The sequence below is a fragment of the Lentilactobacillus senioris DSM 24302 = JCM 17472 genome, from assembly GCF_001436555.1.
GTDB classification, from domain to species: Bacteria; Bacillota; Bacilli; order Lactobacillales; family Lactobacillaceae; genus Lentilactobacillus; species Lentilactobacillus senioris.
The window spans coordinates 1-57,671 of record NZ_AYZR01000008.1 but is presented as its reverse complement, the minus strand read 5'-3'; the positions used below and the strand labels follow the sequence as shown (position 1 = coordinate 57,671).

The window sequence follows — 57,671 nt, the reverse complement described above, 5'->3', positions numbered from 1 at the left end:
CATTACTTGTCCTCCGTTAAAGTAGCTTTTTGCCAGGTGATTTCAGCTAATGCAGCGATGGTATCGTCAAATTTAATTTCATGGCGAGAAATGCTTTGAGAATCATCTCCCAATAGTTCAACGGTTCCTTGAACCGTTTGTCCATAGACCACTTCGTTTTCAAACCGAATATCAATGGTTCTAGGGTTATGTTGCTCTAGGAAAGTCATTGGTAGAGTATCTACTATCCATTCCAAATAACGAGAATTATTAACGTGCCCATTGAAATCAATATCATTATATCTAATTTGGTAATTCTTCTCAGCAATAACGGCTTCGGGGGCAGTTGGTCTTGGAAGTCTAGGAACTTTCTTAACTGCTTCTGATTCATACTGGCTAACCACTTCTGGACTGATCGTAGTAATTTTACGTTTAACTTCATCCATTAACACCCAAATACTATCGATCTTAACTAACTCTTGACCATCAGCGTCAACTACCCAGAATTCACGAAAAGCAAAGAAACGATTGTAGGAAGTTCCTCTAGTAGTAACGGTAATTAATTCATCAACTCGTGGCATTCTATTAACCTTCATCGAATATGAAGTCACTACCCAGCCTAAGCCTTGCTCTCCTAACACATTATGATCAATGCCTAGATTACGGTTTTGAGCTTCCGAAGTTAGCACCACTACGTTTAATAACATCGCAATGGTCATTTGGTTGGTGACGTCACCTTCATAATATAAAACTTGATGATCTAAACTATATTTTTTTGCCACTGTTTTTACTTCCTTACTTAATATCGTGAAATTGATTATATAAATCTTGCCGCCGCAAATCGCGTTCTTTAGCAGTTAACTTAATCGCTGCATTGGTTGCCATTCCTTCAGCAATATAATGCTGCACCTGTTCAATCGGCGTTAACGTTAATTCCGGTTGGTCTTCTACTGTTGGATTATCATTACCAGCAATGATAATCACGAATTCTCCTCGTACATTTTCCTTAGTTGCCCAAGCTAATAGCTCGGATAAGCTACCCCGGATGAATTCTTCGTGCTTCTTGGTTAGTTCTCGTCCTAAAACTGCCTGTCGTTCTTCGCCAAACTCCGCCACAATATTCTTAAGAGTTTTGGTGAGTCGATGAGGGGCTTCATAATAAATAGTAGTTTCTGTTCTTTGAGCTAATTGCACTAATTCTTGCCGTTGATCCTTGTCTTTTCGAGGTAGAAAACCATAAAAATAAAAAGGCTGTGGATTAATTCCAGAGGCAATTAACGCCGTAACTCCAGCATTAGCACCTGGAAGAGGTACTACGGGAATACTTTGTTCAACTGCTGCTTTTACTAATTCCTTACCAGGATCACTAATCGATGGCATTCCAGCATCACTTACTTGGGCAATATTCATTCCATCCTGGAGTTTAGTAATCAATTCTGGAATCCGTTCTGATGTATTATGCTCATGAAAACTAATTTGACGAGTTTCAATTTCGAAATGATTCAAAAGTTTTTGTGTGTTTCTGGTATCTTCGGCCGCAATTAGATCCACCGTTTTTAACGTTTCTACAGCACGAAAAGTCATATCACTTAAGTTACCAATAGGCGTAGGCACCAAAAATAAAGCGCCACCCCCGTCATGTTTTTCAAAACTAGATTGTGTCTGCACTATTTTCTCCTACCTTACCGCCGGCCATAAATGACATCCATACAAAAGATACAGTTTTCGCCTTCTTCACGGTGCTTACCGTAAAATTGACCACAGACATGGAAACCTTCATTGTATAGTTTCTCTAAATTTTTCCGGGAAGATGATAGGTGTTCTTCATCATCCTCTTCTTCTTTGGCCTGAATTTGGTTTACCCGTTCTCTTAAATGCTGGTTTTCAATTTCTAACTCGGCATTTTTTTCCAGCAAAGTAATCAATGTTTCATGTAAATCAGAAAATTGACTAGCTGCCCGGCTTAATTGTTGGTCTACATCTTGCAATGCTTGATATGCATCTTGTTTATCCAAATTTTACCACCCTACCATTTACTCAAAAATTGCTAGTATGCTTAACGTCGTGCTCTCTAACATATTTTGGAAACTAACATTTACATCCACCATAGATTTCATATTCAATATCTTTTTCAACCCTAGTAATAATTGCTCGGTACTCATGGAAGTTGCCTGCGTTAGTTGCTGTTTAGCTCCTTGAAACTTAATTTCCTTAACGTCAACTTGACCGTACTTAACTAATAATGTTTCTTGCCATAAAGCCACAATTAGTTGCAATACCAATCGTTGCTGCTCTCGGTTAGTAACCAATGGCATAATCTTCATTTGAATTTGAGAAAAAGCTTGCGGATTGCCAGCGATCAAATATTCATCCCACTTAATTATCTGACTAACAATTTTAGTGAACCAATCATCTTTGTTCCACTCTTTAATTTGCTGTAAATCATTTGTCAGACTTAGCAAAAGTGGCTGCTGACTGGGAGCGACTCCTAATTCAGTAAGTTTTTCAGTTAATAAATTATTAGCTACCGCGTTAAATTCTACCACCTGAGTTCTCGAAACAATGGTGGGCAAAACTAACTGTCTTTCCGGACTAATTAAAAAGGTCACCACACTACCAGCAGGTTCTTCAATAAATTTTAAGAGACTGTTGGCAGCTCCGATCGTCATTTTATCAGCGGCTTCGATAATAAAAACTTTTTGCTGACCTTCCACCGCACTCTTAGAAAATTCACTTTTAATAAACCGGATTTGATCAACCTTAATACTTAGTCCCTCTGGTTTAGCCATCACTACGTCAGGATGCTCCTGATTTAAAATTCGCAAACATTCAGGGCATTTTCCACAGGGCAAATTATTCTGCACGTTTTTACAAAATAGACGCATTGCCACTAGTTCTGCTACCTCTAGCTGGCCTGCCCCAGCTTCTCCCGTAAATAAGTAAGCATGGGATAACCGATTATTTGCCACTAAATTCATAAATTGGTGGACAATTTCCGTTTGCCTAGTTTGAATTTCTTCAATCATTGTCTACCCCTAAAATTGGTGAAAAGCATCAATTGGCAATACCATCACCGTTGCTCCGCCAACTTCGACTTCAATAGGAAATGTTTGCTCAGCGCCGTCTCCATTTATGCTGACGGGTGGTGTCATGTATTGCTTACGAGCAGAACAGGTTTCCTTAATCAATTGTAAGACTAAATCCACCTTTTCGTCATCTATCGCTACAAAGTACGTAGTATTTCCAGCACGTAAAAAGCCACCAGCAGTTGCAAACTTTGTCGCTACAATATCATTCGCAACAAAGGTAGATCGTAGACGACTAGCATCCTTATCTTGAACAATCGCAATTACTAATTTCATATTGATTTCTCACCTTTCTTACTCAAAATATTCTGGTGCTACTGCTTGAATAGCAGTTAAGGCTTCTGCAACTACTACATCTAATTCTTGACTAGCATCAATTACTACATACCGGTCGGGATTTTGGTTAATCAATCTATCATAGCCAGCATGTACCCGTTCGTGAAAATCAACCGTTTCTACATCCAAACGATCAATTTTTTTAGTATCTCGGTGTTGAGCAATTCTTTTTAGTCCCACACTAACCGGAATATCAAAATAAATGGTCTTCGCTGGTAGCAGCCCTTGAGTAGCGAAATGATTGATCTCTGCAATCGATTGTTCCCCAATTTTACGACCTGCGCCTTGATAGGCAATCGAACTATCTACAAAACGATCACATAAAACTAACTGTCCGTTTTCCAATGCTGGTAAGATCGTAGAAACTACGTGTTGTCTACGTGAAGCAGCGTATAGTAATGCTTCAGTTCGCACATCCATTGCTTGATTTTTGCGATCCAAAATTACTGATCGAATTTGTTCGGCGATAGGATCGCCTCCCGGTTCCCTAGTTACTATCAGTCGCTCACCTAGTGCGGGAGCTAATAGTTCTTGAATTGTTGTTAAAACAGAAGTTTTTCCGGCTCCGTCCGGACCTTCAAAACTAATAAACTTGCCTCTATGTCCCATATTACCCCTCTTTATAATTAAAAAGAGTGACCTTTCTTCCATTGAAACTATCGGATTTTTACCTGATCGCTTACTTGACGGAAAAGTCACTCACCTCTATTAGAATTATTCGTACGGATCATAATTAATCACTGAAGATTGAATAGTTGTGTTTTTAACTCGGCGCAATCGGGCTTCTTTATAAATGAAGAAAAATTTTTGTTTAGCCAATATTGTTTCTGCCTCTAAATCCAAATCAATTTGACCGTCAGCTACCGCTTCTTGAGTACGACGATCATAATCCCATTCTTCTTTGAGCGTATTAACTAAATCCAATAATCTTTGATCATATTCTTCTTTAACACCCTGCCGACGAAACCATGGTATTTTCATAATTTTACAACTCCGTTCGACCTTCGACAGCCTTAAACAAGGTCATTTCATCGGCGTATTCAATATCCGCTCCAACTGATAATCCGTGAGCTAATCTAGTAACCTTAATCCCAGCCGGTTTAATAAGTCTACTTAGATACATAGCAGTTGCTTCGCCTTCCGGAGTTGCATTAGTTGCTACAATGACTTCTTTGACTGCTGGATTATCTTGGAGTCGCTTAATCAACGATTTAATGTTTAGTTCTTCTGGTCCCTTACCTTCAATTGGTGATAAAACTCCTTGTAAAACATGGTAAAGGCCGTGATATTCGTGCATTCGTTCCATTACCATCACATCTTTAGGTTGTTCAACCACTAAAATTTGACTTTGATCCCTGGTTTTATCAGTACAGATTTCACAGGGGTCTGCTTCGGTAATGTTGCCACAAATTGAACAAAAATGTAAGTCGTCCTTCGTGGCCTGTAAAGCTTTAGAAAAATCCTTTACATCAGTTTCATCCATGTCAAGGGTATAAAATGCTAATCTAGTCGCTGTTTTATTCCCAATTCCTGGTAATTTCATATAACTGTCAATTAATTTGGCAATTGGTTCTGGATATTGCATTTAAATTCCTTCTTACATTCCGGGAATGCCTTTAGTGTATTTACCAAGGGTTTGTTCAGTAGCTGCTGCCACTTGTTGCAAACCATCATTTACCGCTGCTAATACCAAATCAGAGAGCATTTCAGGATCTTCTGGGTCGATAGCATCGGGCTTAATTTGAAGATCAGTCAACTTCCGATCACCACTAAACGTAGCAATCACCATATCACTGGGAGCCTTACCCACAAATGATTGTTGGTTTAAGTTTTCCTGTTCTGCAGAAAGTTGCTTTTGCATCTTTTGCATTTGCTTCATCATCTTATTCATATTCATACCGTTCATAATTGTAAATCCTCCGTCTATATCTTAATCATTTTTAATATCTAAAATTTCACTGCCAAATAATTCTTCGGCTTTTTCAACAATTGGTGGAACCGATTCAGTTTGTTCTGGTTCTGCTGTCTCGGTGTCATCCATTTCCTTAGTGGTGCCACTCTTTTGCTTTCCCACTAAATAATCCTTACGAATCTGGGGCCATTCGTTTTCTGGAACAAAAACTACTTTTACATTGCGTCCAGTTACCCGATCTAAGCCATTTTCTAAAGCATCTACTAACTCTTGATCAGATTGTGCTTTTTGAAACAAAAATGAGTAATCAAACGCTACAATCACCCCATCATCGCTGGCAGCCACCGGTTTAGAGACATGCATAACGGCCCGTTGAGTCACTGACAAAGTGGTTAATAAATCAGACCAATTAGCCTTTTGATAATCCAATGCCGCTCTAGTAGCGTGATCTAGCACCGGATACACTTTATTTAAAGCAACTTTAATTCCATTTGCTGACTTCTTAGGTGTCTTTTTAACTGGAGCCGAGACCGACGCGGGTGATGGTTGAGTATTCTTTAAACTAGCTAATTGTTCTTGAAGTTGCTGTACTTGCTGTTGAAGCTGCTCAATTTCATTTTGATTGCTAGCTTCCGTCACAACTGTGGTTGCTGTTTTCTCAGAAGTTAAATGAGTTAATTTAACCGTCAAAACCTCCAGGTAAACATCCGGATGCATCGAGTAACGCATTGAATTAGCTACTTCGTTTAACTCATCAATTATCTGATAAATAGTTTCTGGGTTAACTTGCGCACTAATTTGCTTGAACTGCTCGTCGATAATCCCCAACTCCATTTGATTAACCATCTCAGGATCTTGTTGATAAAGCAGTAGGTTTTGACTATACGCCGTCACATCTTCTAAAAAGCGTTGAGCATCTTTACCATCACTTAAAACTTTTTGAACCGATACTAAGGCGGCCTTAGTATCCTTAGCTACAATCTGGGTATAGTAATCAGTTAGTAGTTGATTAGTAACGCTGCCTGTTACTTGCAAAGCATTATCATAGGATACTCCGGACTGATCACCATAAGCCATCGCTTGGTCCAAGATACTCAGCGCATCTCTCATTCCACCTTCAGCAGCTTTAGCAATCACCTTTAAGGCATCAGCATCATAAGTCACTTGATCCTGTCCTAAAATGTATTCCATTCTTTCCAAAATCACTTTAGGTTGAATTCGTTTAAAATCATATCGTTGAGTTCTGGAAATAATGGTAGCCGGAATTTTATGAGGTTCGGTAGTTGCCAAAATAAAAATGACGTTAGCAGGTGGTTCTTCTAACGTTTTTAATAATGCATTGAAAGCCCCAGTAGATAACATATGCACTTCGTCAATGATATAAACTTTATAATCTGCTTGAGTAGGCGCATATTTGACTTTATCTCGAATATCACGAATTTCTTCTACGCCGTTGTTAGACGCCGCATCAATTTCAATGACATCGTTTAAACGCCCCGCCGTAATGGCCTGACAAGTTTCGCATTCGTTGCAGGGTTCTCCATCTTTTAAATAATGGCAATTGACTGCTTTAGCGAAAACTTTAGCTGCCGAAGTCTTCCCAGTTCCTCTGGGTCCTGTAAACAAATAGGCATGACTAATTCGTTGAGTAATCAGTGCATTTTTTAACGTTTGAGTAATAATAGATTGACCCACAATTTCATCAAACCGCTGTGGTCGCCAAACCCGGTATAAAGCTTGATAACTCATCGAAAGTCTCCTTTTTTTCTTTTCACCAATCAAAACATCTAAATAATTATATTATGAAATTGTCAATTTGACCACCAATCGGTGCGATCAATTTTAAACAAAATCATTCCAGTAGAATCATCCTTCTAAAGAAAAAAATTCAATACCCAAAGTGGGTATTGAATTTTAATTTTAATGGTTACCTCAAAGGTAATCTATTAATTTTATAAAAAACAAGAGGCACAAAATCAAGGATACTTAGTGCTGCTTCCTTCCGGACCTGACACGATTCGTAAGCTGACTTTTGCCTCAAGGCCTTACGGCAATAATTAGTATACACTTTTTACGATTAAAAAACTAGCTCTTTTTCAGTTTTTTCTTAGCCGCTTTTTTGCGTTTCCGAGCAGCCCTAAAAAAGTCGCGCATCACTTGACCAGCTTCATCGGCTAATAAGCCTTCGTGAACCTCTACTTGATGGTTAAGCCGAGAATCCTCTAACGCTTCGTAGAGACTTTTGGTTGCTCCCGCTTTAGGATCTCTTGCCCCAAAATAAACTCGCCGAATGCGCGAATTTACAATAGTTCCTGCACACATCAGACACGGCTCAATTGTGACGTAAAGATCGCAATCAATCAGCCGCCAACTGTTTAGGTAACGACAGGCTTCTTGAATTGCCAACAATTCTGCATGAGCAGTAGCATCTTCTAAATGCTCCCTTAAATTGTGGCCCCAGCCGATTACTTTACCTTGCCAGACGACCACCGCGCCAATAGGAACTTCGCCAATTAAGGCGGCATTTTGAGCTTCCTTTAAGGCTAATCTCATGTAATCAGTTTCGTTCACTTACGCCACTCCTTTTTGGTACTTTCTAAAATATAATAGCCCTTACTACGTTTTAAAATCAAACAGTTGCCAAAAACCTGTTCCATTAATTTTTTAGCGGACGGGGCGCCTTGTTTTTTCTGTAGAACTACAGTGAGTTTGCCACCCACCACTAGATGATCAATCGCTTCTGACAACATTTGATCCACTACTTTTTTACCAGCTCGCACTGGTGGATTAGTAATAATCGCTGCGTATTGCTGATCTTTAACGCCAGCATAAACATCGCTACTAAAAATTCGAACGTTAGTCACGTGATTAGCGGCAGCATTTTGTTTAGCCAAGCCCAATGCTCGTTCGTTAACGTCGACCATATCGATTTGGCGGTCAGGCAATTCAGAGGCTACGGTGATTCCTACCGGACCGTAACCCGCCCCCAAGTCTAAGATCGGACCAGCTGGTAAATTAGTTAAATCAACCGTATCAATCATGACTCGACTACCATAATCCACTAAGTGTTTAGAAAACACTCCGTTGTCCGTAGTGAACGTAAAGTTATGTCCTCGTAGCTCATATGGCCATGAAATCAAGTTATGTTCGGCGGTTGGATTAGTCGAATAATAATATTGCTGTTCTGTCATAATTATTTCTCCAAATTCTAATAGTTTTTTTCAAACACACATAAAGTCAATATTTAGTGGCATTAAACCGTTTTTAACACCAGATCTTGTGGTTGTTTCAAATTGCAATTTCTATTTTTTAGTGTAGACTAAAAGCATATCAAAAGTTAACGAATGAAAAGAAGGTGAATTACATGGCAAAAGTAACGATTTATTCCAAAAATAACTGTATGCAATGCAAGATGACTAAGCGTTACCTTACAGAACATGACGTTGCCTTTGAGGAACATAACATTAACGAACAACCAGAATACATTAACTACTTGAAATCTAACGGTTTCCAATCTCTTCCAGTAATTGAAATCGAAGGACAACCAGCTTTTAGCGGTTTTCGTCCCCAACAACTTCAAGCAGTTGCAGGTTAGTGATTAATAACGATAGTCACTATTCTACCATAAAAAGACGGTACTAAAACGGCGAAACCATTTCAGGTCTCGCTTATTTTTTTAAAACTTAGAAAGTGGGTAATTTCCAATGGCATTAACTAAACTAGAAGATGTGACGTATTTTGATCTCAATAATCAAATTAATATTCCCATTGATGGTCAAATTCCGCTCAACAAAGATCAAGAAGCTCTCGAAGCTTTTTTAGCTGAAAACGTTGAACCCAATACAATCAAATTCGATTCTATTAAGCAACGTCTAGATTACCTAACTAAAAATCAATATTATGAAACAGATTTTTTAACTAAATACTCACTCACTTTTATCGAAAAACTATATGACTACTTAAACAGTCAAGATTTTCACTTCAAGTCATTTATGGCTGCCTATAAATTTTACGCTCAATACGCATTGCAGACCGATGACAAGGAACATTACCTAGAAAGTTTCGTTGATCGAGCAGCCGTAAACGCCCTTTATTTTGCAGATGGTGATCAGCAGCTCGCTATGGATCTAGCTGACGAAATTATCCACCAACGTTATCAACCTGCCACCCCTAGCTTTTTAAACGCGGGCAGACAACGACGTGGCGAGCTAGTGTCTTGTTTTCTAATTCAAACTACTGATGATATGAACACTATTGGCCGAACTATCAATTCAGCTCTTCAACTATCCAGAATCGGTGGTGGGGTCGGCATTAATTTGACTAACTTACGGGGAGCCGGAGACCCAATTAAGCACATTACGGGAGCCGCTTCTGGAGTGGTTCCGGTCATGAAATTATTGGAAGACAGCTTTTCATATTCCAACCAATTAGGTCAACGCCAAGGGGCTGGCGTAGTTTATTTAAGTGTTTTTCATCCAGATATCATTGCCTTTTTAGGTGCTAAAAAAGAAAATGCTGATGAAAAAATTCGACTAAAGACCCTATCATTAGGAATTGTGGTGCCAGATAAATTCTACGATCTAATTAAAGAAGATGCAGACATGTATCTCTTTAGCCCCTACGACGTGGAACGTGAATACAATACCCCATTTGCCTATGTGGATATCACCAAGGAATACGATAACCTGGTGGCCAATGAAAATATTCACAAGAAAAAGATCAAAGCCCGAGATCTAGAAACTGAAATCAGTAAGTTACAACAAGAATCCGGCTATCCATATGTAATTAACATTGATACCGCTAATCATTCCAATCCAATTCATGGTAGAATTGTAATGAGCAATTTATGCTCAGAAATTTTACAAGTTCAAACCCCTTCAACTGTAAATGATCGTCAGGAATACACCCAACTAGGTACAGATGTTTCTTGTAACTTAGGTTCCACTAACATCAATAACCTCATGAGTTCTCCTAATTTTGGTCATTCAGTTGAAGCCATGGTGCGAGCTTTAACCTTTGTAACTGATCATTCTAATATCGATGTTGTTCCTTCCGTTCAAAAAGGAAACCAAGAAGCCCACTCTATCGGGCTAGGAGCCATGGGGTTACATAGCTTCTTAGCTAAAAATCATATTTACTATGGATCACCTGAATCCATTGAATTTACTGGCGTTTACTTTATGCTTTTGAATTATTGGACCCTAATGGCCTCCAATCAAATTGCTAAAGAACGCAACCAAACATTTGTGAATTTTGAAAAAAGCAAGTATGCAGATGGAAGTTACTTTGATAAGTATTTAACCCATTCTTATGGTCCTACTTCTGATAAGGTAAAATCTCTTTTCGATGGCGTCTTCATTCCTCAACCAGCTGATTGGGAGAAATTAAAAGAAGCGGTTATGAATTACGGTTTATATCACCAAAATAGATTAGCGGTGGCTCCTAATGGCTCTATTTCATACATTAACGATACTACTGCTAGTCTCCACCCTATCATTAACCGAATTGAGGAACGTCAAGAATCTAAGATCGGTAAAATTTACTATCCGGCCCCTTACCTCTCTAACGATACCATGCCATATTATCAATCAGCTTATGATATTGACATGCGTCAAGTAATTGATGTGTATGCGGCCGCTCAAGAGCACGTCGATCAAGGCATGAGTCTCACTTTATTTATGCGTTCAACCATTCCTGAAGGACTATACGAATGGAAAGACGGACGTACAGATAAAATGACCACCAGAGACTTAAATATTTTAAGAAATTATGCTCATTACAAAGGAATTAAATCAATCTATTACATTCGCACATTTACTGACGACCAAAGTGAGGTAGGTGCCAACCAATGTGAGAGTTGTGTAATTTAACGGAGGATCAATGATATGACCGAAAACTATAATGCCATTAACTGGAATGCAGTTGATGATGCAATTGATAAAGCCACCTGGGAAAAACTTACTGAGCAGTTTTGGCTTGATACCAGAATTCCCCTTTCCAACGATCTAGCTGACTGGCGGACGTTAGACGATGATCACCGCTGGGTAGTAGGTCACGTTTTTGGCGGTCTTACTTTACTAGATACCCTTCAATCTCAAGAAGGAATGGCTTCTTTAAGAAAAAATACCGTAACAATGCACGAAACTGCAGTATTGAACAACATCCAATTTATGGAATCAGTTCATGCTAAAAGTTACTCATCTATTTTTTCAACTTTAAATACTCCAGATGAAATTGAAGAAATTTTTGATTGGAGTGATACCGAGGAATTGCTCCAAAATAAAACCTTAAAGATTAGAGATATCTATAAAGATGAACCTAACCCACTAAAAAAGAAAATCGCCAGTGTCTTCTTGGAAACTTTTCTTTTTTATTCCGGTTTCTACACCCCACTATGGTATCTGGGGCACAACAAGCTCTCTAACGTCGCCGAAATCATCAAGCTAATTCTACGTGATGAATCGGTCCACGGAACCTATATTGGTTATAAATTCCAAATTGGTTATAATCAATTGTCTAGCGAAGATCAATCTGAACTAAAAGATTGGTTGTATGATTTTCTTTATAAGCTATATGAAAATGAAGAAAATTACACTCACTTATTATATGACCAAGTTGGCTGGACAGAAGATGTGCTGACCTTCATTCGTTACAATGCTAATAAGGCTTTGATGAACTTAGGCCAAGATCCTCTCTTCCCCGATACTAACGAAGATGTTAATCCGGTAATTATGAACGGTATCTCAACTACTACCGCTAACCATGATTTCTTTTCTCAGGTAGGTAATGGTTACTTACTCGGAAACGTTGAATCCATGCAAGATTCAGATTACAACTTTGGTAAAAAGATCTAAAAAAACAGTCAGGAATTTTTCCTGACTGTTTTTTTAGTCTTCATATCCATTTGGATGTTGTTGGTACCAATTCCAAGCGGTTTGAATAATTTTTTCGACGTCATCGTACTCTGGTTGCCAGTTCAAGATTTCGCAAGCTTCTTTACTAGCTGCCACTAAGGTACCTGGATCACCTGCCCGTCTAGGTCCCATTACCATCGGAATTGCTTGCCCCGTAACTTTTCGAGCGGCTTGTAACATTTGTAAGTTAGAAAAACCGGTAGAAGATCCTAAGTTAAAGGAACGGCTAGGATTGCCATTTTCCAAATAACTCACCGCTAAAATATGAGCCATGGCTAAATCTTCAACATGGACATAATCACGCACACAAGTACCGTCATCTGTATCGTAGTCATCTCCGAAAATAGTCAACTGATCACGTTTACCAGCGGCAACTTCTAAAATAATGGGAACTAAATGAGTTTCTGGGTGGTGATCTTCACCCAAACTACCATCCGGCTTAGCCCCAGCAACGTTAAAGTAACGAAGAGCGACAAACTTAATACCATAAGCTTGATCACACCACCGCATGATTTTTTCCATCATTAATTTACTTTCCCCATATGGGTTCGTTGGCATTTGTCGGTCGGGTTCTTCAATCGGAACCCTAGTAGGTTCTCCGTATGTAGCTGCTGATGAGGAAAAAATAAGTTTATCGACGTTATGTTTTTTCATTACTTCTAATAATGTAATCAACCCACCAACGTTGTTATCAAAGTATTTCAGGGGAGTTTTCATTGATTCTGGAACAATGGAAAAGGCCGCAAAATGAATCACCGCATCAATCGCCTCATCGTTAAAAACAGTTTCCATAAATTCCTGGTCACGAACATCTCCCTCATAAAATCGAGCACCCTCAGATACAGCAGATTGATGGCCAGTTGATAAGTTATCAACCACCACAACGTCACTACCAGTATTTACTAGTCTATCTACAGTATGTGAACCAATATAGCCTGCTCCACCTAATACTAAAATTGCCATGAGTGCGATCCCCTTTACCTAAATCATAATTTGATACTTTCATTTTCCCTTAAAACCTCCATCATGGCAAACCTTTCTACCAAAATTTAAGAAAACAAAAAAAGCTCATTTCCATTAGGAAATGAGCTTTTTAAAGCGAAATTACTTAAGAGTAACTACGCCACCAACTTCTTCAAGTTTAGCCTTGATGTCGTTAGCTTCGTCTTCAGAAACGCCTTCTTTGATAACAGAAGGAACGCCATCAACAAGACCCTTAGCGTCTTTCAAGCCAAGTCCAGTGATTTCACGGACAACCTTGATAGCCTTAACTTTTTGGTCACCAGATTCAGTTAATTCAACATCGTATGAATCCTTAGCACCAGCATCGGCACCAGCAGCACCAGCAGCAGCTACAGGAGCAGCAGCTGAAACACCGAATTCTTCTTCGATTGAGCTAACTAAGTCGTTTAAGTCAGTAATTGAAGCTTCTTTTAATTGGTCGATAATATTGTCTTTATCAAAAGCCATTGTATTTTCCTCCACTTATAATTGGAATTTTAGTATTGACTAGGCAGCGTCGCCATCGTCAGATTCTTTCTTTTCTGCAATTGCCTTAACGGCGTATGCAACGTTACGTACAGGTGCTTGAAGAATATTTGCCAAGGTAGACAATAGTTCTTCGCGACTTGGTAAAGTAGCGTATGTTGAGATTTCTTCAACAGAAGCAACTTCGCCGTCGATGATACCACCCTTAAGTTCAAGTGCTTCAGCAGTTTTTGCAAAGTTATGCAAAATCTTAGCAGCGGCAATTGGATCTTCAGAACCAAAAGCAACGGCAGTAGGACCAACAAAGGTATCCTTCAAACCATCAAAACCAGCCTTTTCAGCGGCCCGCATCAAGATCTTGTTCTTGATAACTTGCATGCTAACACCAGCATCACGCAATTGCTTCCGTAAATCAGTTACTTCAGCAACGGTTAAGCCACGGTAATCAACAACTACAACAGAAGATGCATTCTTTAATTGATCTGCAATTTCTTCAACTTGTTTTGCTTTAACAGCAATAGCTTGTTCACTCACGAAATTCACCTCCCAAAATTTTCGTTGGGATTTAATAAAAAATCCCTATGCCACCGTAGACATAGGAAAAGAAACTTTCCTCGGCAGGATATTAAGGCTTACGCCACCTGAGTCTTAGGCAGAAATATAACAAAGATGATTTTACCATATTGGCAAAAGATCGTCAACATAGGGATTTTTCGGAATTTAATTCCAACTAGTACAAACTAGATTGATTCAATATCCACTTCAACACCAGGGCCAAAGGTAGATGAAATTGAAACGTTCTTTACGTAAGTACCACGAACAGCAGCTGGACGGGCACGAACAATTACGTCAGCAATTGTCTTAATGTTGCCAGCTAATTTATCGGCATCAAATGAAACCTTACCAACAGGAACTGCTACGTTACCATCACGGTCAGTCCGGTAAGTAACCTTACCAGCTTTTGAGTCAGACACTGCCTTAGCAACGTCCATGGTAACAGTACCAGTCTTAGGGTTTGGCATTAAGCCTTTAGGTCCCAATACTCGACCTAAACGACCTACTTGAGCCATCATATCAGGAGTAGCAATAGCGACATCAAAGTCTAACCAGCCATCTTGAATTTTTTCAACTAAGTCAGTTTCACCAACGAAATCTGCACCGGCTTCTTCGGCTTCTTTAGCCTTGTCACCCTTTGCAAATACAACAACGGTTTGGTCTTTACCAGTACCGTTAGGTAGGACAACTGCCCCCCGAAGTTGTTGGTCTGCTTGTTTAGTATCAACGTTTAAATTAAATACGATGCTTACAGTATCATCAAACTTAGCAAAGTCGATGTTTTTAACCAATTCAACAGCGTCGTTTACGGCGTATGCTTTATCTTGGTCTACTTGCTTTAAGGCATCTTGATATTGTTTTCCTCTTTTACGAGCCATGTGTGTTTTCCTCCTTGCAATGTGGTTATAACGGGTTCAACCTCCCACGCGACGCGTCAGCTACGCATCAAAGCTACCAAAAGACTAACTTAAATTAGTCTTCAACTACGAAGCCCATGCTCCGTGCAGTACCTTCGACCATGCGCATAGCTGCTTCAACGTCAGCAGCGTTAAGGTCTGGCATTTTAGTTTCAGCGATTTGCTTAACTTGATCCTTGGTTACAGTTGCAACCTTGTTAGTGTTAGGTTCGCCGGAACCATGTTCAACACCAGCAGCCTTTTTGAGCAAAACAGCAGCAGGTGGGGTCTTAGTAATGAAATCAAATGAACGATCTTCATACACAGTAATAACAACTGGAATGATCATACCTGCTTGATCAGCAGTCCGTGCATTGAAATCCTTAGTGAAGCCCATGATGTTGATACCTGCTTGACCTAAAGCAGGACCAACTGGAGGGGCAGGTGTTGCTTTGCCCGCAGGGATTTGCAATTTAACAATATTAGCTACTTTTTTAGCCACGAGACATACCTCCTTAAGTCCGTGTGTGGTAAGTGGAGATTAGATTTCTCCTCCCACGTTTATCAGTATGTAGAAACATACCACATGATTATACCACAACTTTTTCTTAGCGACAATTACTTCCCAAAATTTTCTAAACAATTGGATCGATTTGGTCAAATTTAAGTTCAGTACTAGTTTCCCGACCAAACATATCAATATTAACCTTCAAACGCATCTTTTCGTTGTCAATTTCGGTAATCTTACCAGTTAAACCTGCGAAGGCACCGTCCACAATTTCAACAGAATCGCCCACTTCGACGTCTAATTGTTCGTGACGAGCATTCATACCGATCATCTTCAATACATGATCAATTTCTTCTGGCAACAATGGTGTGGGTTTACTACCTTGACCATGGGAACCCACGAATCCGGTAACCCCTGGAGTGTTTCGCACAATATACCATGCTTGATCCGTCATGACCATTTCAACTAACACATAGCCAGGGAAAGTTTTATCCATTTTAACTTTGTCTTCACCACTTTTAGTAGTTTCGTGTTCTTCTTGTTCTGGAACAACGACTCTAAAAATGTTATCTTCCATTCCCATGGATTGCTTTCTGCTATCCAAATTCATTTTAACTTTGTTTTCGTATCCAGAATACGTATGTAATACGTACCATTTCTTTTCAGCTGATTCGACCATCATATTCTCCTTTTTAATCCAACAAAAAAACCTGTTGTTTAACAGGTTTTGCTTGTGCTTCAGTATTAGTATACCAAACTATTCGGGTAGTGACTATGCAAATAATTGCAAAGCCCATTGAAAGAACCAATCAATGCAGCCTAAGAAAATTGCCATCAAAATTGAAGTGCCAACAACGGTTGACGTATCTCTTCTAGTTTCTTGGGCATTAGGCCAGGTAACTTCTTTCATTTCTTGAACGACGCTCTTTAAAAAGTTAATGAATTTCATCGTTTTTTCCTCCCCGGCAAGATTACTTGGTTTCGCGGTGCAACGTATGTTGACCACAATACTTACAGAATTTTTTAATTTCTAAACGGTTAGTTCGATTCGGATTTGCAGGAATTGTATAATTTCTAGACCCGCAAACCGAACAAGCTAACGCTACTTTTTTGTAGGCCATTTAACTTCCTCCTGACAATCACAGTTCATACTAACATTGATCTTAATTTCAGTCAATCAACAGTATCGTAAAATTTTTTCCGACACCTGTCGAAGGCGTTCCTTGCAGCAGCTGAAAATTGTTGTGATGATCCTTGACGATCTAACATCTGAAGAAAAGTTTGTTTTTCTAATCGAGAAAATTTACTAAATGATTCAGTAATGGATTCCCCTAGTAGGACTCTTAAGTCGGGCATAAGCTCTTGATGGTCTTGGATCGTTTCTACATAATATTGTTCTCTAGCCTCAATCGAGCGTAATTCAGATTTAGGGATTCGTTTTTTAGCTTGAGATTCCCGAATTAAATCAATCACCCGATTGTGCAAGTTTCGCTTATAAAAACTACCAAATGTAACGTTTTTAGCCGGATTAAATTTTCGTGTGGAATGAAATAAAGTAATCTGGGCTTATTGATACCAATCATCAATCTCAAAATTAGCGATGTAAAACTCAGACTGTAGCTTCTTTACGATTGGAAGATAAGTATTAAATAATTGCATGATCGCTAAATCGTCACCTGCCGCAGCCCGATTAATTAAATCAAGGTTGTTTTGTTCCATGAAATAAACCCTCCTCTATTAGAATAGGTTCAGACTATTTCAAGAAATCGTTTTCAACAAGCGAACATTAGTTTCATACCCTCAAAATATAACTACTAACATCTTCAAATATAAATTTATTTATGACCCCTATGGCTCAATTCATCCCTTAATTTTTCTAAAGATAATAATTGGTTAGCAGTAAACGGTGAGCGGCGAAAAATCTGACCTTGATCAGCAATCACCTTAGCTTCTTGATTAACTTCTCGTTCAGCTCGCTTTACGTCTGCTAACAACTCGCGTGCCGGAATTCGTAATGCTCCTGCAGAAAACACGGTCCACTGCTCAGCTTGATCGCTGGTAGCCACCGTTACTTGAACGAATCTGCTTTGCTTCTGGCGCGCTAAAGCCTCGATATAGCTATCAGCAGTCTGGTCTTTACTAGTCCAAATAATTTCCATATCATATTGCCGAAAACTTTTAGCATTTCCTGGAACGTACATCGCATCAAATACTACGATCATATTAAGATCTCGGTACTTTTTGTACTGAGACAATACGAATAGCAGTCGATCACGAGCTTCTTCCAGCCGACCACTAAGCTTTAATTTATTTAATTCTGGCCAGTTACCAATCATATTATAGGCATCGACAATTAATAGGTCCTCTTTCATGAGCTCACCTAGTTCAATGGATGTCTAGCATTGTATCCCTGATAGATAAGGACACTTGCGGCCACACTGGCATTTAAACTTTGAATATCTCCAACCATCGGAATGGTTAACATTTCATCTACTTGTTTTTTAACTAATGGTGAAATGCCCTTACCTTCGTTTCCAATAATCAGGGCTACTGCGCCTTTGGCATCCCAACGACGGTAATCCGTCCCATGCATGTCAGTTCCAAATACCCAGACTCCCCGCTCCTTAAGTTCATTAATTGCGTTAGTTAAATTAGTAACTCGAGCCACTGGTACCCGTTCTATGGCCCCAGCTGAAGTCTTAGCCACTGTAGAAGTTAATCCGACTGCCCGCCGTTTAGGAATGATCACTCCGTGAACTCCGGCAGCATCAGCAGTTCTAATAATAGACCCTAAATTATGGGGATCTTCAATATTATCTAAAATTATAAAAAACGGAGCTTCATTTTTTTGTTCAGCATTAGCAAATAAATCGTCAATTGTAGCATAGTCAAAGGCTGCAACGGCTAACACGATTCCCTGATGGTTTTGTCGGTCAGTCATTAGATCTAGCTTTTGCTTAGGTACTCGTGAAATTACTAAGTGTTGCTTGTTAGCAATCTTTAGAGCGTTAGCAATTACCGGATCTTTCTCGTTGATGCCAGTTTGTAAAAATAGTTTGTTAGCTTCTTGTTTAGCTTGCAAAGCAGCAACCACTGGATGGCGACCGATCACAAAGTCATTATTTTCTTCTTCATTATTTGGTTTCATGACGTAAATTTCCCCCTTCCACTTGTTGTATACACCAAGCCGCAATTTCAGCTAATCGTTCTTGTTGATCACTAAGGTATAAGTACCCCATCACGGCTTCAAAACCAGTAGAAACCCGGTAAGTTAATACATCGGTATTTTTGGCATGAGTATAACTTTTAGCATTACGACCACGTTTAAAGTAATCCCACTCAGTTTCAGTTAAATATTGATCGGCTTCCATTTGCCGAATCAAGGCTGCTTGAGCCTTAGCTGAAACATAATTAGTAGCCACATGATGTAATTTTGTAGGCTTGGTTAATCCCTGTTCAATTAAATGCTGGCGAATATAGACTTCATAAGCTGCATCTCCCATATACGCTAATGCCACTCCGTTAAGTTGTTGATAAGTCTCCATGTAATTTTATGATTCCTTTCTGAATCGAGTCCCCTGAGGAGTGTCTTCTAATACTATTCCTTGGGCTTTTAGTTCTTCACGAATTTCGTCACTTCTGATGAAATCCTTATTTTTTCTAGCTAATTCTCGTTCGGCAATTAAAACTTCGATATCTTCATCCGAAATAGTTTCCGCGCTCAATACCACCCCAAAAATAGCAGTTAGATCTTTTAAGGTTTGAGCTAAGAATTGCAAAGTGTTTGCAAAGACAATTTCATTTTGAGCGTATACATTAGCGAATTTAGCCAATTCATAAACAGCAGCGATTCCGTTTTGAGCATTAAAATCATCATCCATTGCATCTGTAAAATCAGCTACGATTTGGCGGACTTCTTGTTCCACCTTAGGGTCGTTGCCCACTTCCGCATTTTTTTGCCGATAGGTAACGTTGTTAAAAGCAGTTTGTAACTTTTTAAAGTTACTTTGGGCTTCTTGTAAACTAGCGTTATTGTATTGAATTGGCCGACGATAATGAGTAGTTGACATTAGCAAGCGAATTACTTGACCGTCCACTTCCTTTAATAGGTCATGAACCGTAACAAAGTTGCCTAGTGACTTACTCATCTTTTCGTTATCATCCCCAACGGTTACAAAGCCGTTATGCATCCAATATTTTACGAATTGTTTGTGGGTCTTAGCCTCACTTTGGGCTCGTTCGTTTTCGTGATGAGGGAAAATAAGATCTTCACCACCACCATGAATATCAATAGTATCTCCTAAGTAACGGGTAGACATAACCGAGCATTCGATGTGCCATCCAGGGCGTCCAGGGCCCCAAGGAGAATCCCAGGCTACTTTACCGTCGTCAGCCTTTTTCCAAAGGGCAAAGTCAACGGGATCTTCTTTTTGGGCAAATTCGCCATTAGCTAAGTCGACATGTTGACTTGCTCCCACTTCTAACTCATCAATGTTCTTATGTGCTAGTTCCCCATAGGTCGGAAACTTTCGAACTCGATAATAAACATTTCCGTCAACATCATAAGCATATCCAGCTTCGATTAATTCCGAAACAAAGCTAATGATTTCAGCAATATTATCAGTAGCTCGAGGATTTTTAGTGGCTGGTTGAATGTTAAGAGCCTTAGTATCCTCATAAAAAGCAGCGATATACTTATCAGCAATGGCTTCGACGGTTGTATGGTTTTCTTCAGCAGCCTTAATCATTTTGTCATCAACATCGGTAAAGTTAGAAACGTAATTAACTTGATAACCCCGGTATTCTAAGTAACGCCGAATGGTATCAAAAGCGATGACACTTCTAGCGTTACCCATGTGAATATAGTTGTAGACTGTGGGTCCACAAACATACATATTAACAATTCCGGGATTGAGTGGGTTAAACGGTTCTTTTTGCCGGGTTAGGGTGTTAAAAATTTGTAGCATGGCTTTTTCCTCGCTTCATCGGTATTTATTGAAATCATAGCACAAATCAGTGTTAATTTTAGGATTTAAATTTGCAAATTGAAATGAGGTCCGTTGACATTCAACGGACCTCATAAATTAATAAATATTTTTTGATTAATTAATTGTTGGCTTCTAGTTGATCCAATGTTTGTTGAACGTGCTTAACTGCAGTTTCTTTTCCAACTAACTCGATGGATTCTGGCAATTCTGGACCGTGCATTTCATGAGTAACGGCAATTCGAATTGGCATCCAAAGTTTTCTACCCTTAATTCCAGTATCCTTTTGAATTTGCTTGATGGTAGCCAAGATTTGAACCTTGTCAAAAATTGGTAAGTCAGCAATGCGATCCCGGAATTCTTTTAAAACTACTGGAGCAGTTTCATTTTGGATTTCAGCTAAAGCATCACCACTGACCATTTCCGGTTCGTGGAAAAAGACTTCTGCCATTTCGTTAATTTGAGCCATGTAGCTCATTTGTTGTTTGTAGACGTTGATTAACTTCCGAGCCCATTCAATTGTCTTAGTATCCGGGTCGGCTGGCAGGTTACCAGCTTTGATTAACTGTTGTAATGCTAGATCCATAACCACGTCTTCATCACTAGCCTTAACGTATTGATTATTAATCCACTCTAACTTCTTAGAATCAAACTTAGCTGGAGACTTACTCAAGCGCTTTTCGTCGTACATCTTGATGAAGTCCTTCACTGAGAAGATTTCATCTTCGCCCACTGGTGACCAGCCCAATAAGACAATGAAGTTAAACATTGCTTCTGGCAGGTAACCTAGGTCTCGATATTGCTCGATAAATTGAAGCACGGTTTCGTCTCGCTTACTTAACTTCTTCCCCGTATCGGCACTGATAATCAAACTCATGTGACCAAATTGAGGAGCTTGCCAACCGAAGGCTTCGTAAATCATTAATTGTTTTGGTGTGTTAGCAACGTGATCATCACCACGGAACACATGGCTGATTTTCATCAAGTGATCATCAACCACTACGGCAAAGTTGTAAGTAGGCATTCCATCACGTTTGGCGATAACAAAATCGCCACCGATGCTATCAGAGTTAAAGGAAACGTTTCCCTTAACAATATCATCCCAAGCAAAATCGTGGTTCTTAGGGACACGGAATCGAATAACTGGCTTCAAACCCTTAGCTTTAGCAGCTTCAATGGCAGCCTGACGTTCTTCGTCGGTCATTCCAGCATATTCGTATTCATAATGTGGCATTTCTCCACGTGCTTTTTGAGCTTCCCGATCAGCTTCTAGCTCTTCTTCGGTTCGGTAAGATTCGTAAGCCTTACCTTCATCCATAAGTTGTTGGATTAATGGGGTGTAAATATCTTGACGTTCTGATTGGCGGTAAGGACCAAAATCACCAGGTTTATCAGGACCTTCATCCCAATCTAATCCTAACCATTTAAGGTTTTCTAATTGACTGCGTTCACCATCTTCAACATTTCGCTTCGTATCGGTATCTTCGATTCGAATGATGAACTTTCCTTTATTGTGTCGCGCAAACAAGTAATTAAAAATTGCCGTCCGCGCGTTACCGATATGCAAATGTCCAGTTGGACTTGGTGCGTATCGAACCCGAATTGCATCGTTTGCCATGTTTTAAACGCCTCTTTCTAAATTTCTTAAAATAAGTTAGTAGTTTTAGTGTACAATGCTCCGCCCCAAAAATAAAGGGGCTGAACGGTTTACTTCCCGTTTCTCTTGGAATTATGGGTGTTTTCTTTACCTTTAGGATCCTTAGTGTCACCAATACCCTTAGTAGAATGTTCTGGTTTCGCAAAAATCATCTTCCCAGCGTCAGTCTGAATAGCGCTGGTTACGACTACATCAATATGTTGATTCAAGAAATAACGGCCATCTTCAACCACTACCATGGTGCCGTCGTCTAGATAAGCTACCCCTTGTTGTCGTTCCGTTCCGTTTTTCACGACCATTACGTTTAGTTTTTGGCCCGGGACAATCTTTTGTCGTAGAGCATTAGCCAACGCATTAATGTTGAAAACCTGGACATTTTGGAACTGAATTACCTTGTTTAAGTTGTAGTCGTTAGTAACAATTACTCCATTAACATCTTTAGCTAATTGAATTAATTTACTATCAACTTCATCAATGTCATCATAGTCACCTTCGTAGGTTTCAACCGGCATTAATTTTTCACTTTGTAATTTATTCAAAATATCCAATCCTCGCCGGCCCCTAACTCGCTTAACACTATCGCTGGAATCGGCAATGTATTGTAGTTCATAAAGAACGAAGTTAGGAATTAACAAAGTTCCTTCTAAGAAACCGGTTTTAACAATATCGTAGATTCGCCCATCAATTAAAATATTGGTATCTAAGATTTTGTAGTGGTGGTAATTTTCATCAATTGGTTTATCGATAATCTTTTCGTCTAACTCAGAATCCATTTCGGTTTTTTTACGGGATTGAAATACTCGCTTAAACCGGCCACTTTGCGTGGAACCTAACCGCAATCCCACGTAGCCCAATACTAGCATCAAAATCGCTGGTACTAAAGTATTCAAGAAGAACGTGTGAGCCCGGAAAAAGACAGTAGAAATTAAAATGGCCACCACTAGTCCTACGATCATTCCCAAAGTTCCAAATAACAACGAGATTGGATTTTGTTTAGCTAACGACGTCTCTAATTGATCTACTACCTTTAGCACTTGTTTGTCCAGCAACAACGAAATAATATAAAAGATAATGGCTCCTAAAATGGCATTGGTAAACATGTTGTTGAACAAGGTACCATAGCTAAGTTGCAATACCATCCAAAAAATGGGAAAGTAACTCGCCCCGATTGCTGCTCCAGCAATTGTAAAAATTAATCTAACAACTCCCTTGCGTCTCATCATTTCACCTCCTTTATCATTTAACCTAACGCTAATTTAAGTGCTTGAGACAAAGTGGAAACTCCAATGACTTCAATGTTTTTTGGAGGTGTCCACCCTTGCAAATTATTAGCTGGCACCATAATTCTATTAAATCCTAATTTGGCAGCTTCTGCCACCCGTTCTTCAATTCTAGTCACCCGGCGAATTTCACCGGTTAATCCCAATTCTCCCACATAACATTCACTAGGGTTAGTTCCCCGGTCTTTGTACGACGAAGCAATACTAATTGCCATAGCTAAATCAATAGCCGGTTCGTTAAGCTTAACTCCCCCAGCTGCCTTTAAATAAGCATCCTGGTTTTGCAGCATTAACCCGGCTCGTTTTTCTAACACCGCCATAATCAAAGAAACACGGTTCCGGTCCAATCCTGAAGCGGTTCGTTGGGCATTTCCAAATACTGACGCGGTAATTAACGCTTGAATTTCAACTAAAATGGGGCGAGTCCCTTCCATAGATACCACAATAGCAGAACCAGTAGCATCCTTTAACCGTTCTTCTAGGAAAATTTCAGATGGATTAGTCACCTCAGCTAAACCACCTTCTCGCATTTCAAATACACCTAATTCATTGGTAGAACCAAACCGGTTTTTAACTGCCCGTAAAATACGGTAAGAATGATTAAGATCTCCTTCAAAGTATAAAACGGTATCCACCATGTGTTCTAAAATTTTCGGTCCGGCAATTGCCCCGCCTTTAGTTACATGTCCCACCACAAAAACAGTGATTCCTTGGCCTTTAGCGATTTTCATTAAATCAGCCGTCACTTCTCTGACCTGGGCCACTGAACCAGTAGCTGATTGCACTTCGGGTTCTTGCATAGTTTGAACGGAATCAATTACCACTGCATCGGGCTTTAATTCATTAATCGTAGCCCGAATTTCATCCATATTGGTTTGGGGGTAGATATAAAGCTGATCGCTATTCACGTTTAAGCGATCCGCTCGCATTTTTATCTGATTAGCGCTCTCTTCTCCAGAAACATATAAGATCTTGCCTTGCCGGCTTAATTGACTAGATACTTGTAATAATAAAGTGGATTTACCAATCCCAGGATCTCCACCAATTAGAACTAAGGATCCTGGGACTACTCCGCCACCTAACACACGGTTAAGTTCTTCTAAATCGGTCTGGATGCGAGGTTCATTTTCAAATTTAACTTCCCCTAGCAATTCAGGCTGCACACTACTAGTACCCGTTCGACGAAGACCAGTAGCCGTATTAGCCTTGGTTTGGGTGACCACTTCTTCTACTAAAGTATTCCACTCGCCACAGTTTGGGCAGCGTCCCAAGTATCGCGGCGAAATGTAACCGCAGTTTTGACAGACAAATTGTGTTTTTGATTTTGCCACTAAAATCCTCCTCTAGTGTCGTTAATTATTTTCCGGAAGAACCGAAGCCTCCAGAACGGGTTTGTTTTAAATCATCATTATCGTTATCGGTGGTTAAATAAGGCATAAAAATCCCCTGACCAATTCGATCACCTTTTTTGATTTTCATATCGGTAATCCCTAAATTCACCATTTGAATAAAGATTTCGCCTTCATTAGCATCGTTATTGTAGTAATCAGCATCAATCACACCAATTCCATTTGGTACCACTAAGCCACGTTTAAGTGGGTTACTGGAACGATTGGCAATGATTAACACTTCATTAGGTTGCATAAATGCTTTAATCCCCGTTGGAATTAAATACGGTTTTAAAGTTGCATTAGCATCATTAATTTCTTGAGCACTTAATTCCTTGGTACTTTTGATTGTTGATAAAGCTTTTAAAAATGGAAACCGCCAAATAGATGGCAACACCATATCCACTGAACTTTCAAAGTCATAACCAGCCGCCTGCTTAGTGGCTCGTTTAGGTAAATTAATTGCTTGATCTTGGTATTTAGAAACTACTTCAAAGCCTCGAATCATCAAATCATCCTTTCGTTTACCGTTCTAATTATAAACTAAAGACCAACTTTTTAACATCAATTGACAAAACTTAACAAAACCTGCAAAATGGACGTTAGTAAAACCTTAAACGATAAACAGCAGGAGGTACCCCATGAATCAAAACGAATTAAAGCAATTGGTCGGTCAAGAAGCCGCTAAATACGTTGAAAACAATACCGTAGTTGGATTAGGAACTGGTTCAACCGTTAAATACCTAGTTGATGCTTTAGGTAAGCGTGTTCAAGAAGAAGGATTATCAATCGTTGGTGTTCCTACTTCAGAACGGACTGCTGAACAAGCACGGGGATTAGGCATCACCATTAAGGACGTTGATGAAGTTGATCATATTGATTTGACCATCGATGGTGCTGACCAAATTGATAAAAACTTCCAAGGAATTAAGGGTGGCGGAGCTGCCCATCTCTGGGAAAAGATCGTAGCTATTAACTCCCGTAAAAACATGTGGATTGTTGATGAAAGTAAAATGGCAGATGAATTAGGTTCTTTTCCACTACCATTAGAAGTTATTCCTTATGGTAGCACCCAACTTTTGAAGCGCCTAGCTGATCGAGGATACAATCCAGAGTTCCGGATGAATGGTTCAGAACACGTTTTGACCGACTCCAAGAACTACGTAATTGATTTACATTTAGGTCATATTGATGATCCTCATGCCTTAGCTAAAGATTTAGATAGTATGACCGGGGTTGTTGAGCACGGCTTATTCTTAGATCTAGTTAACATTGTGATCGTTGGTCACGACGACGGACCAGAAGTTTTAAATGCTCGTCCATAATTAATAATTGATTAATGGGACTGTTTCAAAGACAGTATTTGTCTTTGGTCAGCTCCCTTTTTTATTTGTCTTAATCAGAGTACAATATACTCATTAAATTTTAAGGAGGGATTTTTTTGTCAGCTGGTATCAGTTTTGATCAAATTAATCAGTTTCAAAATAATCTAGACACTAAAAAAGAGGCTAAAGTAATTGAACGATCAGTTACCCATCAAGGAATTTTAGCCACCAGTTCCGATTTCGCTTCAGAAGTAGCCATGAATCCTGTTTTTTCAATCGACTTAGCCACCGGAGACGTAGCAGACCAAAAGCAAAGTGGTCGTTGCTGGATGTTTGCAGCGCTAAACACGATGCGGCATAAATTAATGACTAATTTTAAGATGAACGATGATTTCGAACTTTCTCAAAACTACATCAACTTTTGGGATAAATTTGAAAAGTCTAATTTCTTTTTAGATAACGTTATTAAAACCGCCAACGAGCCTCTAGATTCTCGAAAGGTAGCTTGGTTGATGGCCACTCCCCAACAAGATGGTGGGCAGTGGGATATGCTATGTGCTTTAATTGAAAAGTATGGTATCGTCCCTAAATCTGCTATGCCGGAAACTTTTAGTAGTGAAAAATCAGCTCAATTGAACAAATTTCTCAACCTTAAACTCCGTCATAACGCCGCAGTTTTACGAGAATTAGTAGCTAACAATGCTAGTAACGCAAAATTACTTTCTACTAAAGAAAAAATGTTAAATGATATTTATCGCATGCTTGCCTATACTTTGGGTGAACCTACTCAAAAATTTGATTTCGAATATCGAGACAAAGATAAACAATATCATATTGACCGCGATCTTAATCCACGAGCATTCTTCAAAAAATATATTGATATAGATTTAAATAATTACGTTTCTCTAATCAACTCCCCTACTGCTGATAAGCCTTTCATGAAAACTTATACTGTAGAAATGTTAGGTAACGTGGTCGGTGGCCGCCAAGTTAAACATTTGAACTTAGAAATGAACGATTTGAAGCAACTTGCTATCGAACAATTAAAACGTGGTGAATCTGTATGGTTTGGAAGTGACGTTGGTCAAAGTTCTAACTCCCAAAAAGGAATTATGGATACCTCACTCTACGCTCCAGATGAATTATTTGATACTGATCTTTCCCTTTCTAAGGGAGCTCGCTTAGATTACGGCGAAAGTCTAATGACTCACGCAATGGTCATTACCGGGGTAGATCTAGTAGACGACAAACCAACTAAATGGAAAGTTGAAAATAGTTGGGGTAAAAAAGTTGGTAATAAAGGTTACTTTGTAATGAGTGATGACTGGATGGATCAATTTGTTTATCAAATCGTGGTAAACAAAAACTTTATGCCTGCTGAAATACAAGCAGCCCAAGAACAAGAACCGATTGAATTAGCTCCTTGGGACCCAATGGGAGCCTTAGCTTAAAATAATCATTTCCACAAAAAAAGCCTTAAATTCGAAATTAATCGAATTTAAGGCTTTTTGCTTATTATTAAATGCTATTAGGCAAGTAATACTAAGAAGATAGGTCCCATTAACGTTAAGAAAATGTTACCAATAACATAAGCTGGAGCAACAGTAGCAGCGAAGTAAGGGCCACCTTCTGGACCAGATGCTTCAGTAATGGCATTCAAACCAGCAGAAAGTGTATCCGCACCGGTTAATGAACCAATTAAAGCAACAGGTTCCATCTTCAATACCCACTTATCAATATACAAAGTAATGATATGTGGAAGGATTGAAATAATTGCACCAATTAAGAAAACGGAAATTCCAAGTGACTTGAAGGCTGAAACGAAAGTCCGTGCAGCTGACAAACCAACCGTAACGATAAAGATGTTCAAACCAAAGCTTTGGAAGAATTCCATGATATTGTCAGGAATAGAGTCAATGTATTGATTCTTATCTTGCCAAATACTCAAGATCAAACCAACAATCACACTACCTGTACCACCACCAAGAGCCAATGGAACACCACCGACCTTGGTACCAACAACACCTAAAGCAGCACTGGCTGCAATACCTAAACAGAACATAGCGTAGTTAATAGCGCTAGCAGAAGCTTTCCACTTACCTAATGAACTAAGTTCTGATTTAACTGCAGCAAAATCACCAGTTAACCCAATTGGGCTACCAGCATGAAGGTCATCTAAAGTACGCATGTTACCTTCTGCAGGATCCATTAAGTTAACGAAGATTCCCTTCTTTTCAAGGGCAACGATACCATCTTTAGTAAAGTTTTTACCCAAGATAAAGAATTTTTCACTAAATTTCTTAGTGTCATCATTAATTACTTCATGCAAACCAGTACCAGTAACAGTATCTGAAAGATCGTTAGCGTAACCTGCAAAGGTAACAACGTCGTTAGCTTGCAAAGCATCACTATCTTTCAAATCACTACCGTTACGAACGGCACCTAATAATTGAACCTTAGTTGCATCCAAGCTGTTCATAATATCAGCAAGGGTCTTACCAACAAAAGTTGAATTATCCACAACATCATAAGTCCGGATCCGAGTCATACTAGGAACAGCTGCAGTAAAGTTCATTTCACGAGCAACTTTAGTAGCTTGATCCTTAACGTTGATGTGTAACATCTTTGGTGCAAGGTCCCGCAAGAAGATAAGAACCCCGATAGTACCAAATACGTAAGTCAACGCGTAAACAATTGGAATTTGAGAACTGTACAATGCTTTTAAGGAACCAGAAATAGGTAATTTTTGGATAGTTTCCAAAGAACTACCAATAACGGCTGATTGAGTCAAAGCACCGGCAATTGTACCAGCGGCAACACCAGGGCCAACGTTAAAGATCTTGAAGCAAGCCCAGGCAGTTAAGAAGGCGAAGATTAAGAACAAGAAACTTGAAATAATAATCTTCATCCCAAAACGTTTCATACTTGAAACGAAAGTAGGTCCAACTCGATACCCAATTGCAAACATGAAGAAGTCAAAGAAGATATCACCTAAGACAGTGTCTCGAGTAAATACCCCAATTTGACCAAAGATCAATGATACAACTAGGACACCAACAGTAGCACCTAAAGTGAACGAGCCAAACTTAACCCGTCCTAAAATGTAACCCAGTCCCAAACAAATGAAGATTGAAATAACTGGATTAGCAACAAAAAATTGACCAATTCCACTCATAATTAAAGACCACTCTTACTATTATTATTTATTATTTTTTTGGTATTCAGCGTAGTACTGAGCCAAAAGTTCTTTCATATATTCAGCAATCTTAGCGTAACTTTCAGTTGGCATGTTAGCTAATGAAATCCGAACATAACCTTCGTTAGCACCAAATGATGAAGCGTCCATAATTACTGCACCGAATTCACGTACCAAACGGTAAGAGAAGTCAAGGTAGTTATAATTCTTAACGTACCAATCACTAAAGTCCTTGTTATATGATTTTTCCATCAAAGTAGGAATGTTAATAAGTGTGTAGTACTTAGTGTTACCTTCAGATTCATCAGCGTCTACGCCTAAACCATTCCAGAAGGCATTGTAACGTTCGCCAACTACTTCACGAGAAGCATCAAGATAAGTGTCATCACCAACAGTCAAGTTGTTAGCGGCTAACAATTCCATCATGATTTGTTGTGGAGTTGACAAACCAGCAACGTGATACAAACCAATTGCACGACTGTCAGCAACCATCCGGTCGATGAACTTCATGTGCAATGGATCAGTAACAACTTTAGAGTAACGGTCTTCGAATTCGGCCTTGATTTCAGGATTTGCAGCTGTCTTTTCAGCAATAATTTGATCAAAGACATTATCCTTGTGGGCAGCAGTAAGACCAAGACGGTGTCCAGTTACACCGAATAGTTTAGAGAATGAGTAAACTAATAAAGTGTTGTGAGGAACAACTGAGTAAATAGTCTTAAAGCCTTCAGCAAAAGTACCATAAACATCATCAGTAACGATAGTTAACTTAGGATTTGCTTCAACAACTTCTTTGATCTTGTCAAGAGCGTGATTACTAAATGCACGAGCAGCAGGGTTAGTAGGGTTAACATCGAAGAATGCCTTGATGCTAGGATCTTTCAATTGATCCAATTGTTCATCAGTCATTTGCCAATCGTTGTCTTCGCTAGAAAGCAAAGGAACAATTTCCAAGTTGTATTCCTTTAAAATAGGAATTTCCAAGTATGGAGTAAAGATTGGTGTGTTGATGGCAACCTTATCACCTGGTTCCAAGATATGTGAAAGTTTCATTTCGTTGAAGATGTAAACCATTGATGCGGCCCCACCTTCAGTTGGGAACAATTCAGTTTCATTAGCTAGTTCAGCGCCACGGTATAATGCCTTTTCAAGATACTTGTTAAGAATCTTTTCAACATTAACCAATGAACGTGAAGGAACTGGGTAATGGTTACCAATAGCTCCGTCGGCCATTTCGTGAACCATTTCATCACCATTAATACCAAGTTCGTCAGTAGCGTATTTAACAGTATTCAAAAGAAGTTGGTCAGCAGGATTTTCTGGGTTCATGAATTCTTTAAAACGATCTTCAATCCCGTCCATTTCAATGTAACCAGCCATTGCGCCGTTGTCTTTGGTGAAAGTCCGTTCTGAATCCTTGATACCAAATTCAACCATCCGACCTTGAGCCAAACGAGCAGTAGTGTTAATCCAGTTAGGGTTACCACGACCAACATCGATTGGTTCGTTGCCGTTCAAGTTATCTGGGGCGATCTTGCGAAAATCTGCCGTAACTTCAAAGTTAGATAGGTGAGAAAGTTCACCTAATTTGGAGCCATCAATTGATTCAAATTTATCAAGTGCTGTATCTGCCATGAGAAAATACTCCTTTTAATATATATAATTTCTGAAACATGCGAAATAAAATTGGCCAAAATTATCTCTCGGAAACTGAAAGAACAATAAAAACAAGATTGCGGGACTTGTTGTAATCGTATCCACTTTCCGACCATTATTTTACCTGTTTGTGTCAGTTATTACAAGGGTAAAAGCGAGTTAAGCATTTTCATAACATGTACGTTATCTATAGAAAGGTTTTAATAATTAAATACACAAAAAAAGGCCCTATTCACCATAGGACCTTTCATATTTATATCGATTAAATTGTAATGAATATAACTATTCATTAATTTCAGGATCTAAATCTAGCTTAATTCCCAATTCTTTTAATTGTTCTTCACTAACTTCAGCAGGAGCCTGAGTCATTGGTTCAATTGCTTTAGAATTCTTAGGGAAAGCAATCACTTCACGAATGTTATCTGCACCGGCTAAGAGACGTGCAAAACGGTCTAAGCCAAGAGCGATACCACCATGAGGTGGGAAACCAAACTTCAAAGCGTTGATGAAGTAGCCAAATTGTTCGTAAGCACTTTCCTTAGTAAAGCCAAGAGCTCGGAACATCTTTTCTTGTAACTCAGCGTTATGAATACGGATAGAACCACCACCAAGTTCAAGACCATTTAAGATAATGTCATAACTTTGAGCGTGGGCTTTATGAGGATCTTCTCCTTCGTCCAAGTAATGTTCGTCACCTTCGTTTGGTGCGGTAAATGGATGGTGAGCTGCAACCCAGCGTTGATCACCTTCATCGTATTCAAACAATGGCCAATCGATTACCCAGAGGAACTTGTAAACGTCTTCTGGAATCATGTTAAGTTCATTAGCCAAGTTAACCCGAAGTGACCCTAATGAGTCGGAAACTACTTTGAAACGATCAAATACCATGAAGATAATGTCGCCTTCTTTAGCTTCTAACCGGTCAGTCAATTCTTTGTAAACCGGGGTAAGCAATTTAGCAGATGAACCGCTGAAGCCATCAGCTTCGACTTTAGCCCATACTAAGCGTTTAACACCATAGCGTTCAAGGTATTGTTCCTTAGCTTCAATATCCTTACGAGAATATTTATCAGCAGCCCCTTCAGCCACGATGGCCCGAGCCAAGATTTCGTGTTCTGAATCTTCAAAGGCTGGAGCAGCAATGTTAGCGCCCTTAATGATTTCAGTAACATCTTGAATTTCCATTGCGAACCGAGCATCTGGTTGATCAGTACCAAAACGGTCCATTGATTCTTGCCAGCTGATTCGTGGGAATGGAGTTTCAATATCCTTATTTAAGGCTTTTTTCATTACGTTCTTCAACATACCTTCAGTTAAGTCCATAATATCATGTTGGCTTAAGAAAGTAGTTTCAACGTCGATTTGGGTAAATTCTGGTTGCCGGTCACCACGCAAATCTTCATCACGGAAACAACGAGCGATTTGGTAGTAACGGTCAAATCCCCCACCCATCAACAATTGCTTGTATTGTTGTGGTGATTGAGGCAATGCATAGAAATGACCCTTAGATACCCGACTAGGTACCAAGTAATCCCGAGCACCTTCTGGAGTTGATTTAGCTAAATCAGGAGTTTCAATATCTAAGAAACCATTGTTATCGTAAAATTCACGAACGGCTCGCGTAATGGTGCTTCTAAGACGAAGGCCCCGTTGCATGCTTGGTCGACGTAATTCAAGGTAACGATATTTTAATAATAAATCTTCGTTAACGTCAGCGTCATCACGAATTTCAAATGGTAGTGGTTCACTAGTATTTAAAATCGTTGCTTCTTCAACGTTAACTTCGACGTTTCCGCTTTTAATGTCGTGGTTTTCTTGTCCTTCAGCTCGTTTGACAACTTCACCGACAACCTTAATAACATATTCATTTCTTACTTCTTTAGCAATACTAAATGCTTCTTTAGAGCGGTCTTCGTTAAAGGCCAGTTGAACGATGCCCTCTCTATCACGCAAATCAATAAAGATTAATTTTCCTAAATCACGACGGCGATCAACCCAACCGAAGAGTGTTACCTTTTGATTTAGGTAACTTTCATTTACAAGTCCCGCATAAGTAGTTCTTTCAACCATAAAATTTACATCCCTTCCTAAACGTTAATATAGTTGGTACTCCGTCTGAGCTCTTTTATGTATTGATATACAAAAAGAGCCCTTGCACACTTAATAGTGTACAAGGGCTCGCGAGCGGTACCACCTTGATAGATACTCAAAAGATATCGCCCTTTTTCATCTAAGAGCGGATGAAGTACGTGAATACCCCATCTCCTGATAAGATGTCTTCGTAAAGACGATTAACAAGTTCACACCAACCACTTGCTCTCTGAATAATCGTTCATTTACTACTGGTCCTCGTCAACGGATTTTATTTAAGGACTATGTTATCACAGCCATTTAAAAATACAACCCTTTTGTTTTTCTTTTTCATGAAAAGCCTTACGGGATAGTTATTTACTGCAAAAAAGTTTTTTTAATAATGTTTAAATGCTCATCAAAATCGTATCTAATCGGTTCTCCATTAGGGACTTCTACTAAACTAATTTCTTCATCCGATATATTTTCTAGGTACTTAATCAAGGCCCGCATAGTACTACCATGAGCCACAATTAATTGATTTTGACCATCTAACAGGCGCGGAGCAATCTGATCTTGCCAGTAAGGTAATAACCGTTTTTGAGCCATCTGCAGACTTTCGCCACGTGGAATTGTTACTCCTAGTTTTGCATACCGCTTATCATAATCCGGAGTGGCTAACAACGGTGGCACAGTTTCAAAGCTTCGTCGCCAAATTTTAACTTGAGCTGCTCCCACTTCTTGAGCTACCAATTGTTTATTTTGCCCCCGAAGTGCCCCGTAATGTCGTTCATTTAACCGCCAAGATTTATATTCCGGTATCCAAAGCTGATCAATTTCTGCCAAAATAATATTAGCGGTAATAATTGCCCGTTTTAACATTGAGGTATGAACAGCGGTAAAATTTAATCCAGTATTCTTAATTAACCGTCCTGCTTGTTGTGCCTGTAGATACCCTTTAGAAGTCAGATCTACATCACTCCAACCGGTAAAAATATTGTCTCGATTGGCTTGACTTTCGCCATGTCTAGTAACAATTAACGATGTCATGATAGTTTCCTCTTTACTCTCATTTCTACTTAGTGAATATTGTAGCAAAAAAGAACTTCATTGGCACTAATTTAAGATACAACTTGCTGCCGTTGATTATCGATAAAGGAAACCACGGATCCTAGAATAATAACGATAATTCCAATCACCATATTAGTAGTCAATCGTTCATGAATTAAAATCATCGCCAAAATTGGTGCAAGAGCTGGTTTAATGAAAAATACTAACGAAGCCATGGCTACGCCGCCTCGCTGCATTGCTAAAAAGTAAAACGCAAAACCACCACCAGTTACACAGACACTTATAAAGAACAATACCAAAAAATGATTAGGTGTAATGTTAGTTAAAACTGGAATATTACTAAAACTCTTTAACCAACTAGATTGATTTAGCCAAGCACTTACTCCGTGAATATGACTAATGGATACCAAAATAAAGAGTTCAATAGCTCCAGCAATAAACGTATACGCAGTCATTGGAATTCCTCCTAGGTCATCCTTTAAAGCTGCCCACCGAGAAATGATACTGTAAAAACCAAAAGTCAAAGCAGATAAAATTCCTAGTGAAGTCCCAATTGGATTAGTTAAATTAGCCGGATTAACAATCACTACCAAGCCAACAATGGTAATTAACAACGATAACACTTCAGCCCGGTCTAATCGCTCATGTAAGAGCAAAAAGGCAAACATCAACGCAAATACTGGGTTACAGCTAAACAGTACTGCTACGGTAGCGGGTGAATCATAAATAATGGCTAATTGATATAGCGTCATACTAACCACCACACACAAAAAACCGGTTAATGCAAACATTGAGTAATCAAACAAGGATAGTTTTTGCCCATTAACTTTTAAGTCGTGTCGGGCTAACGGTAGTAAAACTAACCCTCCAATCAAAAACCGAATTAAATTTAATTGGATGGGATTGTAAAGACCAGTGACGGTTTTCAAAACAATTTCCATGGAACTAAACATTAACGTAGAGATAGCTATGTAAATAAAAGTTTTTTTCACGACAACTTTACTCCTCATAAATTAATTATTTTTCCATAAGTAATACGTTGATTATTGTATCACAAAGTAAAAATTGTTTGGCTGCCACTTAGACTATGTTAGAATGTTAAAGAATGCTTAAAAAAGGACTACAAGTAATAAATGATTGGGAATTATGCAATATAATTCTCTTATAATTTTGTAAACGAGGATAGATTATGCCATCTGATAATAACAAAAAAGATTTCGATCCGGTTTACTCCCGGAGAGCTGAAAATAAGCCACACTATAAGCAAAAGAACCAAAAGAAACGTCGGATGATTGGCTGGAGTATTTTTGCCATCTTATTAATTGTAATTGGGTCCGGTTTAATTTGGGGCTACGGCGCCTACAAAAACGCCAAAAAGACCTTTAAGCAAACCTACGATTCAACTAATATCCAAAAATCACGAAACGTTTCGTCAGTTATTAAATCTGGTAAGCCCCTTAACATTTTGTTGTTAGGGACCGATACCGGTGCTTTAGGCCGACACGATACTGGTAGAACTGATACCATGATCTTGGCAAGTATCAATCCAAAAAAAGAAACCGTTTATTTAACTAGTATTGCTCGAGATACTAAGGTTGTTGTTCCAGGTGATTCTATGCCATACGAAAAAATTAATGCGGCATATACAATCGGGGGAGCCGGAACAGCTGTTAAAACCGTTCAAAATCTATTGAACGTCCCAATTGATTTTTACGCCATCATCAACATGGGTGGATTAAAAACAATGGTCGATGCAGTTGGAGGAGTATCAGTTACTCCACCACTCACCTTCCAATATGGTCACGCTAACGTCACTAAGGGTCAAAAAGTAACCTTAAACGGTAAGCAAGCCTTAGACTATTCCAGAATGCGTGACGATGATCCTAAGGGTGACTACGGTAGACAAAAACGCCAAAAGCAAGTTATTCAAGCGTTAGTGATGAAGATGATTAATATCTCTTCTCTAACTCGTTACAAGAATATTTTGTCATCATTGAACGGCAACTTTAAGAGTGACCTTACCTTTGATGATATGATCGCTATTAGAGCTAAATACGGTGACGCAACTCATCACATTAAGTCTCAAACCCTACAAGGGCAAGATGCTATGATCGACAACTTGGCTTACCAAGTAGTTTCGGATGACGAGTTACTCAAAGTCACAAATAAACTCCGATCTGTACTAGAATTATCTAAAGCTTCAGAATTAACCACTGATCAAAAAACAGCTGTTGATTCCGGATCTAGTGCTACTTACACCACTGGCTACTCAGACCAAACAGGAACAGCTGGTTACACTACTGCCCAACAACCAGCAACTGGCGTTGGCTATTAAAATCAAATAAAAAAGGACCGCAGGAATTTACCTGCGGTCCTTTTTTATTACTTTTGATTACGACGATAACGAACTATTTGGCCGTTTTCTAATTTTCGGTTAAAAACGTGAATTACTTGCTTAGTTTTCCGAGTTAAAATATTGATTTTCTTACCGTCCTTAGTAATCAAATAGAATCCTCGATAAAACTTACCAAAAGCAATTTGAACCTGGACCTGTTCAATTTGATTATATGGTATTTGAATAAACCCATTCTTAAATTGGCGTTCAAATTCAATTCCATTGTTTCCTAACGTAACAGTCCCTTGCAGTCCATTCATCTGGTCCTGCATATAGCGTGCATCCACAGTTAGAATGTTAATTTCATTCAATGGCTTATGAGAGCGTGGTAACATGGATTTTCTCCTTACCTCAGTAAATTAAAAAGTTTGGCATTCCCGGTGGAATTACCAAACTTTTCTTAATATTAAAGTCCTAAGATTCCTGACCAGTAGCCAAGAATACCGACAACGAATAATCCTAAAATAATCCAAATAGCATTAACCTTTTTCCGAAGAAGCCAAATACATCCAAAAGTTAGAAGTAATGGCATTAAGCCAGGAAGAATTTGGTCAAAGACATCTTGTAAGGTAGTAACTTTAGTTTTACCGTCAGTGGTAATTTTAGAAATAACCATTGGGAAGTTCATGTTAGTCCATCTAGGAACCAGAACCCCCATGATGAACATCCCTAAAATTGATGCGCCTTCAGTTACTTTTTGAAGTAACCCACCACCTAAACTAGAAGTGATGTTAGTTCCTTGACGGTAACCCAATTGTTGGGTTTGCCAGAAGAAAATTAACCGTAGCAAGTTCCAAACTACAAAGAAGATGATTGGTCCTAACAAACCAGAGCCACTAAGAGCTAAACTAGCAGCAAAAGAACCTAATACTGGACGAACAGTCCCCCACCATACCGGATCACCAACACCGGCTAAAGGTCCCATCATTCCGACCTTCACACTGGTGATAGCAGCATCATCAATGTCAGCACCATTAGCTCGTTGTTCTTCCATCGCTAATACAACCCCAGTAATGGCTGGTTGCATATAAGGATGGGTGTTAAAGAATTCCATGTGTCGTTTCATGGCAGCAATTCGATCATCTTTATTAGGGTAAAGACGCTTAATCGCTGGAGCCATAATATATTCAAACCCTAAGTTCTGCATTCGTTCGTAGTTCCATGATGCTTGTTCAAAACCAGCACGCCAGAAAGTACTTACTAGGTCACCATGGGTTAATTTTAATTTTTGATTGTCTGTTGTTGGATTATCAGCCATTTTTTCGCCCTCCTATAAGTCTTCTAGCTCGCGGTCAAGTTCATCCTCAAGGGAATCACCGGCATCTTCTGAGCTACCTGAGTTGTTTGAGTTGTATTTTGGTGTTAATTGCATGTAGATAAGGGCGAAACAAACACCCATGATCCCCATTGCAATCAAGTTCAATTTATCAACTGCGGCAAGGGCAAAACCGATAAAGAACCATGGCCATAATTCGTTAGTAGCCATCATGTTAATAACCATGGCATAACCAACGGCAACGATCATCCCACCACCAATGTTTAAACCATTGGTAATAACTTCAGGAATAGCCTTCATAACAGATTGAACAGTAGAAGCACTAGCCAACATAACTACGGCAGTTGGTAAAGCAATTCTCAATCCTTGCAAGCTAAGAGCAGTTAAATGAATGGCTTCCATTTGACGAACATTACCATCTTCAGCAGCCTTATCAGCCCCATGTACCAAACCAACAACGATGGTCCGAACTAAGATAGTTAATAATTGTCCAGCAACGGCTAATGGAATAGCGATGGCAATCCCATCATGAACTGAAAGTCCTGAAGGGCCACAAACTAACCAAGCAGAAACTACTGATGCAAGAGCAGCATCCGGAGCAATTGCGGCACCGATGTTCATCCAGCCCAAAGTAATCAATTGAAGAGAGCCACCAAGGGCTACACCAGCTGCAATGTTACCGGTTGCAATTCCGACTAGAGTACAAGCAACGATTGGTTGGTGAAATTGCCATTGATCCAAGACACCTTCCATACCGGCTAAAAAAGCAATGATAATAACTAGTATGATACTTAACATAAAATTTTCCCCTTTCTGGGATAATTTATAATAATTTCAAACACAACTTACCGGTGGTTACCGGTAAGCAATAAATATGATCGGGTCCTAGAACCCTTTCTTACTAAGTAATTCCATCATGTCTTGCTTCTTATCAGCAGGCACTTTTTGAGCGTAGACATCCAAATTGAAATCATCATGAAGTTTCCGCAATTGAGCTGCCATATCGTTATCAACAGCAATTGAGTCATTCAACATAGTCATTCCATCTGAAAAGGCAATACTTCCAACGTCAATTCCGACTTGTGAGAAATCCACACCGCCTTCAGCCAATTTAAGCATGTCAGCTGGAGTTTCGGTTAAGATAATAGCCTTAAAGACATCAAAGCGCGGATCTTTGTTGATTTGAATCATTTTATCTAAAGTAATCACGTTAGCTTTTACTCCGGGAGGAGCTGCTTGGGTGATTAATGTTTTTCTAAGGTTGTCTTTAGCAACTGTATCTGAAACTACCAAAATACGATTGGGAGTTACAGATTTAGTCCAAACCGTAGCAACTTGGCCGTGAAGCAAGCGGCTATCGATTCTAGCTAGGCGAATATCCATCGTCATAGTAAATCATCTCCTTGATCTTCAACTAATTCTAAGTGCTTAACGCCGTCTTTTGCCGTTTCTTCCAAATGAGGGACGATTTCATCCAAACTCATTGAACGAGAAGCATAGGCTTCAATTAGCATTGGCAAATTAAGCCCAGTGAGTAATGCCATATGATCGGTGTGTTCTGCAACAATTCGACTTGCCGCATTAAATGGTGACCCACCCCAAAGATCAACTAAAAATAATACTGATGCGTCTGAGCCGAAGCTTTCAAGTGCATCGTTGTATTTTTTGATCAAATCATCTGGCCCTTCATCAGGCATAAAAGTGACACTACTTACATTTTCTTGTTGCCCGAAAATCATTTCAGCAGATTGCTTGATACCATCTGCAAACTTTCCGTGGCTAGCAATAATAATTGATAACATTCAATCCACCTCCTCTCTCATTGGTGATTGGCTAATTGCTTTTTGAAAATGAAATTCAAATTGTGAAAACAGATTCTACCAGCATTTGAGCCGTTCAAAGGGTACGTTTTTATTCTAGCATAAAAAAGCGCTTCCAACCACTATTTATTTTAGTTTTCCAAAAGTTTCAAGGGTTTTTATTATAACGTTTTACTAAATGATCAAAATAAAAAAGGATGAAAAATATTTTCACCCTCCTTGAAATTTATAACCCTAGTAAGTCTTTAGGTTGCTCTAAAACATAATCAGCTTTCTTAAAGTTTTCATCGGCAGCTGTCCGCCAGCCAGCCAACGCAAATGCAACGTTGGCACTATGGGCAGCTTTCATATCATATAATGTGTCTCCAACGTAGACAGTAGTTTCAGGAACACCGTTTAATTTTTCCATTCCTTTTAAAATCATATCCGGGGCTGGCTTTCCAGCAGCTACTTCATCGGAAGTTACTACTTCATTAAAATAGTGGTTAATTCCAATTGGAGTAAAATCACGTTCAAATTCACTTCGAACTTTAGATGTTGCAATTGCTAACTTTTTGGTTTGTTTTAATTTAGCTAGTGATTCAGGAATACCAGCATATACTTTAAGGTACTTGGCATAGTTTGGAATTAACTGATTCCATTCGGCCATAACCGCATCTTGGTCGGTGACGTTTAGACGTTTTAAAGCATCTAAAGCTGTAATTCCAAACGTAGCAGCAGCTTGGTCGTAGGTAATATCATATCCCCGTTTAACTAAAACATCGTAAAGCGGCTTGATATACATTTTTTCAGTGTCAATTAAAGTTCCATCAATATCAAAAATAAAGTTTTGCATCAAGTTATCCTCCTCATCTCATTGGCTCTACAATAGCATGTTATTAAGCAACTCACCAGAATTAATTTAGCAATAATCGTTTTATATTAAGGACACAAAAAAAAGACCGAAGTAATCTGCTTCGATCTTTAGTTATGCGGCCAAGAGGGTTCGAACCTCCACCCGGGTAAATCCGGACAAGATCCTTAATCTTGCGCGTCTGCCAATTCCGCCATGGCCGCATCAACAAGAAAAATTATAGCAAATAATTATCTTGTCTGCAAGCCTTTTTTTATTCTCCTCGGACATCAGTACCATTATGATCAACATTCATAATCCGTAGACTGCCTTTTAAGTTCAACTTTTGTAATTCCATTCGCAATTCGGTTAATTTGGTGTAATCACCAAAAGTAGCAATAGTAGGACCTGCGCCACTAAGATAAGTGCCGTAAATTCCCAGTTCATGAGCTTTATCTCGAATGGTTTTTAATTCTGGGACCAAGTCTAGTCGATATGGCTCGTGAAATTGATCGTTTTCTACCATAGGAACGGCTTCTTCCCATTTTCCCTGACAAACTAAACCGACAAACACATTAGTAACGCTACTAGAATGAATTGCCGTCGTATAGTCAATTTCTTGCGGTAACTTGGCTCGGCTTGCTGCTTCACTAATCCCATCTGGACGAATATAAAACAACGCAGAAGCATCTGGTAACTCGGCGTTAACTACCTGAGCATGCTTCCCATCAAAGCTAGTAATAGCCATATTTCCCATCATTGCAGCCGCAATATTTTCAGCATGACCTTCAAATTTTGCGCCTAAATCAATCTGTTCTTCTAAGGACAGATTTAATTCACCTAACACGTTAGCAATTTTAATTCCGGCTACTACCGCAGTAGTACTTGAACCCAATCCATGAGCGATCGGAATATCGGAAATGACTGTTAATTGGTGTGGATGAATTTTAGGATCAATTTGTAAGATGGTCTGCACCATCAAGTTTTTTTCATCCGTAGGAATATTACTTCCCAAGGCATGGTTAATTTGCCAATGATCGGTTTCTTCTTCCACAATTACCGTGTAGTACAAATGAAATGCTACCCCAATAGAATCCATCCCGGATCCCACATTTGCTGAAGAAGCTGGAACTCGTACAATTGTCTTTGACATATTCTAACCTCCAACACTGTTTTCTTTAATTATAATCTATTACGGCAAACTATGCCGAAATCAACTGTAATTTTCCATGACACTTGCCACAACGATATTTGGTAGTGTTCACTAATCTTTGTCGGTCATACCGTTGGCCACAATCAAGACATCGATAGTGATGTAACTTTGCTGAAGGCTTGGCTTTCGAAGTTTTAGGAGCATAACGACTACCTCCTACTGCTAATAATAATGACTTAAATTCTTTACTTCGGTGATTACTAGGAGCACCCGCCAAGTGTAAATGATAATGACATAGTTCATGCTTAATAACCCCGATTAAGTTCTCCCGTGAAAATTCAGTTAGCATTAACGGATTAATGTCTATATTATGACTAGCCAAATGGTAACGTCCACCAGTCGTTTTCAGACGAGAGTTAAAAGTTGCTTGATGTTTAAAGGGTTTAGCGAAAAACTCTAAGGAAATTTGCTCTACTAGTTGTTGTAATTGTTTATCTGTCATCTACCCTCCTATTCAGGAGCCACCATCGTTAGCTGAATTCTATTGCGTTTTTCGTCTACCGAATCTATCCAGACCGTTACAATGTCGCCCACGGAAGCTAACTTAGCCGGAGAGCTAACATAGTGATTACTCATTTTGGAAATGTGTACCAAACCATCATGCTTCACTCCAATGTCAACAAATACTCCGAAATCAACTACGTTTCTTACCGTTCCTTGCAGTTGCATCCCTGGTTTTAAATCAGCCATCGTTAAAACATCCTGTCGCAATAATGGGGCTGGCATCTCATCACGTAAATCGCGTCCCGGGTGTTGCAAACTAGCAATAATATCGGTTAACGTTTGTTCTCCAATCGCTAGTTTTTGGCTAACTGTAGCAATCTCAATTTGGCTCAATTTGGCTTTTAATTCTTCAGTACCCAAATCAGCTTCAGTGAATCCTAATTCTTGTAGTAGGGCCATAGTTTGGGGATAACTTTCTGGATGGATATCAGTATTGTCTAACGGTGATTTTCCTCCAATAATTCTTAAGAAGCCGACCGATTGTTCATATGCCTTAGGTCCTAGCCGGGGAACTTTAGCTAAATTTTTGCGGGAAGCAAACGGGCCATTTTCGTTTCTAAATTTAACGATATTTTGGGCCGTGGTCTTGGTTAATCCCGAAATATGAATTAGTAATTCCGGACTAGCCGTGTTGACGTTTACCCCTACCTGGTTAACCGCTGTTTCCACCACTTGGTCTAATTGAGCCGTTAACTGCTTTTGAGCCACATCATGTTGATACTGGCCCACCCCAATAGCTTGCGGATCAATTTTAACTAATTCTGCCAACGGGTCTTGAATTCTTCGGCCAATACTAACGGCAGACCGTTCTTCCACGTTGAAATCCGGGAATTCATCCCGCGCAACTTGACTGGCTGAGTACACGGAAGCACCGGCTTCATTAGTAATTACGTAATAAATTGGCCGCTTAATTTTTTTCAAGGCTTCCGCCACAAACTGTTCTGATTCTCGACTAGCGGTTCCGTTGCCAATCGCAATCATTTCTACTTGGTATTTTTCCAGTAGGTCAATAAAAGTTGGCATCGCAGCTTCTCGCTTACTAGTGGCAGCTGGTTTGTGAGGATAAATAACTTGTTTGGCTAAAAATTTACCATTAGCATCCATAATTGCCAGCTTACAACCAGTCCGGTAAGCAGGATCGAAGCCCATAACAATCTTTCCCTTTAAAGGGGCTTGCATTAATAAATGATATAAATTCTCTCCAAAAACGGTAATCGCGTGAGTTTCTGCCGCTTCCGTCAATTCATTGCGAATTTCTCGTTCGATTGCTGGACCAATAAACCGTTTGTAGGCGGCATCGATGGCATCATTAAGTAGTTCCGCTGCCAAGCCAGAGCGTTTTTGAATTAACTTAAATTGTAAATAATTAATAATTTCATCAGTATTAGCTTCAACCTTAACGGTTAAAATTCCTTCTTTTTCGCCCCGATTAATGGCTAAAGTTCTAAATCCCGGAATGGCTTTGAGTCGTTGATTAAAGTCATAATACTGCTCGTACTTGCCCTCTTCATCTTTTTCTTTCCCACCTTTTTTGACTTTAACTACCAAATTACCGTTTTTTTGAGTAGCAGTTAAAATCCAATCACGAAATTGAGCGTGTTCACTAATTGTTTCCGCCAAAATTTCGTGGACACCAGCCAAAACAGCTTCGCGATCCGGTAATTCGGGACTGTGATTGATCATTTGATTAATTTGAGAATCTAATTGCGGAGCAAATTTAAAAACGGCTTCTGCAATTGGGGCCAATCCTAATTCTTTAGCAATAGTGGCCTTTGTTCGCCGTTTTTGTTTATACGGTAAATACAGATTCTCTAATTGTTGCATTTTATCAGCAGCGTTAATCGCCTGCTGCAATTTAGGGGTAAGAGCACCTTGCTCTTCAATTCGCTTTAAAATATCTGAGCGACGTTTATTTAGTGCTTGAATTTGATTGGCTGTATCCATAATTGACCGAATCTGAACTTCATCTAAATTCTGAGTCCGTTCTTTTCGGTATCTAGCAATAAACGGAACGGTATCGCCTTCTCCCAACATTTCGAGGGTAGCATTAATTTGAGCTGCTTTTAATTCTGGCAGTTGCTTTAAAATTTGTTGCGTTAGTTCTTGATCAGCCATAGTACCTTCCTTTTTTTGCGAAACAAAAACGACTACCGTTCGGTAATCGTTAATGTAGTAATTACATTGCGCTCATAATACGACTAGTAGTATTTGAAATGGCCGCAATAGCAGCTTCTTGGTCCTTTTCTGATTGGTTAAACATCTCAACTACCACGCTGTTAGCTTCCGGATTAATACTGTCAGTCATTGCTTGGCAAGCATTAGTGTAGTCTTCGTAATGCTTAATTAATTGTTTGTGACGCCCCAAAATTTTAACGGGTACCGCCACTTTTTCTAATTTTAAGAGGTTTTCTTTGTAAATATCAGTTCCCTCTTGGAAATGCTTTTGAATCTTAGTTAATTTATCAGAATCAATATCTGCTACCTTATCATCGTCAATAGCCTTACGAAGTAATTCAAAGTCGTCATTTAGATCAGAACCATTTTGAGTAGTAGAATCAATTACTTGTGATAAAACCCCCGCATAAACTTGAACATTAGCTTGTTTCATTATCTTTCTCCTATTCTAAGTGAAATACTTTTCGTTGAACTAATTTCACTATTTCTACAACTAATACCATAAGGATACCACCGAATACAACAATTAACCATTGGAAAGCAGTTAATTCGGTCACATGAAATAGTTGGTTAAACCCTGGCACTGCAATCGTCAATACCAATAAAATCGCTGAACTAAGTAAAGCCCAGTTGAAGAATTTATTTTTAAACAAGCCGACCTTGAAGATCGATTGGTGAATCGTCTTAGAGTTAAAGGCATGGAATAACTGCAACAGTCCTAAAGTTGCGTAAGCCATAGTTAATGCATCGGCATGGGCTAATTCCGGACTGTGGTGCACCGGAAAACTAATTGCAAAGGCGTATACTCCTAAAGTAATCGCGCCTTCCAACAATCCTTGGTACAAGATATTACTCATTACCCCACCTGATAAGAAATTAGATTTTCTACCTCGCGGCTTTCGATCCATGATTCCTGGTTCCGCCGGCTCAACTCCCAAGGCAATGGCTGGAAAAGTATCGGTCACTAAATTAATCCACAGGATTTGAACCGGTGCTAAAATTTGCCAACCCATTAAAGTCATCACAAACAAGGTTAAAACCTCACCCAAGTTAGCTGATAACAGATATTGCAACGCCTTTTGGATATTGGCAAACACCTTTCGCCCAGCTTTAACAGCAGTAACAATAGTTGCAAAGTTATCGTCTGCCAGCACCATATCACTAGCTTCTTTAGATACTTCGGTTCCGGTAATTCCCATCCCAATTCCAATATCAGCTGCCTTTAGTGCTGGGGCATCGTTAACCCCGTCACCAGTCATCGCAACTACCTTACCTTTTTTCTGCCAAGCATTCACGATTCGCACCTTGTGTTCTGGGGCTACTCGTGCATAAACCGTGTATTTAGCCACGTTTTGCTCAAATTGAGCATCACTTTGTTCATCTAATTCAGCCCCGGTTAAAATTTGTTCATTACCGCGCTGGGTATCTAGAATTCCTAAACGAGCAGCAATTGCTCCGGCAGTATCGCTATGATCACCAGTAATCATAATAGGAGCAATTCCAGCCGATTTAGCTTCCTTGACAGCTTGATAAACTTCTGGCCGTTCTGGGTCAATCATCCCAATTAACCCCACAAATATCATATCGCGCTCTTGTTTTTCTGAAGTCAAATCAGCTTCTTCAGGCACTTGGTCAGTAATTTTATACGCCATGGCTAATACCCGCAATGCTTCAGACGCTAAATCATGATTAGTTGCTAAAATCAATTCACGATCTGCATCTGTAATGGGACGGACCTGGCCATCGACATCAATTTGGGTTACTCGTTTGAGTAATTGATCGGGTGCCCCTTTAAAAGTCACCAAAATTCGGTGGTCTGGTAACTGATTAAACGTCGTCATGAGCTTACGTTCAGAATCAAACGGAATTTCCGCTAATCGAGGTCGGTCTTTTAGGTACTGTTCCACTTCTAAATTTTGATCTAAATAGTACTGGACTAATGCCGTTTCAGTGGGATCCCCCAGGAGTTGACCATTATCAAATTTAGTATCGTTATTTAACAACATCACGGCCGTTAATGGCTTAGTAGTTTCATAATCTTTAGTCACATCGCCATGGAATTCTTGGTTCACAAATACCGCTTCGACCGTCATTTTATTTTGAGTCAGCGTTCCCGTCTTATCAGAAGCAATAATGTCAGTACTTCCCAGAGTTTCCACTGCTGGTAATTTCCGGATCAATGCTTTATGGCGCGCCATTTGTTGCGTCCCAATCGCTAGAGTAACGGTAACAATCGCTGGCAACCCTTCTGGAATAGCAGCTACCGCTAATGAAATTGAAGTTAACAACATATCTAAGACTGATTCTTGACCACGTAACATTCCAATTCCGAAAACCACTACGGCAATAATTAAAATTAAAACGGTCAGCACTTTTCCTAACTGCTTCAGGTTTTCTTGAAGTGGGGTAGTGGTTTCACTAGCAGCATCTAACATCGTAGCAATTTTCCCTACTTCCGTCTGCATTCCAGTACCAATTACCACCCCGGATCCCCGGCCAGCAGTTACGTTACTGTTCATAAAGCCCAAATCTTTGCGATCCCCTAACGGTAAATCGGCGGTTTCGATTGGAGCTACTTGTTTATTAACCGGAACCGACTCACCAGTTAATGCCGCTTCTTCTACCTTTAACGCGTTCGCACTTAGAAACCGAATGTCGGCCGGAATAATATCACCGGCTTCTAGTAATACAATGTCCCCGGGGACAATTTCAGCACTATTAACCCGTGTTTCATGACCATCTCTTATCACCGTAGCCATGGGAGCCGCCATTTGCTTTAGAGAATCAATCGCATTTTCAGCTTTGGCTTCTTGGAAAACTCCAAAAATAGCATTTAAAATTACCACCGTTAAAATAATGATGGCATCTGCACGTTCACCGGCGATTCCGGCAATGACCGCAGCAATTAACAAAATAATAATCATTAGATCTTTAAACTGCGCTAAAAACTTTTCGATTAAAGTCGTCCGCCGTTTAGCCACTAACTTATTGGGTCCATACTGATTAAGGCGTTCTGAGACCTGTTGAGCCGTCAAACCCGTTTCAGTACTTTGCATTGCTTTTAAAACGGTGGAGCTATCTTGCTGGTAAAATTGTTCAGTTTGACTTGCCATCTGCTTCCTCCTTATAAAGAAAAAGAGACTTATAAGCCCACATAAATATGGATTCATAAGTCTCACCGTTTAAGACATCCCGGAAACCGTAAAGTTTCACGCTGACGAGATAATCGCAGCCATCGGCCGCCGGTTACTCCCTTTTGATTATAGTTATTATAGCTGTTAATTTTTAGTTTGTCACTTAAAACTACCGCCAAAAATTATCAAAGATGGTAACGGGTAAATGACGCTTGTGTTCAGTGCGGTCGTACCAACCCTCAATCGTCTTAGCAGCTTGATCAGAAACTGGGCACCCCTCGAGGTAATCGTCAATTTCATCGTAACTAACTCCCAACGCTACTTCGTCTGGTAAGGCTGGTCGTTCTTCTTCTAAGTCAGCAGTTGGTACTTTAGCATATAAATGTTCTGGTGCTCCCAATTCTGCTAACATTTGGCGTCCTTGGCGCTTATCTAACCGCCATAGCGGAGTAATATCAGCGGCTCCATCTCCAAACTTAGTGTAAAAGCCGGTAACCGATTCCGCAGCATGATCAGTTCCGATTACCACTCCACTAGTTTCTCCAGCAATCCCATACTGGGCAATCATTCGCTGCCGAGCCTTGATGTTTCCCTTATTAAAATCACTAATCATCAAATTGTTGGTCTGTAAAGATTGGACGGCAGCATCCGTGGCCGCCTTAATATCTACTCGCATGGTTTGATCAGCTTCGATAAAGTCAATAGCGGCTAGCGCATCAGACTCATCTGCCTGTACTCCGTATGGTAATCGAACCGCGATAAATTGATAGCCCGCTTCAGGATCTGCTTGACGTAATTCATTAATTGCTAGTTGCGCTAATTTACCAGCCAACGTGGAATCTTGTCCACCAGAAATTCCTAAGACATACGTTTTTAATCCGGTAACTTGTAAGTATTCTTTTAAGAAATCAATTGTTCTTCTAATTTCTGTTTGCGGATCGATTTGAGAAGCAACGTGTAGGGCTGCAATAATTTCAGCTTGTTTAGTTCTCATTAGTTAGCCTCCTATTCGTTAGGATTGATGGAATCAACGTAAGTACGCACTTTTTTAATAATCCGGTTCTTATTGTCCCAACATTCTTTAGACAAGTCCACCGGATAAAATTGTGGATTTAATTCTCGTTTATACTCTGGCCATAACGACCGCCGGTTAGCCTTAGCGTATTCCGTAATTTCTTGTAAGGTAGGCAATTCATACACTAACTTACCGGCTTCAAAAATCGGTTGAAGCACCGGTCTTGCCGTGAAGTTTTCTAAGGTTCGATTAATGTAAGTGTATTGAGGGTGGAATAGATACAAGGTATCTTCTTCTCGTGGATCTTCATCAGCTAACGCTACATAATCACCTTCTGATTTACCATCGGCCTTGTCGGTTAATCGCCAAACTTGTTTTTTACCAGGGGTAGAAATTTTTTCAGCGTTACTAGAAATTTTAATGGTGTCGATCATTTCACCATTTTCGTCTTCTACAGAAACCATCTTGTAAACGGCACCTAAAGCCGGTTGGTCAAATGCGGTAATCACTTTGGTTCCCACGCCCCAAATATCAATTCGGGCTCCTTGCATCTTAAGGCTAGTAATGGTTTGTTCATCTAAATCATTAGAAGCATAAATTTTAGCATCGGGATAACCGGCATCATCTAACATTTGGCGAACTCGTTTGGAAATGTAGGCCATATCGCCAGAATCAATCCGAACTCCTTGAAAATCAATTTGATCTCCAAATTCTTTGGCAACTCGAATAGCACTAGGAACCCCACTGCGCAAAGTATCATAAGTGTCTACTAAGAAAACACAATCATGGTGCGTTTGAGCGTATGCTTTAAAAGCAGCATAATCGCTACCGTAAGCCTCAACCATAGAATGAGCATGGGTACCACTAATTGGAATTCCAAATTTTTTGCCGGCTAAAACGTTAGAAGTGGCATCAAAACCACCGATAATAGCAGCTCGAGTCCCCCAAATAGCTGCAGAAACTTCTTGTGCTCGGCGACTTCCAAATTCTAACAACGGATCATCTCCAGCTACAGTTCGGATTCTAGCAGCTTTAGTGGCAATTAAAGTTTGGTAGTTTACGATATTTAAAATCGCTGTTTCCACTAACTGGCATTCAGCAATAGTGCCTTCTACCTGCACAATCGGTTCGTTGTTAAAGACTAAGTCCCCTTCTAAGGCTGAGCGGATAGTCCCTTTAAACTCAAAGTTTCTTAAATATTCCAAAAAGGCTGGCGAATAGTCGCCAACTGACTTCAAATAACTGATATCATCTTCAGTAAAGTGAATATTTTGGATATAATCAATTACGTGTTCCAAGCCAGCAAATACCGCGTAGCCGTTACCAAATGGTAATTTGCGGAAATAGGCTTCAAACACAGCATGCCGATTTTCAATCCCCTGTTCAAAATAAGTATCCATCATATTAATTTCATACGCATCCGTATGAAGGGTTAAATTGTCAATTTCTGGCATGATCCAGTAAATCCTCCTTGAAGATCTAAAGTAAGTAGTAGGTACAATAAGTTAATTCTATCATTATTTTGCCAGAAAAAAACCTAAAACGAAATAATTCACATGACTTGCGAAAGGAAAATTAATGAATAAACGAACCGTTTCAATTCTAGATATCCCCTTTAACGACACCACGCTCTCAGAATTCACTTCAGAATTACATACTAAAATTGATAGTCATCAAAATACCTTCGTTGTTACCGCCAATCCAGAAATTGTAATGTACGCTAACCAGCATCCAGAGTACCGCCGAACCATTCTAAGTGCAGATAACATCGTAGCTGACGGTATCGGAATTATTATCGGCTCCAAAATGTTAAACACACCGTTACCCGAACGAGTAACCGGATACGATATTTTTACTGAACTATTAGCATGGGGAAACGCTAATCATAAGTCCGCCTTCTTTATTGGTGCTAAACCCGAAGTTAGTCAAAAATTAAAAACTACTTTGAAAACTAACTATCCTGATTTAGCAGTAGCCGGAATTCACGACGGTTACTTTACCGATGAACAACCACTGGTTGATGAAATTACAGCTACCCAACCGGACATGGTCTTTGTTGCAACTGGTTTTCCCAAACAGGAAACTTTCATCCAAAAGCACCGTCACGCTGCCAACGCCGTTTGGATTGGACTTGGAGGTTCCTTTGATGTTCTTACCGGTACCGTCAAACGTGCGCCTAAAATTTGGCAAAATTTACATTTAGAATGGCTTTATCGTGGTTTATCCGATCCTAAACGGATTGGACGGCTAATGGTTTTACCCAAGTATCTAGTTAAAGTGACCCAGATCAAAATAAAAAGGAACCGAAAATAAATTCGGTTCCTTTTTATTAACCCTTTTCCAGGTAAAATTCAAAGCGATCGCCAACGTATTGAGTCCGTACATACTCAAACGGCGTATTATCTTGCAAATAAGAGATTTGTCGCAATCGTAAAATGGCGTCTCCTCGCTTAATGTCCAAAAACTCAGCAATTCGTTCTGAAGCTAACATCGCTGAGACAGTTTGTTCAGCTTTACCTAGTCGCAGATCTTTTTTCTGTTCTAGGGCCCGATACAGCGAACTGGTGACTTCGTTTTTTTCTAGTCCAGCTACAATTTTTTCAGGAACGGTGGCGACTTCAAAACAAATTGGAATTCCGTCCCCATATCTAATCCGTTCCATTCGAAGAACAGGTTCATCTTGATCAATCTTTAGTTTTTCCATTTCACTTAACGATGGTTCCATAGTGTGGTAAGAAATGGTTTTACTAGATGGCTCCTTTCCAGAAGCCAACATTAATTCAGTAAAACTGGTTACCCCAGACATTTTTTCTTGAACCTTTTGGTTAGCAACGTATGTCCCAGATCCGACTCGGCGTTCTAAAATTCCCTCGTCAACCAACGTTTGAATGGCTTGACGTAATGTCATCCGACTAACCCCAAAGTTAAGTGACAGTTCGCGCTCGGACGGAATGCGGTCACCAACTTGCCATTTCCCATTCTCAATATCGCGCTTGATTTCATTATGAATTTGAATATAAATTGGCAACCCCAAAGCGTCTCACTCCTTTATTTTTCGCTTACAGCTGTTCCATAACTATAAGTTTGCTCAATTTGTAGCTGTTTGTCAAATACATTTAAGTCAGCATCGTAACCAACTTCCAAATGGCCCTTCTCAGGTAAGTTAAATTCAGTAGCCTGGTTAGTGGAACTCATCCATACAGCTTCTTCAATTGAACAACCAGTAAATGCAATAATATTTCTGAAAGCATCAACAAATCGAAGTACTGAACCAGCTAAATTACCTGATTCTAGGCGTGCTTGCTTATCCTTTACAATAACCTTTTGGCCGCCTAGTTCACTGACCCCTTCTGGCATCCCTTTAGCCCGCATTGAATCGGTTACCAATTCAATTCTATGAGGACCCTTTTGTTCATAAGCTAATTTGATCATATCAGGAACGATGTGGAAGCCATCGCAAATTAATTCCGTATAGATATTATCTTCTAGCATAGCGTGACCAGTAACTCCTGGTTCTCGGTGCTTAAATTCGCGCTGAGCATTGTATAAATGGGTTACGTGGCTTGCTTTACTATTTAAAAGTTGCTCTCTAGTAGCGTTACTATGACCAACTGAAGGCACAATGTTATGTTCCAAACAATAGGCTTCAAATTCTTTAGCGCCTTTATCTTCTGGAGCGTAAGTAATTAATCGAACCCGGTTACCAGAAAGTTCGTTCCATTGACCTAAGAGTTCTGGATTAGGATCTTGAATATACTTTTCAGGTTGAGCTCCTTTAAAGATCGCTGCAATAAATGGCCCCTCTAAGTGAACCCCTTGAATTAATTTATTGTGTTGGGCCACTTCATTAATGGCTTTCATAGCATTATTAATGTTTTCAGTAGATTGGGTCATTGTGGTAGGAAAGATACTGGTAACCCCTTCTTTTGCCATCAAATTAACCATTTGTTCTAGTTCTTCAGCATTACCATCCATTGAATCAAAACTGTAGCCACCATGCGTGTGCACGTCAATAAAACCGGGAGTAATCACCCGATCTCTTAGATAATGAATTTCGTCATCTGGTAGTGCTACGTATTCATCCATTGGACCTACAGCTTCAACTTTTGCTCCAAAGCGAATGAATCCGTCTGCGATTACCCGATCTCCAGTATAAATTTGGGCATGTTTCAAAACAGTACTCATGGTAAGACCTCCTGATTTTTTCCCAGTGGGAATCTACCATTAATTATAGATGGTCTATACCAAAATTTCAATCTCTTTCAGTTTTTCTAGTCGATTTGGCAATTGTGGCATCAATTCCACTAACTACAGAACTTAAGAAGCCCGCTTTTTCCATTGCCAAGATCCCGGCAATGGTGTCGCCACCTGGAGAACAAACCTGGTCAATCATTTCTGCTGGACTAACATCAGCATCCAACAGTGATTTAGCAGATCCTAAAGTAGTTTGAGCAGCAATTTTTGTCGCTACCTGTTTATTAAGCCCATACTTTACTCCTGCCCGGCTTAAAGCATCAATGAAGAAATCAACATAGGCAACCGCACTACCGGAGATAGCTGAAAAGACTGCAAATTGATCCTCGGCTAATTCTAAAACCTCTCCAGTAGCAGCAAACATATCTGTAGCTTGTTGGAATGCAGTCCCGGTTAAATTATTGTTAGCAGCTACAGCCGTCATGCCAGCTCCAAATTCAGAGTTAATATTAGGTAAGGTTCGTAAAATCGGTTGGTCATTAGTAGTCATTTGAGCTAATTGATCTAATGAGATACCAGAAACGATAGAAACCAACGTTTTTTGGGGCGTTAAAGCTGATTTAATTTCAGTTAATACTGAAGTAACCACTTTAGGAACTACCGCTAAAACTACGATATCACTTTGTTTTACCAATTCAGTATTTGAAGCCACTGCTGTTAATCCGTTTTGATCAGCATAGGTCGTGTAATGATTCTTTCGAGCGCTATGAACCAAAATATTTGAAGCTGGCACGAATTCAGCTCGCAAAATCCCCTGAATAATTGCTTGTGCCATAGCACCGACACCGATAAAGCCAATTTTCATAATCTTACCTCACTAACTTAAATTTTTGGTATAAAAAAATCACCAACGCTTCCGCATTGGTGATCACTTAGTTGGGCTAGCTGGGTTCGAACCAGCGCATCACGGGATCAAAACCCGTTGCCTTACCACTTGGCTATAGCCCAATATTAAAAATGGAGAGGAGTGGATTCGAACCACTGAACCCGAAGGAACGGATTTACAGTCCGTCGCGTTTAGCCAGACTTCGCTACCCCTCCATGTCTTGCGTTCGTTCTTTCGTACCGAACCAACGAATATAATAATACAAAATAAACCAGGATTCGTCAACCACTTTTCTCAAAAAAATTCAAAAAAATTTGTTTGGGCCTTCCACTCACTGATAAAATCACGTTTTAGCCACTCGTCATGGCGATGCGCGCGATACCCAATTGCCGGGTTATAGTAACGAGTATCCTTGATGGTAATTGGTTGAAAGTGTCTATGTAGGTGGCCAAAGACCACTAGCGGAACGTGATACTGATCAATAGTTTGTTCTAATCTTCGACTACCTAACATGCCATTAGCCACGTTAAAAAAGCGATCATCATTAGTGTAACGAATAAAGTGATGGTGCGGCACAAAATGGGTGATTAATCCGACTCGTTTACCGGCTTTTCGTGCTGCTGATAATTGAGACTTAATTTGCTGTAATACTAAAGTTTCTCTTTGAGGATCCGTTATTGGTTGATCAATTTGACCATCAGTCCAATACGCCTTCTTCCAATGCCAGAATTGCTCTGGACTACGCTGTAGTTGATCAGCAAAAGAATAATCATACCACCCGTTGTTACCAATAATTCGCCAATTAGTTCCCGGTAAATCAACAAATTGATTGTTAAAATACTCCGGTACCGGTTGTGCCATTAGCTGATCATACGTTATCCCCTTCAGCATATCGTGATTTCCCGCTAAAAACTTCACGGTAGTAGTAGGTAATTTTGCTTGCAGACGTTTTACGTAATCCTCAGTTAAGGTAAAGTCATTAAACGTATCTCCAGCAATAAAAAAATACCGGGCGCTCTGAGCACGCAAATAAGCCGCCTGAGCGTCGATAACGTCATTGACTGCTAAATGATTAATATCTAAATGCATATCGCTAGAAACGGCAATTTTCAATGTTTTTCTCCCACAAAAAAAGTGTTACCCATAGGATAACACTTTTTTAAAACTTTATTTAGTTGACACCTTCCATAAGGCGCTTAACTGGTTTAACCATTAAGGCTAAAACAATTCCTGCCGCGATAGCTACCAAACCAATAATGGTGAAGTAAGCAATTTCGTTTTCAGGTGTAAAGAAGCGAACAATTTGAGAGTTGACGGCTTGGCCGGCTGCGTTAGCTAGGAACCACATACTCATCATTTGAGATTCGAAGGCCTTAGGAGCCAACTTGGTGGTTACAGATAACCCAACTGGTGAAATCAACATTTCAGCAATTTCAATAATTGCCCAGCTGCCGACTAACCACAATGGACTAACTTTAGAATGAGCCCCAAACATCATCACTGGTAATACCATCAAGAGGTATGAAGCACCGGCAAAGAACATCCCAGTAGAGAACTTAGTTGGTGAACTTGGTTGGCGCTTGCCCAATTTAACCCAGAGAATGGTAAAGATCGGAGTGTATAACATGATGAACAATGGGTTTAATGATTGGTACCAAGCGGCAGGAATGTTAAGGCCTAAGAAGTGGTTGTTAGTTTGGTTTTCAGCAAACAATGCTAATACCACTGAACCTTGTTCTGCAATAGCCCAGAAAACAGCTGCGGCAATGAATAATGGAATGTAAGCTACCACTCGTGACCGTTCAGTCTTGGTAATCTTCTTGCTAGACAAGATGATAATGAAGTAAACGATCGGAGTAAGCACACCCAAGATACTCAAGAGAGTGATGAAGCTGTTAATGTTTAATGAACCCATCATTTGAAGAACTAAGATGATTAAGCCGAAAACGATAATTCCAATTACAATACGGATAGAAAGCTTTTTAGCGTCTTCTGGTTCCAATGGATCAGAAGGATAAAGACTTCCACTAGGTAAGTGTTTCTTACCACCCAAGTAGTATTGAAGAAGACCAAAGGCCATCCCAATGGCTGCTAATGAGAAACCAAGATGGAAGTTAACGTTCATTCCTAGGTAACCTACCAATAATGGGGCAACGAAGGAACCTAAGTTAATCCCGAATACGAAGATGGTAAACCCAGAATCACGACGAGTATCTTCTTCTGTATATAGTCCCCCAACCATTTCGGAAACGTTTGGTTTCAACAACCCAGTCCCTAAGATAATTAAGGCGATAGAACCAAATAATGCGGCTGCCCCCATTGGTAAAGCCAAAATGATATGACCAGCCATGATAAGCACACCACCGTAAAAGACAGTTCTACGGCTGCCCCACAAACGGTCACTTACATAACCACCAACAACTGATGATAAGTAAACCAATGACCCATAAATTGCCATGATAGAAGCGGCAGTAGTTTCTGAGAAACCTAATCCACCTTTAGAAACACTGAAGTACATGTAGTACAACAGGATGGCTCTCATCCCGTAGTAACTAAACCGTTCCCACATTTCAGTAAAGAACAAAGTAGATAATCCACGGGGTTGGCCGAAGAAGGAAGCGTCAGATTTTTTTTCCATGTCTAAACGTTCTTGCGTTTTATCTTGCATATATAATACCTCCAGGGTCAATCCGAATAATAATTGCTTCGAATATTATATTTTAATTCTCATTTATCAAATAAACCATAGACAGTATTATAGCCTTGAATAAAACTGAAAACAATAGAAAAATGAGAAAAAATCAAATTTTCTCACTGAAAACGTCACCATTTTCTAATTTTGGCTGATTTTTTCTCATTTTAGTTTGTTATTTATAATTTTAATGAAGTGTTGAACTAAAAATAAACCCTCCTCTGTGTTCATTAAGGTATCCTGAGCGTGAGTGAACAATAATGAGTATGTTAACGTATCACTATGCTTGATTGCCCTATTTTGAGCTTTATGGGCTTCTACCAGCGCCTCATGAGCATTTCCAAGGTATTCAGCAACTCTATCAGCATCTGCTTCAGATTGTTCCATAACGACCAGAGCTTCTTGAATATTCTTTTTAGCTTTCCCCGCTTGAGATAACATAGTCATGGAAATTTGGTTTAGTTCTGCATCTTTCATAATTACATTGCTTTTGCGTCTGGTAACATAAGTTCATTTAATGTGAACTTAACCAATTTTTCCCCATTTGCCCAGCCATAAACCACATCGGGAATTTGACTAACCGGAATACCACTCTTGGACAATTCTTCTACTTCATCATGATATTGTGCTTGTGGAGCCACCAATATCAAATCAATACCGTTATCTAAATATGTATTAGCTTCTGCAAAATCCGTCGTTATATAGTTAATGGGAGCTTGATAGCCCTCCACAAAGATTTTTGCTGATTTGGCTAAAAAATCACTTGAAATACCTGCTTCACATACTAAAAGAACTGTTTTCATTGTTATTTCCTCCACTACATTTACTGATTTAGTTATCTATATTTGTATAGTAACAAATCAAAGCGTATACCACAAGTGATAACATTCATTTTTTCGCCTTTACATAAAGTTTTTTAGATCCATTTATATCTATACCAATTTAAAAATTTACAGTGATTACCGAAATTGGTATAGATAATGGCGCTTAATACTACTAGTTTCAGATAAAAATGAATTGAATTTAATATTTATGGACAAAAAAAGAGTAGACATTTACGTCTACTCTTTACGTTCTTATTCATATGCCGGCTGCAGGACTTGAACCTGTGACCCTCGGTTTACGATACCGATGCTCTACCAACTGAGCTAAGCCGGCATGGGAACAAAGGTAAATCAACTCCGGCAGGCGGGCTCGAACCGTCGACAACCTGATTAACAGTCAGGTGCTCTA

The 57,671-nt window shown here is 39.5% G+C and carries 63 protein-coding genes, 4 tRNA genes, 1 other RNA gene and 1 other annotated feature (1 of these 69 running past the window's edge); of the genes, 7 read left to right on the top strand and 61 right to left on the bottom strand.

Annotation, left to right across the window (positions count from 1 at the left end):
• From tsaB to FC56_RS03450, 14 genes are all read right to left on the bottom strand, one after another.
• A protein-coding gene (gene tsaB / locus FC56_RS03510) for a tRNA (adenosine(37)-N6)-threonylcarbamoyltransferase complex dimerization subunit type 1 TsaB (RefSeq protein ID WP_056978071.1) crosses the window boundary here: on the bottom strand, positions 1–3 show its start. The gene continues 720 nt to the left of window position 1, outside the view; 3 of the gene's 723 nt are visible here — the first part of the coding sequence; its start codon is at positions 1–3; its stop codon lies beyond the left edge, outside the window.
• Complete coding sequence (locus FC56_RS03505) at positions 3–761, bottom strand: acyl-[acyl-carrier-protein] thioesterase (protein WP_056978070.1); 759 nt, start codon at positions 759–761, stop codon at positions 3–5. The genes tsaB and FC56_RS03505 overlap by 1 nt, the downstream gene beginning before the upstream one ends.
• 13 nt (positions 762–774) lie before the next feature.
• Positions 775–1,647, bottom strand: a complete 873-nt coding sequence (gene rsmI, locus FC56_RS03500; RefSeq protein ID WP_054669433.1) for a 16S rRNA (cytidine(1402)-2'-O)-methyltransferase — start codon at positions 1,645–1,647, stop codon at positions 775–777.
• Between the two features lie 14 nt (positions 1,648–1,661).
• Complete coding sequence (locus FC56_RS03495; protein WP_054669436.1) at positions 1,662–1,994, bottom strand: DNA replication initiation control protein YabA; 333 nt, start codon at positions 1,992–1,994, stop codon at positions 1,662–1,664.
• Positions 1,995–2,012: 18 nt separating this feature from the next.
• Positions 2,013–3,005: a DNA polymerase III subunit delta' gene (gene holB / locus FC56_RS03490; protein WP_056978069.1), complete on the bottom strand. Its 993-nt coding sequence runs from the start codon at positions 3,003–3,005 to the stop codon at positions 2,013–2,015.
• A 9-nt stretch (positions 3,006–3,014) separates the two neighbouring features.
• The gene (locus FC56_RS03485) at positions 3,015–3,341 is read right to left on the bottom strand and encodes a cyclic-di-AMP receptor (protein WP_054669441.1); all 327 of its coding nucleotides are present in this window, start codon (positions 3,339–3,341) and stop codon (positions 3,015–3,017) included.
• Between the two features lie 18 nt (positions 3,342–3,359).
• Positions 3,360–4,010: a dTMP kinase gene (tmk, locus tag FC56_RS03480; protein ID WP_054669443.1), complete on the bottom strand. Its 651-nt coding sequence runs from the start codon at positions 4,008–4,010 to the stop codon at positions 3,360–3,362.
• Positions 4,011–4,115: 105 nt separating this feature from the next.
• Positions 4,116–4,382, bottom strand: a complete 267-nt coding sequence (locus tag FC56_RS03475) for a YaaL family protein (protein WP_054669446.1) — start codon at positions 4,380–4,382, stop codon at positions 4,116–4,118.
• Positions 4,383–4,386: 4 nt separating this feature from the next.
• Entirely contained in the window at positions 4,387–4,986 is a 600-nt protein-coding gene (recR, locus tag FC56_RS03470; protein ID WP_056978068.1) for a recombination mediator RecR, read from the bottom strand.
• A 12-nt stretch (positions 4,987–4,998) separates the two neighbouring features.
• The gene (locus FC56_RS03465) at positions 4,999–5,310 is read right to left on the bottom strand and encodes a YbaB/EbfC family nucleoid-associated protein (protein ID WP_054669451.1); all 312 of its coding nucleotides are present in this window, start codon (positions 5,308–5,310) and stop codon (positions 4,999–5,001) included.
• A gap of 21 nt (positions 5,311–5,331) precedes the next feature.
• On the bottom strand, positions 5,332–7,062 hold the full coding sequence (dnaX, locus tag FC56_RS03460; RefSeq protein ID WP_056978067.1) for a DNA polymerase III subunit gamma/tau: 1,731 nt from the start codon (positions 7,060–7,062) through the stop codon (positions 5,332–5,334).
• A 203-nt stretch (positions 7,063–7,265) separates the two neighbouring features.
• Positions 7,266–7,363: signal recognition particle sRNA small type (gene ffs, locus FC56_RS08030), an RNA gene on the bottom strand.
• A 35-nt stretch (positions 7,364–7,398) separates the two neighbouring features.
• Positions 7,399–7,884, bottom strand: a complete 486-nt coding sequence (tadA, locus tag FC56_RS03455) for a tRNA adenosine(34) deaminase TadA (RefSeq protein WP_290122998.1) — start codon at positions 7,882–7,884, stop codon at positions 7,399–7,401.
• Positions 7,881–8,504, bottom strand: a complete 624-nt coding sequence (locus FC56_RS03450) for a class I SAM-dependent methyltransferase (RefSeq protein ID WP_056978066.1) — start codon at positions 8,502–8,504, stop codon at positions 7,881–7,883. Before FC56_RS03450 ends, tadA begins: the two co-directional genes overlap by 4 nt.
• A 173-nt stretch (positions 8,505–8,677) precedes the next feature.
• Here FC56_RS03450 and nrdH point away from each other — a divergent pair, with 173 nt between their 5' ends.
• The 3 genes from nrdH (at position 8,678) to nrdF (ending at position 12,167) form a co-directional block, all read left to right on the top strand.
• A complete protein-coding gene (gene nrdH, locus FC56_RS03445) occupies positions 8,678–8,908 on the top strand; it encodes a glutaredoxin-like protein NrdH (protein WP_054669457.1) in 231 nt (76 codons plus the stop codon).
• Positions 8,909–9,017: 109 nt separating this feature from the next.
• Positions 9,018–11,183: a class 1b ribonucleoside-diphosphate reductase subunit alpha gene (gene nrdE, locus FC56_RS03440; protein ID WP_056978065.1), complete on the top strand. Its 2,166-nt coding sequence runs from the start codon at positions 9,018–9,020 to the stop codon at positions 11,181–11,183.
• Positions 11,184–11,198: 15 nt separating this feature from the next.
• Complete coding sequence (gene nrdF / locus FC56_RS03435) at positions 11,199–12,167, top strand: class 1b ribonucleoside-diphosphate reductase subunit beta (RefSeq protein ID WP_056978064.1); 969 nt, start codon at positions 11,199–11,201, stop codon at positions 12,165–12,167.
• Positions 12,168–12,200: 33 nt separating this feature from the next.
• Here the strand turns inward: nrdF and galE are convergent, their stop codons facing one another.
• The 18 genes from galE to FC56_RS03350 form a co-directional block, all read right to left on the bottom strand.
• Positions 12,201–13,190, bottom strand: coding sequence for a UDP-glucose 4-epimerase GalE (gene galE, locus FC56_RS03430; RefSeq protein ID WP_056978063.1), 990 nt, complete (start codon positions 13,188–13,190; stop codon positions 12,201–12,203).
• Between the two features lie 141 nt (positions 13,191–13,331).
• Positions 13,332–13,697, bottom strand: coding sequence for a 50S ribosomal protein L7/L12 (gene rplL / locus FC56_RS03425; RefSeq protein WP_054669465.1), 366 nt, complete (start codon positions 13,695–13,697; stop codon positions 13,332–13,334).
• 39 nt (positions 13,698–13,736) lie between these two features.
• The gene (gene rplJ, locus FC56_RS03420) at positions 13,737–14,249 is read right to left on the bottom strand and encodes a 50S ribosomal protein L10 (protein ID WP_054669468.1); all 513 of its coding nucleotides are present in this window, start codon (positions 14,247–14,249) and stop codon (positions 13,737–13,739) included.
• A 27-nt stretch (positions 14,250–14,276) separates the two neighbouring features.
• Positions 14,277–14,386, bottom strand: a sequence feature (ribosomal protein L10 leader region).
• 69 nt (positions 14,387–14,455) lie between these two features.
• Positions 14,456–15,148, bottom strand: coding sequence for a 50S ribosomal protein L1 (gene rplA / locus FC56_RS03415; protein WP_056978062.1), 693 nt, complete (start codon positions 15,146–15,148; stop codon positions 14,456–14,458).
• A gap of 94 nt (positions 15,149–15,242) precedes the next feature.
• Positions 15,243–15,668, bottom strand: a complete 426-nt coding sequence (rplK, locus tag FC56_RS03410; protein ID WP_056978061.1) for a 50S ribosomal protein L11 — start codon at positions 15,666–15,668, stop codon at positions 15,243–15,245.
• A 133-nt stretch (positions 15,669–15,801) separates the two neighbouring features.
• Positions 15,802–16,353, bottom strand: a complete 552-nt coding sequence (gene nusG, locus FC56_RS03405; RefSeq protein ID WP_054669479.1) for a transcription termination/antitermination protein NusG — start codon at positions 16,351–16,353, stop codon at positions 15,802–15,804.
• Between the two features lie 93 nt (positions 16,354–16,446).
• Entirely contained in the window at positions 16,447–16,623 is a 177-nt protein-coding gene (secE, locus tag FC56_RS03400; protein ID WP_054669482.1) for a preprotein translocase subunit SecE, read from the bottom strand.
• A gap of 22 nt (positions 16,624–16,645) precedes the next feature.
• Positions 16,646–16,795 carry a 50S ribosomal protein L33 gene (gene rpmG, locus FC56_RS03395; RefSeq protein ID WP_054669485.1) on the bottom strand — a complete coding sequence of 50 codons (150 nt, stop codon included), beginning with the start codon at positions 16,793–16,795 and terminating at the stop codon, positions 16,646–16,648.
• Between the two features lie 52 nt (positions 16,796–16,847).
• Entirely contained in the window at positions 16,848–17,159 is a 312-nt protein-coding gene (locus FC56_RS03390) for a hypothetical protein (protein ID WP_054669488.1), read from the bottom strand.
• Positions 17,160–17,240: 81 nt separating this feature from the next.
• The gene (locus FC56_RS08110; protein ID WP_156410658.1) at positions 17,241–17,393 is read right to left on the bottom strand and encodes a hypothetical protein; all 153 of its coding nucleotides are present in this window, start codon (positions 17,391–17,393) and stop codon (positions 17,241–17,243) included.
• A gap of 116 nt (positions 17,394–17,509) precedes the next feature.
• A complete protein-coding gene (locus FC56_RS03385) occupies positions 17,510–18,046 on the bottom strand; it encodes a YacP-like NYN domain-containing protein (RefSeq protein WP_054669489.1) in 537 nt (178 codons plus the stop codon).
• An 8-nt stretch (positions 18,047–18,054) separates the two neighbouring features.
• Positions 18,055–18,822 carry a 23S rRNA (guanosine(2251)-2'-O)-methyltransferase RlmB gene (gene rlmB / locus FC56_RS03380; protein WP_056978060.1) on the bottom strand — a complete coding sequence of 256 codons (768 nt, stop codon included), beginning with the start codon at positions 18,820–18,822 and terminating at the stop codon, positions 18,055–18,057.
• Complete coding sequence (locus FC56_RS03375; RefSeq protein ID WP_056978059.1) at positions 18,809–19,219, bottom strand: Mini-ribonuclease 3; 411 nt, start codon at positions 19,217–19,219, stop codon at positions 18,809–18,811. Before FC56_RS03375 ends, rlmB begins: the two co-directional genes overlap by 14 nt.
• Before the next feature lie 6 nt (positions 19,220–19,225).
• On the bottom strand, positions 19,226–20,641 hold the full coding sequence (gene cysS, locus FC56_RS03370; RefSeq protein ID WP_056978058.1) for a cysteine--tRNA ligase: 1,416 nt from the start codon (positions 20,639–20,641) through the stop codon (positions 19,226–19,228).
• 139 nt (positions 20,642–20,780) lie between these two features.
• Positions 20,781–22,277 (bottom strand): glutamate--tRNA ligase, encoded by a 1,497-nt coding sequence (gene gltX, locus FC56_RS03365; protein WP_056978057.1) that lies wholly within the window; start codon positions 22,275–22,277, stop codon positions 20,781–20,783.
• A gap of 89 nt (positions 22,278–22,366) precedes the next feature.
• Complete coding sequence (locus FC56_RS03360; protein WP_056978056.1) at positions 22,367–23,539, bottom strand: PIN/TRAM domain-containing protein; 1,173 nt, start codon at positions 23,537–23,539, stop codon at positions 22,367–22,369.
• 17 nt (positions 23,540–23,556) lie between these two features.
• Positions 23,557–24,927 carry a DNA repair protein RadA gene (radA, locus tag FC56_RS03355; RefSeq protein ID WP_056978055.1) on the bottom strand — a complete coding sequence of 457 codons (1,371 nt, stop codon included), beginning with the start codon at positions 24,925–24,927 and terminating at the stop codon, positions 23,557–23,559.
• Between the two features lie 25 nt (positions 24,928–24,952).
• Positions 24,953–25,492, bottom strand: a complete 540-nt coding sequence (locus tag FC56_RS03350; protein WP_056978054.1) for a dCTP deaminase/dUTPase family protein — start codon at positions 25,490–25,492, stop codon at positions 24,953–24,955.
• A gap of 133 nt (positions 25,493–25,625) precedes the next feature.
• On the opposite strand from FC56_RS03350, the gene rpiA reads away from it, so the two are divergent.
• On the top strand, positions 25,626–26,309 hold the full coding sequence (rpiA, locus tag FC56_RS03345) for a ribose-5-phosphate isomerase RpiA (protein ID WP_056978053.1): 684 nt from the start codon (positions 25,626–25,628) through the stop codon (positions 26,307–26,309).
• Between the two features lie 116 nt (positions 26,310–26,425).
• Entirely contained in the window at positions 26,426–27,760 is a 1,335-nt protein-coding gene (locus tag FC56_RS03340) for a C1 family peptidase (protein ID WP_056978052.1), read from the top strand.
• 77 nt (positions 27,761–27,837) lie between these two features.
• Here the strand turns inward: FC56_RS03340 and FC56_RS03335 are convergent, their stop codons facing one another.
• The 5 genes from FC56_RS03335 to FC56_RS03315 form a co-directional block, all read right to left on the bottom strand.
• On the bottom strand, positions 27,838–29,484 hold the full coding sequence (locus FC56_RS03335) for an aspartate-alanine antiporter-like transporter (protein WP_056978051.1): 1,647 nt from the start codon (positions 29,482–29,484) through the stop codon (positions 27,838–27,840).
• Positions 29,485–29,508: 24 nt separating this feature from the next.
• Entirely contained in the window at positions 29,509–31,140 is a 1,632-nt protein-coding gene (locus FC56_RS03330; protein WP_056978050.1) for a bifunctional aspartate transaminase/aspartate 4-decarboxylase, read from the bottom strand.
• A gap of 303 nt (positions 31,141–31,443) precedes the next feature.
• Positions 31,444–33,231, bottom strand: coding sequence for an aspartate--tRNA ligase (gene aspS, locus FC56_RS03325; protein ID WP_056978049.1), 1,788 nt, complete (start codon positions 33,229–33,231; stop codon positions 31,444–31,446).
• A 378-nt stretch (positions 33,232–33,609) separates the two neighbouring features.
• Complete coding sequence (locus FC56_RS03320) at positions 33,610–34,281, bottom strand: 2,3-bisphosphoglycerate-dependent phosphoglycerate mutase (RefSeq protein ID WP_056978048.1); 672 nt, start codon at positions 34,279–34,281, stop codon at positions 33,610–33,612.
• Positions 34,282–34,352: 71 nt separating this feature from the next.
• On the bottom strand, positions 34,353–35,294 hold the full coding sequence (locus FC56_RS03315) for a DMT family transporter (protein WP_056978047.1): 942 nt from the start codon (positions 35,292–35,294) through the stop codon (positions 34,353–34,355).
• A 197-nt stretch (positions 35,295–35,491) separates the two neighbouring features.
• Between FC56_RS03315 and FC56_RS03310 the strand changes: the two genes are divergently transcribed.
• A complete protein-coding gene (locus FC56_RS03310) occupies positions 35,492–36,637 on the top strand; it encodes an LCP family glycopolymer transferase (protein WP_056978046.1) in 1,146 nt (381 codons plus the stop codon).
• Between the two features lie 47 nt (positions 36,638–36,684).
• Here FC56_RS03310 and FC56_RS03305 read toward each other — a convergent pair whose 3' ends face one another.
• The 14 genes from FC56_RS03305 to FC56_RS03240 all read right to left on the bottom strand — a co-directional run bounded on the left by FC56_RS03305 (position 36,685) and on the right by FC56_RS03240 (position 50,120).
• Entirely contained in the window at positions 36,685–37,032 is a 348-nt protein-coding gene (locus tag FC56_RS03305; protein WP_054669514.1) for a DUF956 family protein, read from the bottom strand.
• A 71-nt stretch (positions 37,033–37,103) separates the two neighbouring features.
• Entirely contained in the window at positions 37,104–37,955 is an 852-nt protein-coding gene (locus FC56_RS03300; RefSeq protein WP_056978045.1) for a PTS system mannose/fructose/sorbose family transporter subunit IID, read from the bottom strand.
• A 12-nt stretch (positions 37,956–37,967) separates the two neighbouring features.
• The gene (locus FC56_RS03295; protein WP_056978044.1) at positions 37,968–38,771 is read right to left on the bottom strand and encodes a PTS mannose/fructose/sorbose transporter subunit IIC; all 804 of its coding nucleotides are present in this window, start codon (positions 38,769–38,771) and stop codon (positions 37,968–37,970) included.
• An 87-nt stretch (positions 38,772–38,858) separates the two neighbouring features.
• Positions 38,859–39,362: a PTS sugar transporter subunit IIB gene (locus FC56_RS03290; protein WP_054669517.1), complete on the bottom strand. Its 504-nt coding sequence runs from the start codon at positions 39,360–39,362 to the stop codon at positions 38,859–38,861.
• The gene (locus FC56_RS03285) at positions 39,359–39,775 is read right to left on the bottom strand and encodes a PTS sugar transporter subunit IIA (RefSeq protein WP_056978043.1); all 417 of its coding nucleotides are present in this window, start codon (positions 39,773–39,775) and stop codon (positions 39,359–39,361) included. Before FC56_RS03285 ends, FC56_RS03290 begins: the two co-directional genes overlap by 4 nt.
• Before the next feature lie 244 nt (positions 39,776–40,019).
• Entirely contained in the window at positions 40,020–40,628 is a 609-nt protein-coding gene (locus FC56_RS03280; protein ID WP_056978042.1) for an HAD family hydrolase, read from the bottom strand.
• Positions 40,629–40,763: 135 nt separating this feature from the next.
• A tRNA-Leu gene (locus tag FC56_RS03275) sits at positions 40,764–40,849 on the bottom strand.
• A 50-nt stretch (positions 40,850–40,899) separates the two neighbouring features.
• Positions 40,900–41,778 (bottom strand): homoserine kinase, encoded by an 879-nt coding sequence (gene thrB, locus FC56_RS03270; RefSeq protein ID WP_056978041.1) that lies wholly within the window; start codon positions 41,776–41,778, stop codon positions 40,900–40,902.
• 49 nt (positions 41,779–41,827) lie between these two features.
• A complete protein-coding gene (locus FC56_RS03265) occupies positions 41,828–42,280 on the bottom strand; it encodes a SprT family protein (RefSeq protein WP_056978040.1) in 453 nt (150 codons plus the stop codon).
• Between the two features lie 8 nt (positions 42,281–42,288).
• Positions 42,289–44,457, bottom strand: coding sequence for a Tex family protein (locus FC56_RS03260; RefSeq protein ID WP_056978039.1), 2,169 nt, complete (start codon positions 44,455–44,457; stop codon positions 42,289–42,291).
• 61 nt (positions 44,458–44,518) lie between these two features.
• Positions 44,519–44,950, bottom strand: coding sequence for a hypothetical protein (locus tag FC56_RS03255; protein WP_056978038.1), 432 nt, complete (start codon positions 44,948–44,950; stop codon positions 44,519–44,521).
• Between the two features lie 10 nt (positions 44,951–44,960).
• On the bottom strand, positions 44,961–47,630 hold the full coding sequence (locus FC56_RS03250; RefSeq protein WP_056978037.1) for a calcium-translocating P-type ATPase, PMCA-type: 2,670 nt from the start codon (positions 47,628–47,630) through the stop codon (positions 44,961–44,963).
• Between the two features lie 190 nt (positions 47,631–47,820).
• Complete coding sequence (gene nadE, locus FC56_RS03245) at positions 47,821–48,645, bottom strand: ammonia-dependent NAD(+) synthetase (RefSeq protein WP_056978036.1); 825 nt, start codon at positions 48,643–48,645, stop codon at positions 47,821–47,823.
• Positions 48,646–48,656: 11 nt separating this feature from the next.
• Complete coding sequence (locus FC56_RS03240) at positions 48,657–50,120, bottom strand: nicotinate phosphoribosyltransferase (protein WP_056978035.1); 1,464 nt, start codon at positions 50,118–50,120, stop codon at positions 48,657–48,659.
• Positions 50,121–50,244: 124 nt separating this feature from the next.
• Here FC56_RS03240 and FC56_RS03235 point away from each other — a divergent pair, with 124 nt between their 5' ends.
• The gene (locus tag FC56_RS03235; RefSeq protein WP_054672044.1) at positions 50,245–50,979 is read left to right on the top strand and encodes a WecB/TagA/CpsF family glycosyltransferase; all 735 of its coding nucleotides are present in this window, start codon (positions 50,245–50,247) and stop codon (positions 50,977–50,979) included.
• 16 nt (positions 50,980–50,995) lie between these two features.
• On the opposite strand, the gene FC56_RS03230 is transcribed toward FC56_RS03235, so the two are convergent.
• From FC56_RS03230 to FC56_RS03185, 10 genes are all read right to left on the bottom strand, one after another.
• Positions 50,996–51,700, bottom strand: a complete 705-nt coding sequence (locus FC56_RS03230; protein WP_056978034.1) for a GntR family transcriptional regulator — start codon at positions 51,698–51,700, stop codon at positions 50,996–50,998.
• Positions 51,701–51,714: 14 nt separating this feature from the next.
• Positions 51,715–52,851 carry an N-acetylglucosamine-6-phosphate deacetylase gene (nagA, locus tag FC56_RS03225; RefSeq protein WP_056978033.1) on the bottom strand — a complete coding sequence of 379 codons (1,137 nt, stop codon included), beginning with the start codon at positions 52,849–52,851 and terminating at the stop codon, positions 51,715–51,717.
• Between the two features lie 67 nt (positions 52,852–52,918).
• Positions 52,919–53,725 (bottom strand): pyrroline-5-carboxylate reductase, encoded by an 807-nt coding sequence (proC, locus tag FC56_RS03220; RefSeq protein ID WP_056978032.1) that lies wholly within the window; start codon positions 53,723–53,725, stop codon positions 52,919–52,921.
• Positions 53,726–53,796: 71 nt separating this feature from the next.
• Positions 53,797–53,868 (bottom strand) — tRNA-Gln (locus tag FC56_RS03215).
• A gap of 10 nt (positions 53,869–53,878) precedes the next feature.
• Positions 53,879–53,961 (bottom strand) — tRNA-Tyr (locus tag FC56_RS03210).
• Positions 53,962–54,040: 79 nt separating this feature from the next.
• Complete coding sequence (locus tag FC56_RS03205) at positions 54,041–54,859, bottom strand: metallophosphoesterase (protein ID WP_225425408.1); 819 nt, start codon at positions 54,857–54,859, stop codon at positions 54,041–54,043.
• Between the two features lie 58 nt (positions 54,860–54,917).
• Positions 54,918–56,414 carry a peptide MFS transporter gene (locus FC56_RS03200; protein ID WP_056978031.1) on the bottom strand — a complete coding sequence of 499 codons (1,497 nt, stop codon included), beginning with the start codon at positions 56,412–56,414 and terminating at the stop codon, positions 54,918–54,920.
• Between the two features lie 186 nt (positions 56,415–56,600).
• Positions 56,601–56,915 carry a PTS lactose/cellobiose transporter subunit IIA gene (locus tag FC56_RS03195; RefSeq protein WP_056978030.1) on the bottom strand — a complete coding sequence of 105 codons (315 nt, stop codon included), beginning with the start codon at positions 56,913–56,915 and terminating at the stop codon, positions 56,601–56,603.
• A 2-nt stretch (positions 56,916–56,917) separates the two neighbouring features.
• Positions 56,918–57,241: a PTS sugar transporter subunit IIB gene (locus FC56_RS03190; RefSeq protein WP_056978029.1), complete on the bottom strand. Its 324-nt coding sequence runs from the start codon at positions 57,239–57,241 to the stop codon at positions 56,918–56,920.
• A gap of 282 nt (positions 57,242–57,523) precedes the next feature.
• Positions 57,524–57,596 (bottom strand) — tRNA-Thr (locus FC56_RS03185).
• Positions 57,597–57,671: the final 75 nt, after the last annotated feature.

Coding starts and splice junctions, on each gene's coding strand:
- rplL (WP_054669465.1), bottom strand. CDS start 13,697: ATGGCTTTTGATAAAGACAATATTATCGACCAATTAAAAGAAGCTTCA.
- FC56_RS03350 (WP_056978054.1), bottom strand. CDS start 25,492: ATGATTCGAGGCTTTGAAGTAGTTTCTAAATACCAAGATCAAGCAATT.
- holB (WP_056978069.1), bottom strand. CDS start 3,005: ATGATTGAAGAAATTCAAACTAGGCAAACGGAAATTGTCCACCAATTT.
- rlmB (WP_056978060.1), bottom strand. CDS start 18,822: ATGAAACCAAATAATGAAGAAGAAAATAATGACTTTGTGATCGGTCGC.
- nagA (WP_056978033.1), bottom strand. CDS start 52,851: ATGAGTACTGTTTTGAAACATGCCCAAATTTATACTGGAGATCGGGTA.
- secE (WP_054669482.1), bottom strand. CDS start 16,623: ATGAAATTCATTAACTTTTTAAAGAGCGTCGTTCAAGAAATGAAAGAA.
- FC56_RS03385 (WP_054669489.1), bottom strand. CDS start 18,046: ATGAAAGAGGACCTATTAATTGTCGATGCCTATAATATGATTGGTAAC.
- FC56_RS03290 (WP_054669517.1), bottom strand. CDS start 39,362: ATGACGATGGATATTCGCCTAGCTAGAATCGATAGCCGCTTGCTTCAC.
- nusG (WP_054669479.1), bottom strand. CDS start 16,353: ATGGTCGAATCAGCTGAAAAGAAATGGTACGTATTACATACGTATTCT.
- FC56_RS03260 (WP_056978039.1), bottom strand. CDS start 44,457: ATGGCTGATCAAGAACTAACGCAACAAATTTTAAAGCAACTGCCAGAA.
- FC56_RS03295 (WP_056978044.1), bottom strand. CDS start 38,771: ATGTTAAGTATCATACTAGTTATTATCATTGCTTTTTTAGCCGGTATG.
- FC56_RS03310 (WP_056978046.1), top strand. CDS start 35,492: ATGCCATCTGATAATAACAAAAAAGATTTCGATCCGGTTTACTCCCGG.
- FC56_RS03375 (WP_056978059.1), bottom strand. CDS start 19,219: ATGGAGACTTATCAACAACTTAACGGAGTGGCATTAGCGTATATGGGA.
- galE (WP_056978063.1), bottom strand. CDS start 13,190: ATGGCAATTTTAGTATTAGGTGGAGCAGGCTATATTGGTTCACATACT.
- nadE (WP_056978036.1), bottom strand. CDS start 48,645: ATGAGAACTAAACAAGCTGAAATTATTGCAGCCCTACACGTTGCTTCT.
- aspS (WP_056978049.1), bottom strand. CDS start 33,231: ATGGTTGAAAGAACTACTTATGCGGGACTTGTAAATGAAAGTTACCTA.
- thrB (WP_056978041.1), bottom strand. CDS start 41,778: ATGTCAAAGACAATTGTACGAGTTCCAGCTTCTTCAGCAAATGTGGGA.
- FC56_RS03280 (WP_056978042.1), bottom strand. CDS start 40,628: ATGCAAAACTTTATTTTTGATATTGATGGAACTTTAATTGACACTGAA.
- FC56_RS03475 (WP_054669446.1), bottom strand. CDS start 4,382: ATGAAAATACCATGGTTTCGTCGGCAGGGTGTTAAAGAAGAATATGAT.
- FC56_RS03360 (WP_056978056.1), bottom strand. CDS start 23,539: ATGATGAGACGCAAGGGAGTTGTTAGATTAATTTTTACAATTGCTGGA.
- recR (WP_056978068.1), bottom strand. CDS start 4,986: ATGCAATATCCAGAACCAATTGCCAAATTAATTGACAGTTATATGAAA.
- gltX (WP_056978057.1), bottom strand. CDS start 22,277: ATGGCAAACGATGCAATTCGGGTTCGATACGCACCAAGTCCAACTGGA.
- FC56_RS03240 (WP_056978035.1), bottom strand. CDS start 50,120: ATGCCAGAAATTGACAATTTAACCCTTCATACGGATGCGTATGAAATT.
- cysS (WP_056978058.1), bottom strand. CDS start 20,641: ATGCTACAAATTTTTAACACCCTAACCCGGCAAAAAGAACCGTTTAAC.
- proC (WP_056978032.1), bottom strand. CDS start 53,725: ATGAAAATTGGCTTTATCGGTGTCGGTGCTATGGCACAAGCAATTATT.
- rplA (WP_056978062.1), bottom strand. CDS start 15,148: ATGGCTCGTAAAAGAGGAAAACAATATCAAGATGCCTTAAAGCAAGTA.
- FC56_RS03250 (WP_056978037.1), bottom strand. CDS start 47,630: ATGGCAAGTCAAACTGAACAATTTTACCAGCAAGATAGCTCCACCGTT.
- FC56_RS03190 (WP_056978029.1), bottom strand. CDS start 57,241: ATGAAAACAGTTCTTTTAGTATGTGAAGCAGGTATTTCAAGTGATTTT.
- FC56_RS03305 (WP_054669514.1), bottom strand. CDS start 37,032: ATGTTACCACGCTCTCATAAGCCATTGAATGAAATTAACATTCTAACT.
- FC56_RS03300 (WP_056978045.1), bottom strand. CDS start 37,955: ATGGCTGATAATCCAACAACAGACAATCAAAAATTAAAATTAACCCAT.
- FC56_RS03265 (WP_056978040.1), bottom strand. CDS start 42,280: ATGACAGATAAACAATTACAACAACTAGTAGAGCAAATTTCCTTAGAG.
- FC56_RS08110 (WP_156410658.1), bottom strand. CDS start 17,393: ATGGAACAAAACAACCTTGATTTAATTAATCGGGCTGCGGCAGGTGAC.
- nrdF (WP_056978064.1), top strand. CDS start 11,199: ATGACCGAAAACTATAATGCCATTAACTGGAATGCAGTTGATGATGCA.
- rpiA (WP_056978053.1), top strand. CDS start 25,626: ATGAATCAAAACGAATTAAAGCAATTGGTCGGTCAAGAAGCCGCTAAA.
- FC56_RS03335 (WP_056978051.1), bottom strand. CDS start 29,484: ATGAGTGGAATTGGTCAATTTTTTGTTGCTAATCCAGTTATTTCAATC.
- FC56_RS03285 (WP_056978043.1), bottom strand. CDS start 39,775: ATGTTATCAATTATTATTGCTAGCCACGGAAAGTTTGCAGATGGTATC.
- dnaX (WP_056978067.1), bottom strand. CDS start 7,062: ATGAGTTATCAAGCTTTATACCGGGTTTGGCGACCACAGCGGTTTGAT.
- rpmG (WP_054669485.1), bottom strand. CDS start 16,795: ATGGCCTACAAAAAAGTAGCGTTAGCTTGTTCGGTTTGCGGGTCTAGA.
- FC56_RS03330 (WP_056978050.1), bottom strand. CDS start 31,140: ATGGCAGATACAGCACTTGATAAATTTGAATCAATTGATGGCTCCAAA.
- FC56_RS03195 (WP_056978030.1), bottom strand. CDS start 56,915: ATGAAAGATGCAGAACTAAACCAAATTTCCATGACTATGTTATCTCAA.
- tmk (WP_054669443.1), bottom strand. CDS start 4,010: ATGGGACATAGAGGCAAGTTTATTAGTTTTGAAGGTCCGGACGGAGCC.
- nrdE (WP_056978065.1), top strand. CDS start 9,018: ATGGCATTAACTAAACTAGAAGATGTGACGTATTTTGATCTCAATAAT.
- FC56_RS03450 (WP_056978066.1), bottom strand. CDS start 8,504: ATGACAGAACAGCAATATTATTATTCGACTAATCCAACCGCCGAACAT.
- FC56_RS03255 (WP_056978038.1), bottom strand. CDS start 44,950: ATGAAACAAGCTAATGTTCAAGTTTATGCGGGGGTTTTATCACAAGTA.
- nrdH (WP_054669457.1), top strand. CDS start 8,678: ATGGCAAAAGTAACGATTTATTCCAAAAATAACTGTATGCAATGCAAG.
- FC56_RS03320 (WP_056978048.1), bottom strand. CDS start 34,281: ATGACATCGTTAATTGTTACTAGACATGGCGAAAGTCAAGCCAATCGA.
- FC56_RS03200 (WP_056978031.1), bottom strand. CDS start 56,414: ATGCAAGATAAAACGCAAGAACGTTTAGACATGGAAAAAAAATCTGAC.
- FC56_RS03235 (WP_054672044.1), top strand. CDS start 50,245: ATGAATAAACGAACCGTTTCAATTCTAGATATCCCCTTTAACGACACC.
- FC56_RS03485 (WP_054669441.1), bottom strand. CDS start 3,341: ATGAAATTAGTAATTGCGATTGTTCAAGATAAGGATGCTAGTCGTCTA.